This is a genomic window from Burkholderia sp. AU30198, from assembly GCF_020419825.1.
GTDB lineage: Bacteria > Pseudomonadota > Gammaproteobacteria > Burkholderiales > Burkholderiaceae > Burkholderia.
Map to the genome: position 1 here is coordinate 803089 of NZ_JAIZSA010000001.1, position 57671 is coordinate 860759.

The window sequence follows — 57671 nt, forward strand, 5'->3', positions numbered from 1 at the left end:
AGACGATCCACGCCTGAAGGTGGCGTAGTCGAATACCGGTATGACTCCGAGGCCCGCCTGATCAGTGTGATCAACGAGCGTGGCGAAATATATCAACTGAAGCGCAACGCGTTGGGACAGGTGGTCGAGGAGGTCGACTACTGGGGGCAGACGTGTCGCTATGAGTACGGCGCGAGTGGAGAGGTGCTGCGCACCATTGATGCACTGGGGCGTGCGATCGACTATCAAAGAGATGCGCTCGGGCGTGTCGTGCAAAAACGCGTGCAAGATCGGAGGCAGCCCGACGGGATTCGCACCGAAACCTTTCTATACGACCGCGCGGGCAACCTTGTCGCGGCGGAAAACCCTGATAGCCGGATCGAGTTCACGCATGACCTGGCGGGCCGCATCATTGCGGAAAGATATGGCGAAGGTTTCGAAATCCTGCATCAGTACGATGCCGATGGTGATCGCGTCAAACGGACGACCCGGCTCGAGGAGGCCGGCGCGATCATCGAAAGAACGACGCGTTACGAATTCGATGTGCTCAAGCGGGTTACGTTGATGTCGGCCAGCGGTGTGCCGCCGATCCGGTTCGAGCACGATGCGCTTGGGCGCATCCGGGTCGAGCGCTTTGGCGAATCGTTGCGTCGCGAGGCGTCCTACACGGCGGAAGGAAGCTTGGAGCGACAGACACTGCTGCGCGACTCAAGGCCGTTCTTTGCCAGTGAGTATGCCTACGACGTGAACGGCGAATTGATCGAGAAACACCGCAGTGGCGCAAACGCGGAATACTTCCAGTACGACGCGATTGGAACGCTGGCGGAGCATCTGAATTCGGCCGGTCGGTGCTTCCGGTTCACGGTCGATCAGGCGGGAGATCTGATGACGACGCGGGTTCGCGAGGGCGCCGCAAGGCGCGACGCGTTCGGCAACACGCTGCCGGGCGGCGCCTGGTTCCGTGAAGGGGAATATGGCGGCGCTTACCACCTATTCGATCGCGTCGGTAATCTCGTGCGCAAGCATGATTCCGAATGCGACATGGAACTGTGCTGGGATGGAGACGGGCAGCTCATCGAATCGCGCGTCTCGCGGCCGCAGTGGACCGAGCGCGGTCAATGCGGCGGCACATTGCTCGTTCTGACACAGTATTCATACGATGCATTGCATCGACGCACAAGGAAAGTCACGCGACTCACGCTTGGCGCCGGTGGAGCTGGCAAGCCATGTGAGGGTGAGGGTGCGCCTTCATGCATAACGCGGTTCTTCTGGGACGGTGACGTTCTGATCGCGACCCTCACGCAAAGTGACAGACAGTTTGAGTTGTTGATGTCGCGGGCGAATTCCGATTTCGCACTATCCGATCTCGTAACTGATGCAAACGACAGCCGACGTGCCGTGCCGGTCACGCCGGGCGAGTATCAAGAATGGGTGTGCTATCCCGATACGCCGCGGCCGCTCGCCTGGCTGCGCGAAACCGTGCCGCCGGCTGGCACGGAGTTGGCGCGCGCAGTGTCGGCCGACGTGAGCGACGTCCCTGCGCTTTTACCGCAACCTGCGCCTCGGATCGACTGGTTGTCCACAGATCTGAACGGGATGCCGATTCGCGGGGACAATATCGAGAGTGGGATCTCGTGGAGCGTGTCGTACTCGCCATGGGGTGCGATTGATCGCACCACGTCGACGCCCGACGTCGATCAGCCGTTGCGCTTTCTCGGGCAGTATGAGGACCGCGAAACAAGTCTCTACTACAACCGGTATCGGTACTACGATCCGAGCGCAGCTCAATACATATCGATCGATCCGATACGGCTCGACGGCGGTGACAATCTGTATCGATACGCGAGGAATCCGATCGCCTGGACCGATCCGCTGGGCCTTTCGCGTGCTCGAATCACACGGTTTCGATATTTCGGCCATCCCGACCCCGCGATCGAGGCACAGGTGCGAGCGAAGATCGCTCAATTGCTGCAGCAGCGCCCAGATCTTGTTGAGAGCGGCAAGGAGAATATTGGTATCGCGCTGCTGGACGACGGAACGATAACGGATCCGGTGGTCGGCAATCAGACGGAAGGCCATCCGGAAGCCAAGCTTCTGCGTGCGTATCCCGACCGCATCAAGTGCCTGTGGAGCGAACGCGAACCGTGCGACCAACGGCGATACTTTGGCCAAGCGAACACAACCATGCACATGAACGACACGCCGTGCCAAACACTCATTCACGGCAGCCAAGGAATCGAACAGGTCTATTACTACATCATGACGGGCAGCAGAGAGGCAGCCGACTGGTCCAAGGTGCTGCGAAAGCACGCGGCGGAAGGCGTTTTCCTGCCTCAGCCGAAACGATCCTGGTGAGCGATGAGCCGCAAACTGGACATGCCCCGAAGGTAGTGCACAAGCGAGCCATCTCTCGACGGCAAGACAAGATGCAACAGTGGATCAAGCTCGTTCAAGTCATTTACATGATTTTACATAACGTGAATTATCGACATTTTCGTTTGTAGTAGCTAAGTTCAAATGTCCGCTTCTGGCTAAGTTCAGATGTCCGCTTTTCGACCCATCGTAAGCTGACCGGCAGCCGCCGTCTGGCCCGAGGCCCCACGGCCACCCGCGCGAGCCCCTGTCCGACCGTCGATTTTCTCCGTCAGACACATTCACCACGGCCTTCGTCCGCTAAAATTCCCGCCGCTTGTGAAACGCAAGCCAATATCGGGCCGATGACGGCTGCGTCGCGCTATCCAGCGCGGCACTGCCACCGATCGGGGCAGGCATAAGGAAAGACCCCGCCAATCCACAGCGCGGGTCCGAGGTAGCGGTATGGCTAAGGTGCTGTTGCTCGACGACGAGGTCGAGTTGCGCGAGGAAATCGCCGCGTTTCTGGAAAAGCGCGGCTGGACGGTCGATCAGGCCGGCACGGTCGCGGCGTTCCAGGAACGGGCGTCGGATCTCGCATTTGCGATCATCGACGTGATGCTGCCGGATGGAAACGGTTTCGATGCGGCCGCGTGGCTCAGGGCTCGGCATCGCGATTGCGGCATCGTCATGCTGACCGCGCGCGGGGATACGCAGGACAAGATCGACGGCCTGATTGGCGGAGCCGATCACTATCTTGTCAAGCCGGTGAAACTGCTCGAACTCGACGCCATTCTTCAGGCACTCGGCCGCCGGGTGGCAAGCGACTGGCGGCTTGATTGTCAGGCGCGCGTGCTGTCCGCGCCGGTCGGCGGCCGGCTCGATCTGTCGGCAAGCGAGATCGCCCTGCTCGCCTTGCTGGCACGGCATCCGTCCAAGGCAGTGAGCCGGCGGCAGATCGCGGAGGATTTCGGCTTCGACTGGGTCGACTACGACGAGCGCAGGCTGGAAACGATGGTCAGCCGTCTGCGGCAGCGTTGGCGAAGCGAGACGGGTTCGGAACTACCGCTGAAGACCGTCCATCGCACCGGCTACACGTTCGCCGCGCCGCTCCTGCTCGCCTGAGCGGCGAAAGCCGCCCTGTCCGCGTTCGCGGGCAAAAAGACCGTAGCCCGGCAGCCGTGCCCCGCCACACTGACCAGGCTCAATGTACCGCCCTGCATTTCGACCATGCTGCGCGCCTGCGGAAGGCCAAGGCCGGTGCCCGGCTTGCGGCCGACGTTACGGCCGCGATAGAAACGATCGAACACGTGCGGCAGGTCCGCCGGCGGAATGCCGGGGCCGTCGTCCGCCACTTCCAGCTCCACGCCCTCCCGTGCACGCCGGCCGCGCAACACGATCCGCGTGCCGCCCGGCGTGTATTTGACGGCGTTGTCGGCGAGCGTGCGCAGCACGAGACGCGTGAGGCTGACGTCACACGCGAAGGCGTCCGGCAGGTCTTCCGCGTCGATTTCGAGGCGGTGGCCGTCGGACAGCGCCCCGGCAGCGGCAGCCGCATCGTCTAGCAGCGCCGCCAGCCGGGTGTTGCCGATACGGGTGCCGCGTCGCTGCAGCTCGAACCCGTCCTCGTGCAGCGAGTCATTGATCAGCACCGTCAGGCGCTGCGTCGCGCGCAGGATCTTCTGGTAGCGAGACGAGGTCAGCGGATCGGCACGAGAGTCGTCGAGGTCAAGATTTTGAGCGGTGGCGTCGATGACTGCCAACGGCGTCCGCAGTTCGTGCGAGACGGTCGCCAGAAGCTGGCGCTGCTCGTCCTGTGCGCGCTTTTCCATCGCCAGCGACGCTTCCACTTGCTCCATCGCCTCGCGAAGCGCCTGGGTGCGCAGCGCGACCTTTGCTTCCAGATCGCGCTCGGCCTGGCGCGCGACGCGCAACGCGTCAGCCTGCGCCGCCTCCATCGCATTGCGCATCGCGTTGTAGCGCCAGCTGATCGCCGAATTCATGATCAGCATGAACGCGAGCATACCCAGATATCCGGCGTTGTCGGCGAGCAGCCCCGGCGGGATCCACCCGACGTTGCGCGCGACACGCAAAGCGCTGCCGCCGAGCAACAGCAGCAGCACGAGCACGACCACGCGTGCATGCCGGTGTCCGCGGGCGGTGAGCCAGAGCGAAACGGCCATCGTGACGAGGATGGCCACGATCTGCCAGAACAGGTAAAACGGCCTCACCCACCAGACATTGACGACCAGCATCAGCGGCGCGGCAGCCAGCGCCACGGCGATCGTCAGTGCGGAAAAAGCGATCGTCGCGCGCCGCCAGCGTCCGTTGAACAGGCCGAGGTAGTGCGCGGTAAACAGCGTGCCGGCGGGCGTGCCGAGCAGCCAGCTGATCATGTAGACCGCATTGCTCGCAGCCGGAAAGTCCGGCAGCAGGTACTGATAGAGGTAGCCTTCGGCGCCGAGTGCGGTGAGCAGGTTCACGATGACGCTCAGCCCGAAGAGCCCGAAAGAGGCATCGCGCGTCACCCGGAAGAGCCACAGACTCGAGACGAGCAGCACGAGATGCGCGGCATCCAGCAGGCCGAACAGCAACGATTCCTTGCTCGTTGCGGAGATGAACGCGTCGGGCGACCATAGCGCCATAGAGAAACTCATGGTGCTGGTGCTGCGGATGCGCAGATAGAGCGTGACCGGTTGACCCGCCGGAAGGTCCAGGCGAAACACGGGGTTGCGGTAGGCGATGTCGCGTTGCTGCACCGGCATGCGATCGCCAGCGACGTGGCGCTGGTACCCGCCACCCGGCTGCGGCACGTACAGCGTGACGTCGTTCAGCAGCGACGACCGTAGTTCCAGGAGCCACATCGGCGGTGCGCTCGCCGGGCGCGTCAAGGTCACGCGCAGCCACACCGCGCCGTCGACATAGCCGAGCGCCGGCTCCGACGTCTGGCCGACGAACGCGCGCGCAGTCTCGGGCTGCGACATGTGCTCGACAGTGAGCGTGTCGCCCGGATCGCGCAACAGATCCCAGCCCTTCCGGATGTTGACTTGCCCGCCATCGGGCAGCGGAATCGGCGTTGACGCGAAGGCCCCCGAGGCCCAGGTAATCAGGATGAGGAAGATGAGCCGGAACATCACGCGATTCGTGCTGGTGTCTGCGATCGGGCGACACTATAACCGAACACGCGACGCCCTCAGGCGTCCCGATGCCGCCTGCGCTCCGAATGTCAGAATTTGTCAGCTTTCGCCGCGCACGCTCATTTAAGATGCACGCCAATCAAGGAGGCACGGGCGCGGTTCGCCGGCAGTGGAGGCCCGAAGCCCTTGACCAGCGGCGCCACCCTTGCCTACGCCCCGCACGACGACGGCGCATCGACGCCGACAACAACTAGACGGCCGGGCTGGCGGCGGTATTCCGACGAGCATTGACAAAAAATCAGGCACGAGGCGCTCGTTGGACAGCAATGCCGTCGCCGTCCACGCAGGTCGGCAGGGTTTGCGGGCTTGTGTGGCGTTGCGCGCGAAGATGGCGGGCAGTGATCCGTCGTTCTCCAGTCTCGTCTGGCCCAATGGGGCCGGGCGGGACCGGAAACGCCGCGCTGCCCGACGTCTCGATCGTGCGCATTCGGATGAAGCCCGCGCATCAAGCCAGATAGGAAGCCACTTCATCCGCCGTCAGGAAACGCACCAGCGTCACCGACGGGTTCTGCGCCGGATGGAACACGCCACCGAAGCCATCCCAGCTCCGCTGGATACCCTTTTCCGTCTCCAGTGCGATCAGCACGCATTTGCCGTGCTTGCGGTGGCTACGCAACGGCGCTTCGCCCCACGCGAGTGCCAGGTTGTGGACCAGCACGCCGTTCTCATACGCATGGGCCTGCAGCCAGTGAAACTCCGAGGTGTCCAGCTCTTCGTCGCCGTTCCTCGGCGCAATCGCCTTGCCGACGCGCAGCGTCTGCGCGTGTTCGCCGATCAGGCGTTGGAGCAGCGTGAACGCGTGGAACGTGTTGTTGACCGCATGCGCGCTGGCGATGAAGCCGGTGCCTGAAGCCGGCAGCACGACGACGCACTCCGGTTCGTAGCTCAACGCCGACGCGCAGCATAGAAAGTGCAACTGGTCGAACGGCAAACCGTCGTTGTCGGCCACTTTGTCCAGCAACGCTTGCAGCGCGGCGTCAGCAATCAGGTCGCGGTGATTGTCACGATCGCGCATCAGCATGGCCATCAGCGGCAAGACGAGCGTATCGACCGCGTCCCGTAACGCATCGACTTCCCAGCTCTGCCGGGCGTCAAGTGCATCGAGCTGCTGCCGGGCCGCCTGCCAGTCGCGCCGTTCGTCGTCGGTGGCTTCATCGTCGCCCTCCTCGACGGCCCTTGCGCAAAATGGCGCGAGTTCGGGCAGCCACGCCCCAAGCCTCGCGTGCGCGGCAGGAAACAGGATGCGCGGATCGGCCCCGCGCTCGACGATCGCGCCACCGAGCAGCGCCAGCAACGCCGCACGATTCGGATGCAGCGTCGGCAATTCGGCCGCACACGCGTGCAGGATGGCGTCGGCGCGGGCAGGATCCTGCGCCTGCTCGCGTAATTCGTCGACTTCGGTCAGCTCGAAGAAGTCGTCCATCGTGAAAAGATCGGCTTCGTCGAGTACGGGCCGGTGCAGGACGGCAAGGAATTCGCGGGTCAGCGGCGTCATGGTTGGTGTTGTAGCAAGAAAGGACGATCGACGTTGGAATGACCGAAGCGGACGGAGCAGCGCTCGCCCGCTTCGGTGGCAAGCGCGCGTTACTCCCGCATCCCTTCCAGATCGCGGATCAACTCGCTTGCCGAGATCTCGTCGAGCGTCGACAGCGCATCGGGCTCGCGAATGCTGCCCCAGTTCGACGGCGCACCTGCCTGCAACGCACCGAGTTCCTGATCCGGATGCATGTCGACGGCCCCGACGATGATCCCCGGGTCGAGCGACAGCTCGATCACCTTGCCCGCGCCGAGCGGTTTCGTGAAATACCAGATGCAGCCGGCATCCTCCACCTGGCCACGGCGCCAGCCCTTGTTGACGAGCCCGAGCACGCGGCCGGTCGGCACCTTGACGCCCTTCCAGCGTTCGAGCAATCGCCCGTTGCGCTCATCGTCGGTCAGCCGGTACACGTCGCGGCCGAGCTGGGCGAACGGCTGCAGCAGTTCGTAGTCGGCGAACACCTGCCCGAACGCGGCGGCATCGGCCGGCGCGATTTCCAGCGCATGCGGCACACCGATGCGGATCGTTGCACCTTCCGGCAACGTGAACGCGTCGTCGTCGGCCGTCGCCGCGGTGCCGTCTTCCGCCACGCGGAAGCAAGCCTTCAGCGTGCCGCCGAAGTTGCCGCCGTCGTCGACTTCGTACACTCCCCATACGAGGCGCTGCACGAGGTGGCGCACCAGCGGATGCTCGGCGAGAAACGCGCGAAACACCTCGGGCGTCCAGCGGCGCCGCCCGCACATCGCCACCTCGAGCCGCGCAAGCTGCTGGCTCGCGATGGTGCGCGCATCCTTCTTCAGCAGCTTGAAGCGCTCGACCGCGTCCTTGCCCTTCGCCGGATCGTCGGTCCTCTTCGGTTTCGGCAGGTCCGCCAGCCGCGCGCCGGGCACGCCGTCGGCCCCCGTCTCGCGGACATACGGTTTCAGCGTCTCGTCGAAGCCGACCCGGAACGCGCGCGGACCGAAGTCGAGCAGCATCGTGCCCTGCGCATCGAGCCCGAGATCCGGCGCAAGACGATCTTCCAGTTCCTCGGACGACAGCCCGCGCGCTTCCGCGATCGCATCGATCTTCTCGCGCGCACGGTCCTGCAGCGCGCGGAACTTGACCTTCTGCGCGATGCCGTTGAGCAGCATCAGCGCGACGTCGCTGCCGATCGAGGCCAGCACGTCGAGGCCGGTCGCCGCGCGTGCGTGCGCCGATTCGCCGGGCCACGTGCGGATCAGCGGCGTCAGCTTGCGTGCGGTGTCGTCGTTGCCGAACAGGCCCAGCGCGGTCAGCGCCCAGCCTTCCTTGCCCGGTGCGCCGGCATCGAGCCAGGCGTTGAAGCAGTCCCACGCGAAGTCGGCCAGCGACTCCGCCGTGCACGCGTCCTTCACGACGTCGATGCCGCCGTAGATCTCTTCATTGGTCGGGAACATCAGCATCTGGCCGAGATGGTCGAGCGCGTCGTCCGGCAGCGCCTTGCCGTTCTTCAGCACCGGACGGCGCCAGCCGCGCGGCTGCCAGAATTCGGGCAGCTTGCTGCGCTTGGTCGGGAAACGGTCGAGCGGGCTCTCGTCGAGCACCGCGCGCACCGCCTGCTGCACCGCGTCGTCGGGATAGCGCGCGGCGACGTCCATCAGCAGCGCCTCGTGGCCGTTCGCCTGCAGCAAACGCAGCGCGGCACCGGCGCAGTCGCGCGCTTCGCCCGGCTTGCCGAGCGACGGTGCGATCAGGCCGCTGGCCGCGTGCTCGGGAAACTTCAGCAGCCACGCCCGGCCGTCGTCGCGCAACGTCTTCAGCTTCGCAAACGCACGGGCCGCGATCAATGCGCATTCGACGGCGCCGTAGTTCAGCGCGCCACCGAAATTCTCCGTCGGCTTGCTGCGCACGGCTGCGATGAGGCCGGGCAACGCGGGCAAGCCGAAGGTTGCCATCACCATGTTGACGCTCGCCGTGCTGTAATCGCCCGCAATCGCATTCCAGATATCGACCGCCACCGAGGCCGGCAACAGCGTCAGGTACTCGGCGCGCAGCGTGTACCAGAAGTACCGCTCGCGCTTGCGCTCGTCGATCATCGCGCGCCACGCGGCGACGAACGCCGGTGCATCGCCTTGCCGGATCGCCTTCGCCGCGGCCTCGCCGAGCGGCCCGTAGTATTTCTTGCTCGCGTCGAAGCCGAGGCCGGCAACCAGTGTCAACGTGTTCTTCGCCGCGTCGGCGAGTCGCTTCGCCTCCCACTGGCCAGGCGTTTTCGCCTGGTTGCGCTTCGCTTCGTCCCAGCATTCGATCGCAGCCAGTTCGAGCGGCTCCAGCGTCAGCGCAGCGGCCTTCTTCTGCCGCGCGGCAAGCCACGGCGGCGCCGCCAGCACGCCCGGCAACTCGTCGGCCGACGCGACGTCGGCCGGGCCGGCCAGCAGCGCGAGCAGCTTGTCGATCACGGCCTGTGCCGGTGCGTCGAGCCACGGCCGCAGCCCGTCGACCTGCGCTGCCTGCGCGCGCAGCAGGCGCGTCAGGCTCGGCGTCAGCAGCCCGGCATCCTTGCCGCCCGCGGCCACGAGCCGCGACAGCGCGACCATGCCCGCCAGCGGCCACCGATCGAGCGCCAGCGACAGGCGCGCGAGCGCGCCCTTCGAACCGCTGGCGACCTTCGCCAGCGCACCGACCGCGTCGGGCGTGCCGATCGCGGCGAGCGCGTCGCCCGCCGCATCGTTGGCGGCACCGCGTTCCAGCGCATCGAACGCCGCCGCGCCGCGCTCACGCAGCACGGTTGCGACCATCCGCGACATCCCCCAGAACGAATAGCCATAGCTGTCCGGCCGGATTTTCGCGGCGACCGCGATCGCATCGGGATCCGTCGCGGTCAGCAGCACCCAGTGCAGCATCTCGGGCACGTCGCGCTCGGCGCCCAGCCGGCGTGCCAGCGCATTGGACAGGTGCGGCGCATCGGGTAGCAGCAGTGCGGGTATCGGCTGGCGGGTCGGGTGCAGTGCCGGCAACGCGGCCTCGATCCTGTCGACGCAGGCCTGCCAGTCCGCCTCGCTCGCGGCGGCGAGATGCTCGCGCAGTGCCGCCTCGCCGCCGGCGATCGGCCCGCGCCAGCTACCGCGCACCGGGCCGTCGACATTCGTCGAGAAACGATGGACGTGGCGCTGCGCCTGACGGTCGTAGTCGGAGTGCACCTGGATATTCAGCGCGTCGAGCAGCACGTCGATCGCACCCGTCAGGCCGTACTGCGCGACCAGGTAGCCAACCACCGGCCGGCCGATCGTGATTTCGCCGTGATGGTCGCCCAGGGTCAACGCGAGCGCGAACAGCGCGGCGTCGGCTTCGGCATCCGCCACCGGCCCGGCAATCGGCGTGCGCGCGGCCAGCCGGTCGAGCATTCGCTGGACGGCCGGGCGCAGCGCCGCATCGGTCGCGCTCATGTCGACCGAGTAACCGTCCTTGTCTTCGATCTTCAGCCACGCGGCGCGCACGTCGAGCGCGGTCACCTCGACGGGAAAACGGCGCGACGCATACGCTTCGCGCTGCATCTGCGGCGACAGGCGCACGGGGTCGCCGTGTGCAAGCCACGGCGGTGCGCCGGTGTCGGCAACCGCGGGCGCTGCGGGCACCGGTGCTGCGGCCTCGGTCGCCACCGCCTCGCCAAGCGCCACGGCAGTCGCCTGCGCGTGGTCGTGCACGGTGGCCGACGTTCCCCAGCCATACAGCAGGCGGCGCGACTTGAGCAGGTCGAACGCCATCGCGGCGCCCTGGTCGCTGACGTCGTAGCGGCGCTTGATCACGGCGACCGTCAGCGTCTCGCCGGGCTCCAGGTCACCGTTCGCGATCTGCGCGCGTACGGTCTCGCAGGCACGTTCGCACTGCGCGTCGAAGCCTTCGGCCACAACCGGCGGCACGGGCGCGGAGGCGGTGGTGGCAGCGGCCGTGGGAGTCGGCGTCGATGCGGCCGGCTGGACCGACGGCGCGGGCGGCGCACCGTTCGCGGCCGTCACCGCAGCGGGTTGCCCGCTCGCCGCGGCATCGGCATCCGTCGACGCCTGCGGCGCGGCGGCCGAAGTTGCCGACGCCGCGGTGGCCGGCGGCTTCGCGGCGGTCGCGCCGATGCTCGCGCCGGCCGCCACCGCGACTTCCGCATAGCCCTTGCCGGTCTTCTCCTTGACGAGCTTGTCGAGCGCGGCGCGTGCCTTCGCGTCGTCCGCGAACGACTTCGTCTGGCTCTGGCCCGCGGTGCCGATGCGGCCCCAGCGGATATTGAGCCCGGAGCCGTCCTGCTCCACTTCCCAGAACTTGCTGGAATTGCCTTCGATCAGTTCAAAACGACGCATCCGTTCCCTCTCACTCGGATCGACGACGCGGCACGATGCCGCGCCTGCATGTCGCGGCTGTCAGGCAGCCACGACGCCCTCTCGTTCATTCATCCCGCGATCCGTGCACCCTGCACGACGATTCGCGATGTCGGGCGCTACCTGCTCGCCCGGTCGACGGTCATGCCGTCATTGCTCGACGATGCCCAGCAGCAGCAACGTCAGCGAACCCAGTTCCGCCAATATCGACGCTGGTTGCGCGGCACGCAGGCCGTCGGCCAGCAAGCGCAGCAGCTGGCCCGCGTGAGCGAGGCCGGCCCGCTCCAGCCGCGTGGCCTGCGCCCGCGCCCGCTCGACCGCGCCGCCGCCCTGATGGCGCATCCCCTGGCGCAGCCACTCCGCCAGCAGCGCCAGCGTGTCCTCCGCGAGCGCGACCAGCGCGGGCAACGACGCGCGCCCGCCCGCCAGCGGCAGCGCTTGCGGCGCCGTTGCTTCGGTCTGCAGCACGACGGCGCGCTGCGCGGTCAGCACAGCGAGCGGCCGCATCACGGCCGTGCCCGCATGCAGGCGCACGGTGCCCGCCAGCGCGCGCAACGCACCCCATTCACCGGCCAGCGCGCGCGCCAGTGCATCGACGGCGCCAGGCGCCACGGCGCGATGCGGCAGCGCGAGGTGCAGCACGTCGTCGCCGTCCACGCCGGCCGTCCCGGCTTCGCCGTGCGCAAGCCGTGCGTGAAGCATCTGCGCGGCCGCATCCCAGTGAACCGACCGCACGACCATCGGCTCGAATGCGACGACGTGCAGCGACCCGGCCGCCGCGCCGTTCGCCGCCTGTCTCGGCCGCACGAAATCGGGCAGCGCGTCACGCAGGTGCGCGACGAGCGCCGCGATGCCCGGCTGGCGGATCGGTGCGGCAAGATCGTCCCAGGATTTCGGTGACAGCGGCAGCACGCCCGTCTGCCGTACGCCGGCCGCGATGTCGACCGCGCCGTTCGCGCGCCGCTTCGCGGTTTTCGTGACGACCTGCCCGGCCGCGATCTGCCGCAGCGGAAACCCCGCGACACGGCGGCCGGCGAGATCCGGCGCCCGGCCGCCGGCCGCGACGTCGGCGGCACTCGGCCAGTTTCGCGTCAGCACCATCACGGTCTGCGTGTCGGGATCGGCGAACAGCACGCTCGCCCCCTCTTCCGCTTCGTCGGCCCACAGCTCGACGCCGAGCGACACCAGTCGTAGATGATCGAGTTCGACCTCGCCCTTCACGCCGATGCCGAGCATCTGGCGGGCCGGTACCGCGGCACCGTCGGGCTGCGTCGCGGCGCACAGCGCCGCGCGCAGGCGCGCCCACAGTTCGGCCAGCACGCGCACGAGCCGCAGCGGCTCGAAACGGCTGCTGCGCGCATGCTGCGCGAGCACGAGCTGCCAGGCTTCGTCGAGCGCGTCGTCGACCCACTGCCAGCCGCGCTCGCGCAGGCGGCCGCGCAGCGATTCCACGCGTGCGGCCAGTGCGATCGGCGGCTGGCTCGAACCGTCCAGCCACAGTGCGTGCACCAGCCCGTCGAGGTCGGCGATCAACGCGCGCGCCGCGTCGTCGCGCAGCGGTGAACGGTCGTCGCCGCTCTCGTCTTCATTGCCGGCCGGCGGGCGCACCTCGACGATCGTCTCCGCTGCGCCGTCGGCCGGTGCAGCGGCCTGGCGAAACGCCCAGACGGCCACCACGACGTGCGCGCAGCCGCTACCCTGCCGGCAGTCGCAGCGCGCATGCGCGAGCGAGCGCCGCGAGAAGAACCGCACGGTGCACATCGGCAGTCGTGCAATCCGCGACGAATGCACGCCGGACCACGGCTGCACGGCCACGACGGGCCGCGCGACCGCCAGGCGCACGGCCTGTTCGAGCACCGACGGCGCGAAACTCGCCGCCAGCGCGGCATCGTCGAAATCGGCCGGACTCCATGCACGATCCGCGGCCGACGTGCCGTTCGTGCCGTGGTCCGCTGGGGCATCGCCCGGGCCGTCGTTCGTTTCGCCGTTCGTTGCGTCACTCGGATCGCGGATCGATTCGTCGCGCGTATCGGCCTGCCCCGCCTTGCCGTCTCCGCCTGCCCGCCCATCGCCCGACGCACCCGCATCGGGCGCGTCAGCCGCATCGGGCACGTTGTTCGCCGGCATGCCCGCCTGATAGGCCAGCACCAGCATCACGCGATGCCGGCACATGCCGCTCGCGGTGCAACTGCACGCCGCATCGCGCAAGGTCCGCCCCGGCGGCAGGCTGGTCCGCACGCCGTCGTCGAACGACGCGTGCACCGTACCGTCTCCGTCGACGGCCAGCGCGGGCACCGCGCCGGCCGCGACATCCTTCTGTGCACGCTTGACGAACCCCGCGTTGGCGAGCGCGGTCAGCGCCTCCGGCGTCAGTTCGAGCAGGTCGTCACGCATCGGCACGCTCATCCCTGCACCTTCTCGGCGAGCCAAGCGGCGAGTTGCCCGGGTGTCATCGCGCCGACTTGCGCGCCGGCGTTCACGAGCCGCGCCGCCATCTCGCGGTCGTACGCGGGCTCGGCCGCCGAATCGAGCGCGGCCAGCCCGAGCACGCGCGCGCCGCTCTCGGCCAGCGCCTTCACGCGGCGCACGAGTTCGTAGCCGCTGCCGCCTTCGTAGAAATCGCTGACGAGCACGACGACCGTGCGCGCGGGATTCGCGACGCAGGATTGCGCGTACGCGACGGCCTTCGCGATGTCCGTGCCACCGCCGAGCTGTACCTTCATCAGCAGCTCGACCGGGTCGGACACGTCGGCGGTCAGGTCGACTACCGACGTATCGAAGGCCACGAGCCGCGTGCGCATGCCCGGCAATTGCCACAGACACGCGGCCATCACCGCACTGTGGATCACCGAGTTGACCATCGAGCCGCTCTGGTCGACGAGCAGCACGATGTCCCACGGCTCGACCTGGCGACGCGTGCGGCTGTTGAAAACCGGCGTGTCGAGATACAGCTTGCGCCGCTCGGGATTCCAGTGGCGCAGGTTCGCGGCCAGCGTGCGCGTGTAGTCGAAATTGCGCGCGATCTTCATCCGCGAGCGCCGGCGCCGGTCGCGCGTGCCGCTGAAGGCCTGCCGCACCTCGGTCGCCAGCCGCTCCATGATGCGCCGGACCACTTCGGCAACCAGCCACCGCGCGGCCGCCAGTACCTCGGGATTCATCAGGTGCTTCGTGTGCAGCACGGCGCGCAGCAGCGATTCGGACGGCTCGATCCGCTCCAGCACGTCGAGGTTCGTGACGACTTCGTCGATGCCGAAGCGCTCGACCGCATCGCGTTCGAGCCGGTCGATCACCTCTTTCGGAAACAGCGTGTGGATCGTGTTGATCCAGTCCGGCGTGCTCAGCGCGGACGGCCCGAGGCCGGCACCGCGTTCGCCACGCTGCGCGCGGTCGCCGTCGCGACCGTACAGCCATTCGAGTGCCGCGTCGGCGGCCTGCGCGTCGGCACCCGGCGTGCCGCACGCGGCTTCGGCCGGTTCGCCGAGCAGCAGGCGCCAGCGTTCGAGCGGACCGGGAAGGTTCAGCGGCATGGCAAGACTCGTGGAAACCACGCCGCGCCGTGCCGTGACGGCGCGACATCGGCGAGAAGGACGGAGAAGCCGGGCACGTGGCGGCCCGTCGATCGGCGCATCACGACGCCTCCGAATCGGGCGTGAGCCCCCAGCGCCGCAAGCGGCCCAGCACCTGCGCCTCGAGGCGTGCCGCTTGCGCGGCCTCCTCGGGCGACGCGTCTTCCGCGTGCCGCTCGGTCAGCACGCGTCGCGACAGGTGCGTCGCCTGGTGCAGCGCGAGCACCTGATCAGCAAGCCGCCCGCGCTCCTGCGGCGGCAACCATGCGAACGCGCCGCGCAGCCCCGGCAGCGCAAGCACGAAATCGGCGTCGTCGAGTGCGCGCACGGTCGCATCCATGCCCGCGACGAACGCAGGCGCGCTCGCCAGTGTCTCGCGCGCCAGCGCAAGCAAGCCGCCGAGCGCATCGCCGAGCGCGGCGGCCGGCATCGCCTGCAGCAATGCCATCGCATCGTCGATGCCGGCGACGGGTTGACCGTCGTCCGCGCAAGCATGAGCGGCGAGACCGAGCAGCGCCCCGAGCGCCGCGCCGCGACTCGCGGGAGCCGCCGCCGTATCGGCCGCCTTGCGCCGCCAGACGGCCAGCGCGCGCAACGGTTCGATCGCGAGCGGCGTGTGGGCGACACCGTCGGCGCCGGCCAGCACGTCGGCCACGATCCGGCGCAGCGCGAGATGTCCCTGCACATGGGCATCGAGATCGCCCGGCGCCAGCCCGGCGGCCGGTTCCAGCAACCATAGCGCGCGATCGAAACCGGCCTCGACGACGATCCGCAACACCGGCGCATCGTGCATGCCGAGCAGATGGCCGTGACGCAGCAACGTATGCAGGTTGCCGAGCGCCGGTGCGAGCGACTCGAAGCGCTGTTCGTGCGCGACCGCATCGCGCAGCGTGTCCAGCAACCGGTCGCTCAGTGCCGACAGCCCGGCCCATGCGGCGCGGTTCAGCCCATCCGCGAGCGGCGCGATGCGGCCACCCGCCTCACGCAAGTCATCCTCGAGCCGCGCGCGCGCCGCGTCGGCCAGCGTCGCGCCCCACGCGCCGGCTTCGATCAGCGCGGCCTGTTGCTCGAGCGGCTCGCCGAGCTGCCAGACCTCGTCGCGTTCGCCCGACATGGCAAGCTGCGCGCCCCGGCGGCGCACGATGCCGGGCACCCGCAGCAGCGCCAGCCGGTGCAGCACGCGGCTGCGCGCGCGACCTTCATCGGTCAGCAGGTCGAGCGTCAGCGTGCCGCGCAGCACGATGCCGAGCGCGGCCAGCTCGTCGCGCACCGCGGCGACGAGCGGCGGCTGCGGCGTGCCGGGTGCGAGTTCGCCCGCGACGTCGCCGGCCAGCGCAGCCATCGCCTCGACCAGCACCGGATCGGTGCCGGCCCGCAGCGGCCCGCGATAGCTCCACGGCAGCGGCGCGTCGAGCGCGTCCTTCACCAGCGCGCCGGCCAGCGCGTCGAGCCAGTCGCAGCGCAGCGGCCGCGCGTGCCCGCGCAGGCGTGCCAGCCCTTCGGCCCGCACGTGCACGGCAATCAGGTCGGCCGTCGACACCGGCAGCTTGCGCGCGCGCAGCCGCTGCATCACGTTCTCGAGCACGCGCCGCGCGGCCTCTTCCGCGCCGTGCGCCCAGACCCACTGGTAATAGGCCGGCGAAGGCATGCCCGACGCGTAGCCCGCAAATGCGTCGAGGCGCTTGAACGTGTAAGGCACGAGATAGGAACCGTAGCGGACGCTGCGCGCGGCCCCGTCGGCGGTATTCGCGTCCGTGCCGGGCACGCAGGCGCCGTCCGCCTGCCCATCGAGCACGGTGCAGGCACCGCCATCGAGCGTGCCGGGTTCGGGCGTATCGGGCAACGCGGCCGGCAGCGTGCGCCAGAGTCGCGCCAGCGCCGGCGCGTGATAGCCGCCGCAGACCACCAGCACGTCGTCCGCTCGCCCGCCGGCTTCGGCGACGGCCCACGCGATCCAGCGCGCCATCATCCGTTCGCGTGCCTGGTTGCCGAGCGAGCCCGGATCGTCGTCGCGCAGATGCGAGAAGTAGGTCGACAGGCGCTGCGCGAGCTCGTCCAGCGCGTCCGGCGTCTCGCCGACGTTCTCGAACAGGTGGTCCCAGAGTGCATCGCGGCCCTGCACGGCAAGCGTGTCCGCCAGCGCGCGCTCGTAGGCGTCGGCGCGTGCCTCGTGTTCGGCGTCCGCGACATCGGCATAGCGGTTCTCCAGCTGCGAGAACGCCGCGTGCCACGCGGGCAGGTCGATGAAGCGAACCGTCGCGCCAACTTCGCGCCCCGCCTGCAAGGCCTGCCATTCCGGCGAATGCTCGGCGAACGGGGTCCACGAGCCGTAATGCACGGCCTCGCCGGACAGATAGCTGTAGATCGCGATCGGCAGGCGGTGCGGAAGGTACAGCTCGTCGAGCCGGTCATTGAAGTCGGCCGGCCCTTCGATCAGCACGTAGCGCGGCCGCCGCGCCCGGATGCGCTCGGCCACCAGCCGCGCGCAGGCGGGGCTGTGATGCCGGATGCCGACGATGCGCGGTTTGCTGGACGTCTCGGTCTGCATGCGGCGCCCGTCAGTCGACGTCAATGCATGCGGCACCGGTGATGGCGCCCGACCTGCCCTTGTCGCCATGCACGCGGACGCCGTGTGCATCGAACGCGTCGGGCGCAATCCGTCCCCGCCCCGGCATGCCGCCGCGATCGGTCGCATTCATGTCGCGCGTCACGGCAGACGGTGGCGTGCCGCGTAGTACGCGCGCCAGTGCGCCCCTTCGCGCCGCGCGGCCTTCTGTTCGAAGTAGCGGCGCAGCTTCGCGCGATCGTCGGCGTTGTCCTTGACGACGGTGCCCGCGATGCAGTCGACGAGATCCTGCGGCGATCCTTCGCGTTGCTCGAGGAACCAGGCGCGCACCCCGACCGCATGCGCGACGTTCACCGCTTCGGCTGTCGACATCACCGCCGTCAATCGATCCATCGCGCCGTCGCTGCCCGTTGCGTCGCCGGTCCCGCCGCGCAGATCGCGGAACGTGGTGACCAGCAGTTCCAGCACCGGCTGCGGCACGGCCGCCGGAATGCCGCTGCCGGCCAGCAGGCGCGCGCTGGCTTCGCGCACGAGCGCGAGTTCGCTGTCGAAGTCGAGAATCGGAAACACGGTTTCGAAATCGAAGCGCCGCTTGAGCGCCGCGCTCATCTCGTTCACGCCACGGTCGCGCGTGTTCGCGGTCGCGATGATGTTGAAGCCCTCGCGCGCATACAGCATCCCGTGTTCGCCATGCATTTCGGGCACCGCCATCACGCGATCCGACAGCATGCCGAGCAGGCAGTCCTGCACCTCCAGCGGCGCGCGCGTGATTTCCTCGAAACGCACGATCTTGCCGTCGTGCATGCCCTGGTACAGCGGTGCCGGCACGAGCGCGCGCGGGCTCGGCCCTTCGTTGATCAGCAACGCGTAGTTCCAGCCGTACTTGATCTGGTCTTCGGTGATCGATGCGCCGCCCTGGATCGTCAGCGTCGACGTGCCGCTGATCGCGGCCGCCAGCAGCTCGGACAGCATCGATTTCGCGGTGCCCGGTTCGCCGACCAGCATCAGCCCGCGGCCGGTGGCGAGCGTGACGAGCATGCGCTCGATGCTCGCAATCGGCGCGACGATCTTCGGCGCGATGCCGAGCGAGCGATCGCCGGCAATGAATGCACGGGCGGCCGTCAGGCTCAGTTGCCAGCCCGGCGGACGGGGTTGTGCGCCATCCTGCGCCTTCAGCTCGGCGAGCTGATCGGCATACAGGACTTCAGCGGGCGGACGCTGCAATGCATGCGGTTGAGACGGAGCCATGTCTGCTTCTTCTTGTCTTGTATTCGCGGTCGGGCTCGAATGCCCTCGGAGCGCGAATTATATCGCTGCGCGGCGACAAGATCCGTCAACATGCATTTTGGCGATCGCGCGATTCGACCGCGGGCACGGGTTCGCGATGGAGCGGGGGCGACGCACACCGCAAAGGGCTGCTCGTCGCGCGTTCGACACCGCTCGTTCGTCACCGAAGGCCAGCGGCATCTCGTGTCTCACATCGATATCAACCCGCGATACCTGCCAGCCGACTGCGGATGATTTCCGTCGCCTCGCTCACGATGCGCTCGACGAGTTCCTTCACGGTCGGAATATCGCGGATCAACCCGACGACCAGGCCGCACGACCAGGCCCCCGCGTCGAGCGCGCCCTCCTTCATGATGCGCGGATACACGCCGGCGACCTCTTCAACGATGTCGTCGAACCGGATGCTGGCGCCGAGCTTGCTTTCCTTTTCGAGGATGCGATCGACCGCGGCGTTGCGCAGCACGCGCTCGGTATTGCGCAACGGGCGCATGACCAGACGCGTGTCCAGTTCGGTGGCCGCAACCAGCGCCTGTTTCACGTTCTCGTGCACCGGCGCCTCGCGGGTGGCAATGAAACGCGTGCCCATGTTGATGCCGTCCGCGCCCAGCGAAAGTGCCGCAACCAGCGACCGGCCATCAGCCATGCCGCCGGAGGCCACGAACGGGATCTTGAGCTCGTCGGCCGCGCGCGGCAGCAGGATGAAATTCGGAATGTCGTCCTCGCCCGGGTGGCCGCCGCATTCGAATCCGTCGACGCTGACCGCATCGCAGCCAATCGACTCGGCCTTCAGCGCATGGCGAACCGACGTGCACTTGTGGATCACCTTGACATGCGCCTCCTTGAGCGCGGCCAGGTAGGGCTGCGGGTTGTTGCCGGCGGTTTCGACGATCTTGACCCCGCCTTCGACGATCGCCCGGATATAGCCGGGATAGTCGGGGGACGTGACGGTCGGCAGGAACGTGAGGTTCACGCCGAACGGCTTGTCGGTCATCTCGCGGCAACGCCGGATTTCGGCAGCGAGATCCGCCGGCGATCGCTGGGTCAGGCCGGTAATGATGCCGAGGCCGCCTGCGTTGGAGACGGCCGCCGCCAGCTCCGCATACCCGACGTGGTGCATGCCGCCCTGGATGATCGGATAGTCGATGCCGAAGAGTTCGGTGATCCTGGTTTTCATGATGTTTTCGGTTCAGGTTGAGACGAAAGCGCCTTCGCATGCCGGGAACGCGTTGCGACTACGTGATGCGTCACTGCGCGGTTGAATCGCCGATGCGAAGCCAAAGGAAATCCATGCTGCCGGACAACGGGGGCGCCGGAGAAACCCGTGAGCCGGCCACATTTGCCTTCGTGCGGCCCGAGCATCACGCGACGCCGGCTCCCCTGCGCTGCCGACCACGTTGACGATCCAGCCGCCGCCCAGCATTGGCGCAAGGTGGACATGGACAGTTTCCTCGCAGTTCGAATTCCCGTACATTGGCCAAATTGACACATTAAGTGCGATATCCGACACACCATGCCCCGCGCCGCCATCCTTGCGTATGACGATTGCTACGCCTCCAGCCTGGGCGGGTTCGCCGACATCCTCCAGATTGCGAACTCGCATTTGCGGCGACAAAGGGGCGACGGCAATGCGCAGTTCGAATGGCGGTTTGTCTCTCCGACCGGCGAACCCGTCATGGCGAGCAACGGGCTACAGCTGAACACGGAGCCGATCCGGCCGCGCGAGCAGTTCGACCTGGTTTTCATTCCCAGCGCGCACTATGCGAGCGGCAAAGCCTTCGACCAGTTGCTGGCACGACAGTCTGCCGCATGTGACTGGCTGGTTTCGCAATGGAACGCGGGGGCCTACCTCGCGGCAAACTGCACCGGCACTTTCGTCCTGGCCAACACCGGCCTCCTGGACGGACGGCCCGCGACGACCACGTGGTGGCTGGCAGACCAGTTTCGCAGCCGGTTTCCCCGGGTCGACCTTCAGCTGGAGCCCGTCGTCACCGAAGCGGATCGACTGATCTGTGCCGGCGCGTCAGCGTCCTACCTGCTCCAGACCATCCATGTCATCGAGCGTTTCGCCGGGGCCGTCATCGCTGCGCAGTGCGCCAAAACGATGCTGATCGACGTGAGCCAGACCAAGCAATCGCCGTACCTCCCGTTGCTGACGGACAAGACGCACGCCGATTCGCTGGTTCATCGCGCGCAGCATTGGCTGCAGAAGCACATGACGAAGGACGTGAAGATGTCGGAGATGGCGCATGACCTCGGCGTGAGCGAGCGCACGATCATCCGCCGATTCCAGGCCGCGCTGAATCAGTCGCCCTTGCGGTATTTACAGAGCCTGCGCATCGAAGCCGCGCGCGGTTTGCTGGAGACCGGCGATCTCAGCCTGGAGCGGATCACGGCCCAGGTGGGATACAGCGATACGAGTTCTTTCTGCCGGCTGTTCAAGGAGAAGGTCGGCCTCAGCCCGGGGGCGTATCGTGATCGCTTTCGGCCCACGGCGGAATCGCAATAATGACCGGTCGATTGCGGACGGCCGCCTGCCGGTCACGCATCCGCGTCCCGTCGTCACCCTTTCCGCCCTTCCCCCGGTCGCGGAATTCGTAAGTAGAATCAGCGTGTTACCCGTTCACGACACGGTAAAAGACACGCTCCTCGGCCGCCGCCCCTGCTTCCCTTCATCGACTCGGGCCGGGCATCGTACCCGCAGTTTCCGAGTCAGGCGAGGCGGTAAATTCTGTTCAAAACCGGGCCCGCGAGGCCCGACAGGATCGAGCGACACCCACCCCATCAACCGGAGGGCATCATGACGATTCACGAAGTCTTTCCCTATCTGCGCGCCAGGCGCGCGGACGACGCCATCTCGTTCTATGCGAAGGCGTTCGGCGCGCAGGAGAAATTCCGTCTCGTCGAGCCGTCGGGACGCATCGGCCACGCGGAATTGCAGCTCGGGCCGTGCACGCTGATGATCTCGGACGAGTTCCCCGAATACGATATCCTTGCCCTCGACCCGGATGGCAAGGCGCCGATGTCGCTTCACCTGCATGTCGACGACGCCGACGCGACGATCGCCGCCGCGGTCGCGGCCGGCGCGCAGCTGACACGCGCAATCCAGGACCAGTTCTACGGCGAGCGTTCCGGCAAGATTCGCGACCCGTTCGGTTACGAATGGCTGATCGGGCATACGATCGAAGCGGTCGAGCCCGATGAAATGCAGCGGCGTTATACGGCGCTGCTGTCCGGCGACCAGCAGAAAACCTGAACGGCGCACCGCGCGCGCCGGTCGATCACTCCGACATTCGCGATGCACTATCACCCCGACGACATCTACCGGCTCTACCGGAGCGTACCGACGCTGTGGCTGAATCGTCCTGCTCCGGCCGAACAATTCCTGGCCGCCGCCGTCGAGACCGGGGCCGAACTCGGGCATGTACTGCGCGACTACCCGCAGGTCCGCTACCAGCCGCTCGACTTCCACTACCTGTGCCAGCAAAGCCTGTCCGTGCTGGACGACGCACTGCTGGCCGACCTCACGCGCGCCGAGGAGCATGGATGGCGCGGCGCGCAGTGGGCCGCGCTGTTGATCGCGTTGTCGGGCGACGCACGCCATCTGTCGCACCTCGACGAAGTCAGGCGTCATCGCGGTGTCGAGTGGACGGCCGGGCTTGCGGATGCCGCCGTCCGTCCGGAAGCCTCGTCCGCCGATTTTCGCTGCGGCCGGCTGATCGTCGACCTCCGGAATCAGCTCGCCTCGCTGCCGCGTGTCGCCGTGCGCCTGCGAATGTCATCGCCGCCGGAAATCTTCGCGGCCATGGCAGCGGCAGTCCGAGCCGCGTATCGCCGTGGCGATGTCGCGACGGCGCTGGCGATCGCCCGCGACTAGACGCGCGGCGACCGGCCGGCCGTGTTCTTCACGGCTTACTCGACGTTGTCCGACACATCCGTCATGCGGATCATGTGCGGCTTCACGCCGTCGTCCATTGCCACCGCCTCCTTCGGATGGATCAGCGCCTCGAGCCGCGCCTTCGTCGCGATGAACTCGGGCGTATTGACCTGTGAATAGTCGCGTGGCCGTGGCACGGGCACCTCGATCAGTTCCTGCACCGCCCCGGGATTCGCCTTCAGCACGAGAATCCGGTCCGCCAGAAAGATCGCCTCGTCGAGATCGTGCGTGATGAACAGGATCGTCACGTCGATATTGCGCCAGATGTCGAGCAGATGCGTCTGCATCTTCGCCCGCGTCTGTGCGTCGAGCGCGCCGAACGGCTCGTCCATCAGCAGGATGCGCGGACGGCTCGCGAGCGCGCCGTATTGATCGTTCCCGACGTCATGTCACAGCGCCGGCACGCGCGTCGTCGCATCGAAATACCGGATCGTATCGGGCATGGCCTCGGGATCGCACCGTGCGCCCGAGTACATCGACAACCGTCCGCCGCGCCCGCCGCCTGCCCCTCCGGCAACCTCCGCCTCGCCGCGATTCCACACGATTTCGCAGAGGACCTTTCCTGTGCAACGCCTTAATCGACCGCCGCACGATCTCCAATAATGCCCGCTCGATCCGCCGGCCACGGGGCCGGGAAAACGATAAAAACTCCTATGCATTCCTACAAGATGAACAAGCACGCCAGCACTCGACTCGCGGGGACCGCCATTGCCACGTGCCTGACCGCTCTCGCGTCGGGCGGTGTACACGCACAGAGCAGCGTGACGCTGTACGGCCTGATCGATACGTCGATCACCTACGCGACGAACCAGCGCACGCACGGCGCCGGCTCGCCCGGCAGCGGCACCGTCGCGATGACGAGCGGTGCGCTGAACGCGTCGCGCTGGGGGCTGCGCGGCCGCGAGGATCTCGGCGGCGGGATGGCCGCGGTCTTCACGCTCGAGAACGGCTTCTCGGGCACCACCGGCGCGCTGTCGCAGAAAGGCGTCGACATGTTCGGCCGCCAGGCATGGATCGGCCTGAGTTCGAAGACGGCCGGCACGCTCACGTTCGGCCGCCAGTACGACCTGATCCTCGATTTCGTGACGCCGCTCGGCGCGTCCGGTCCCGGCTGGGGCGGCAACCTTGCGGTTCATCCGTACGACAACGACGATTCGAACCGCAACCTTCGGATCAATCAAGCGGTGAAGTACACGAGCCCGACGTACCGGGGGCTGACGTTCGGCGCAATGTACGGGTTCTCGAACACGGCCGGCCAGTTCTCCAACAACGCGGCGTGGAGCGCGGGCGTGTCGTATGCGAACGGGCCGCTGAAGCTCGGCGCCGGCTACCTGAAGATCAGCCGCGACCGCAATGCGCCGAACCCGAATGGTGCGCTCAGCACGGTCGACGGTTCCGCGACGATCACGGGCGGCAACCAGCAGATCTGGGCCGCAGCCGGTCGCTATGCATTCGGGCCGCATTCGGTCGGCGCCGCGTGGTCGCACTCGACCACCGACGGCGTGACGGGCGTCCTCCAGGGCGGCAGCATCGCACCGCTGAAGGGTGAGTCGCTGGTGTTCGACAACTTCACGGTCGACGGGCACTTCTTCGTCACGCGTGCGTTGAGCCTCTCGGCCGCGTACACGTACACGATGGGCCGCTTCGACACGCGCACCGGGCAGACGCGCCCGAAATGGAACCAGGTCGTCGCACAAGCCGACTATGCGCTGTCGAAGCGCACGGATGCGTATCTCGAAGGCGTCTACCAGAGCGTGAGCGGCGGCAATGGCCATCCCGCGTTCAATGCGACCGTCTGGACGCTGACGCCGTCGGCGAACAGCAACCAGGTCGTCGTCGCACTGGGGCTGCGGCACAAGTTCTGACGACGCGGCGCGAAGCGACACAACGCAACGCTGCTGCGCCGACCGCGTAAGGCATTCGGCTCCAGCACCGCCTGGTCGTCATGCCCCGAGCCGAAAAGGCCGCGCCCGTTGAGCTGACCCCCGAGAGTTGGACATGATTCCAACCCTTGGGGGTTTTTCATGACGAAGTATGACCAGTCGTTCAAGCAACAGATGGTCAAGGCGTATCTGAATGGCGAAGGCAGCCGTGAGTCGCTCGGTCGGCAGTACGGAATCGGGTATTCAACGCTGCGACGTTGGGTGAGCGCTTTCCGGGCGCATGGTGAAGCAGGGCTGCGCAAGAAGCACGAGACGTACAGCGCTGACTTCAAGATGTCGGTGCTGCAACACATGTGGCGCCACGAACTGTCCTACCAGCGCACATGCGCGGTATTCGATCTGCGCGAAGCCAACTGCGTCAGTCGCTGGGAGCGCCAGTATCATGAGGGTGGTTTCGAAGCTCTCATGCCGCGCCGCAAAGGCCAGCCGCCCAAGATGTCAAAGTCCAAACAACCTGCCCAGCCTACGAGCGTGCCCGCAGACGAGCGCTCACGCGAAGACCTTCTTAAAGAGAATGAGTATCTGCGCGCGGAGGTGGCGTACCTAAAAAAGCTGGACGAACTGCTCCGAGCCAAGGAGCAGGCAAAGCCAAAGAAACCGCGCAAATCGTGAATGCCTTGCGTGAGCGTCACTCGTTGGCGGTCTTGCTCAAGGTCTCGGGGCTGGCTCGTAGCACGTTCTATTACCAAGTGTCGGCGGCCAAGGCCGGAGATCGCCACGGCGAGCTCAAGGCGAAGATTGCGCGTCTCTTCGCCCAGCACAAGGGGCGTTACGGCTATCGTCGAATCACGCTGGCATTGCGTCGAGCGGGCACTTGGGTCAATCGCAAGACGGTACAGCGACTGATGTTGGTGCTGCGCCTCAAGTCGCTCGTGCGGCCCAAGAAATATCGGTCCTATCGGGGAGAGCGTGGGCGTGTCGCCCCGAATCTGCTCAAACGCCAATTCGAAGCCAGCGGCCCCAATGAGAAGTGGGTGACGGATGTGACCGAATTCAATGTCGGCGGCAAGAAGCTGTATTTATCGCCGGTTCTGGATTTGTACAACGGCGAGATCATTGCCTGGCAAATGAGCGAGCGTCCTGACTTTGCCATGATCAAAGCCATGCTGGACAAAGCCCTCAAGCGGTTAGCGCCTCATGAGGCGCCGATGCTGCACTCGGATCAAGGCTGGGCTTATCAAATGCGAGAGTACTGCGAACAGCTTGCTGAGCGAGGCATGCCGCAGAGCATGTCACGCAAGGGCAACTGCCTGGATAACGCCGCGATGGAGAGCTTCTTCGGCACACTCAAATCCGAATGCTTCCGGCTGACGCACTTCGCAGACGTGCAGCAATTGCGTCGTGCCATTGCCGACTACATCCGCTATTACAATCACGACCGCATCAAGCTCAAGCTAAAAGGGCTGAGTCCCGTGCAGTTCAGAACTCAGCCCTTCGCGGCCTAATTGACCCGTCCAACTTTACGGGGTCAGCTCACCGTGCGCGGCCTTTTCGCTGTGGCATCGCCCGGCGCGACAGCAAGAATGCCGCCCGGCCTGTCGCATCGGCGCAAAAAAATGCGGAGAAACTGGTCACGCTGTGACATTTTTCCTAATCTGTTTGCAGCGACGCCGTAATTTGGCGCTCCGGTCGCGACACTCTTTCATATGGCGCACCACCGGCTTACGAACATGATTCACGTCGTGGGGGCCGGACCTTTCGCGCTGTCGAGGCCGGATACGGACGTGCCGATCGCATGCCCCACGCGTTCAACGCAGTCAACCGCAGGAGACGAACGATGAGCAAAACGAACCGATTTGCGGTGCTGGCAACCGTCGTACTGCTGGCCGGTTGCCACCACGCGGCGAAGACGCCCGAGAATGCCGGCATGGCGCCGACGCCCTCGAGCGAAGCCGTCGCAACGGTGACGGCCGACGAGCTCAATAATCCGAACAGCCCGCTCGCGAAGCGCAGCATCTACTTCGATTTCGACCAATACTCCGTCAAGCCCGAATACCAGTCGCTGCTGCAGGCGCATGCCGACTATCTGCGCAGCCATCCGGCACGGCACGTGCTGATCCAGGGCAACACCGACGAACGCGGCACGTCCGAATACAACCTCGCGCTCGGCCAACGCCGGTCGCAGGCCGTGATGAGCGGGCTCGAAACGCTCGGCGTGCCGGCCACGCAACTCGAGGCCGTCAGCCTCGGCAAGGAAAAGCCGGTTGCGCTCGGCCACGACGAGGATTCGTGGGCACAGAACCGCCGCGCCGATCTCGTCTATCGTTGATCGCGGGCCACCGCGACGGCGGCATCCGCTTCAGGAACGGCATGGCAGCCCGCAGGCCGCGGAAGCGGCCGCGCGGTGCATGCACGCCACCGACGATGCCGCGCCGTTCCTCGTTCAACGCCGACGTTCGAGCCGGCGATGCAGCCAGTGCGACATCACGGCCGACGCCACGATCGCATTGACCGTGGCGGCCGCTGTCAAGGTGCCGAACTTGTCGGTCTTCGCCAGGCCATTCACGATTCCGACGAAGCCGAGCGCCGCGCCAGCACCGACGACCGTCCCCGTCAGCACGAACCAGCGCCGCCGGATTCGCGTGCCGATCGCGCCCATGATGCCGCCTGCCACGGCCGCCGGCAGGAAAAAGCCAATCAGGAACGACCCGAAGAAGATGATCGGCACCATGCCGGCGGCGACATTCAGTCGCTCCCACGACGGGCCGTCGAACAACGACCACATGATCAGCATTACGGCCGGCCAGGCGAGCGATGTGACCAGCGGGCAGCCGATCGCAAACGACACGCAGCCGAGCGCAACGGAATGGGACGGACGCGACGTCGGACATTCAACGGTGGCTCTCATGTTCATGTTTTTGTAGTCGGAATCGGAATGGCGGCGTACCGGAGTGTATCAAGGCGCGGTACGGTGGCTCCGATCCGGCCCCGTCGCATTCGACGATCCGCAATACACATGGAATAAACGGCCCGCCCGAAACGTTTCTTCTGCGCGCAGACGCGCGGTTCACGCGAACCGGCCGTTCCCGCGGCCTGCGCGTGGCAAGGAGGTGGAAATGAAATCGGCAACGTTGGCCGCGGCGCTGATCGCGGCGCTCATGCTCGTGCTGTCGGCCGGATGTACGTCGTCTGGTGGCGGCGCTCCGCAAGGACCGGGCATGAGCCGGTATGGCGGCGGTGGCGCGGGAGGCAGCGGAGGCGGAGGGGGTGGCGGCTACTGAAGAACCGCCCCAGAAAATCGGGCGACCCGTCGCGCGCGAGCACCGAAAACCGGCTGAATCGCGCGCGACGCGCCGCCCTTCGGCACGACTTAACGCATGGCCTTCACATCGGCCGGCGTGACGCTCGCGGGCTGGCCGCCCCACGTCGCACGCAGGTAGTTCGCGAGCTGCGCGAGTTCGTCGTCGCTCAGCGTGTGCGCGAAACCCGGCATCGGCTGCAGGTTCTCGAACCCGGCAAACTTCTGCTCGCCGATGCCGTCGAGCATCGCGACCAGCAGGTTGCGCGAATCGCCCTGGCGCACCGTCGAATTGCCGTTCATCGGCACCGCCACGTGCGGCTTGCCTTCGCCGTTGAAGCCGTGACAGCCCGCGCAGACCGCGAGATACACCGAGCGGCCGGCGGCGAGTTGCGCGGCGTCGGCCGACACCGGCTTCACCGGTTGCGGCGCGGGCGGCGTATCGCCCAGCAGGTACACGGACAGCGCGCGCAGGTCGTCCTTCGTCATGTATTGCGTGCTCAGGTGCACGACCGGGTACATTTCGCCGAACGCCGAGCCTTGCGGTGCGATGCCGACGCCGAAGAACGTCTGCAGGTCGGCACCCGTCCAGCCACGCGCGGCCAGGCCGGCCGGCGTGATGTCGGGCGCGGCCACGCGGCCGAGCGCCGCGCCCGCGAACGGCTTCGCGCTGTCGAGCTGGCCCGTGAACGCGCGCGGCGTATGGCATTCCGCGCAGTGGCCGAGCGCCCCCGCCAGATAGCGGCCGCGCTGCCAGTCGGCGGACTGGCCGGCCGATGCATCGGGCAGGCTGTCCTTCAGGAACACCATGTCCCAGAACACCATCCCGAAACGCAGGTTGTACGGGAACTTCAGCTCGTGTTCGCGGTTTTCCTGCGCGACCGGCTTGACGGTCTTCAGGTACGCGTACATCGCGTCCGAATCGGCGCGCGTGAGCTGCCGGTACGACGTGTACGGCATCGACGGATACAGGCGCTTGCCCGGCGCCTTGCCGTCATGCAGCGCGGCGTAGAAATCGTCCGCGCTCCAGCTGCCGATCCCGTGATCCTTGTCGGGCGTGATGTTCGAGCCGTAGAACGTGCCGAACGGCGATTCGAGCGGTGCGCCGCCGGCGAACGGCGCGCCGTCCTTCGCGGTGTGGCACGCCGCGCAGTCGGCGGCCTTGACGAGATAGCGGCCGCGCGCGACCTGGTCGGCGCCGGGCGCGCCGGAAGCGGCGTTCGAGGCCGGCGCGTCGTGGCCGCCGCACGCGGCGAGCAGCAGCGCGCAGGCCGCGGCGAGTGCGGGAAGGCCCGCAGCCCGCGCGACACGGTGAGCGTATGTGCGTTTCATGCGGCGTCCTTCACGAGTCCCGGCGTCGTCAGCACCACGTCCTTGACGGCTTCGTAGTAGCGCACGTAGCCCGTGCAGCGGCAGATGTGCGCGTCGAGCGATTCGGTGATCGTGCGTTCGACGTCGGCCTTCGCGATCGGCTCGCGCTTCAGGCGTTCGATCAGCACGGTCGCCGCGTTGACGAAGCCCGGCGTGCAGTAGCCGCACTGGAAGCTGAAGTGCTCGAGGAACTTCTGCTGGATCGGCGACAGCTCGACCACTTCGCCCGCTTCATTGCGCTTCGCGTGGCCTTCGATCGTGCGGATCGAGCGGCCGTGGAAGAAGTGCGCGCCGGTAATGCAGGTGCGCATTTCCTCGCTCGTGCCGTCCGGCTTGTCGACGATCACGACGCACGCGTGGCAGATACCCTGCCCGCAGCCGAGCCGCGAACCGGTGAGGCCCGCGTACTCGTGCAGGAACTCGATCATCATCAGCCCTTCCGGCACCTGCATCGGGCCGACGGACTTGCCGTTGATATTGATCGACAGCGGTTTCGACTGGAACCGGACGAGCGGGCGCTCGACGGCGGCAGGCGCCGATGCCGGCACAGCCGGGGCCGAGGCCGGTGCGGCCGAAGCCGCGCTCGGTGCGGAAGCGCCGGTCGCAGCGGCGCTGGCGCTCGCGGCCGAAGCCGCGGTTTGGGCGGTCGTCATGCGAGCACCTCCTGAATCTTTTGCGGGGTCACCGGCAGGTCGGTGAAACGATGGCCGATCGCGTGCGCGATGCCGTTCACGATCGCGCCGACGACGGGGATCATCACCACTTCGGCAACCCCCTTCGGCGGATCGGTCTCGGACAGCGGCGGCAACACGTCGCCCGTCTGCGTCCACACGGCGACGTCCGACGCGCGCGGCAGCTGGTAACGGTTGAAGTTCCACGTGCCGTTGCCGGGGCCGTCTTCATACAGCGGCAGATATTCGTGCAGCGCGTGGCCGATACCCATCGCGAGACCGCCCTGCAACTGGCCCGACACGAGCTGCGGCGAAATCTGGTTGCCGCATTCCATGATCGAGTGATGCGTGAGCAGCTCGACCTTGCCGGTCGCTTCGTGCACGGCCAGCTCGACGAGCGTGCCGACCGCCGTGTAGTACGTGACGGCCGCGTTGTTGCGGCTCGTCGGCGGGATGAACACGCGCTTGCGGTCCAGCACGCGATAGCCGTTCGCGGTCGGCGCCAGCGTGCCGCGCATCGCGGTCGCGCCGGCCGGTGCGGCGGTGCCGGGCACCGGGCCGTTGTCGCCCGTCTTCGGCGCGCCGACGCGCAGCGACAGCCCGTCGATCGGCAAGCGCTCGACCGCGCCGCCCACTTCGAACTCGGCGTCGGTCCACTGCCAGCGGTTGAATACGTGCACGACGGCGCCGGTCGGCAGGCCGAGCGCATACGCCTGCTTCGCGAGCTGTTCGAAGCTCAACGGCTCGAGGCCGTCGGCCGTCAGCTTGCCGTCGACCCAGCGCGCGTCCTCGATGCGGATCGAGTACGGCGCGGCCTGGCCGCCGCCGAGGCCGCGCGTCCAGATCGACATCGCCGCCGGCCACAGGCCGTAGCGGAACACCGCGCGCGCGGCTTCGCGCGTGCTGTGCGTGAAGTAGTACGCGGAGTTCGTCGCGCTCGACGGCGACGCATAGCTCGGCGACCAGCGCGGATTCGCGCTCAGGCGATCCTGGTCGGCCTGCGACATGATGTACGGATCACCGCTGGTCTCGACCGGCAGGTCCGGCCATTCGGTCACGGCCACGCGCACCTCCGTCGCCGGACGGCCGAGCCATTTCGCGACCGCAACGGCCTGCGACGTCGACATCCCGGTACCGATCTCGGCCGCCGTGTGCTGCAGCGACACCTTGCCGTTCTCGTCGAATTCGACCTTCGCGAACGACGCTTCCGCGCCCGTGCCGAAGTCCTTCTGCACGCACGCGAAGCCGACGCCGTAGCGCTTGCCCGGGTTCGCCGCTTCGAATTCGGTCTTGCGCGCGACGCGGCGCGTCCACAGCGGATGCTGCTTCGAGCGCTCGAGCACTTCGTCGACGCGCAGCGCGCCGGCGGGAATCGCCCCTTGCGTGTTCTTCATCCCCGAACGCAGCGCGTTACGCAGGCGGAAATCGATCGGGTCGATGTTCAGCTGCGCGGCGATCTCGTCGACCGCCATTTCGGTCGCGGCCATGCTCTGCAGCGTGCCGTAGCCGCGCGCGGAACCGGCATCGATCGCGCGCGACGCGATCGCCACCGCGGCCAGGTCGCTCTTCGGGAAGTAATAGATCGATTGCGCGGCCGTTGCGCCGACCATCGCGACCGACGGCGAGAAGTTCGAGCGCCCGCCACCGTTCGCCTCGAAGTCGCCCTTGAACGACTGCAGCAGGCCCGTGTTGCGGTCCACCGCGATCCGGTAGTGCATCTTGAACGCGTGACGCTTCAGCGACGTCTGGAACTGTTCGTAGCGGTCGTTCGCGAAACGCACCGGGCGGCCGTCCGCGTACAGCGCGCAGACGAGGCCGTAGAACGGCACGTTGAAGTGATCCTTGGAGCCGTAGCCGACCGTGTAGCACGGATGCACGAACAGCTTCTTCACCGGCATGCGGCACTTCGCGACCATCTCGGCCGCGTGCTCCGCCACTTCCAGCGGCGACTGGGTCGGCACGACGAGGTGCAGCGACTGCGTCGCGGTGTCGTACCAGCAGTTCGCGTTGTCCGGTTCGAGCGCGGACGTGTCGACCGACTGCGTGTTGTACTCGCGGTCGAACACGAGCCAGTCGGCCGACGGATGATCGAGCTCGCTGGCGATCTGCCCGGCCAGGAACATGCCCTGCTCGTCGAGCTTGCCGTGCTCCTTGCCATCCGGCCACACCGGCAGGTGCTTGCGCATCATGCTCGGAAAGATCGGCGCGTCCTTCAGGCTCGAATAGACGTCGTCGTCATAAGCCGTCTTGCCACCCACCCGCACGTAGCGGAAGGTGCCCCACGGATCGCGCTCGAGCGGGCCCGTGACCGCGCCGTAGCGGATCACGTCGTCGCGGAACTTGAGCGCGTTCTTCGCGAAGCGGAAGCGCGCGAAGTCGTGGTAGATGAGGATCGCGACCGCATGGCCGAGATACGCGGGCGTCTTGCCAGCCGGCAGCAGCATGTCGTCGCCGTAGAACGCCGGGAACGCGACGCCGTCGCGCGCGAGATCGTCGGCCGTGACCACGCGGTCCGGCTTCAGGTCGTCGCCGAGCAGCGAAAGGTCGAAGCCTTCGTAGGTGCGGTCGGCCTGCGTGACGCGCAGGATCAGCGCATGCGACTGCTGCTGCGGCCAGTGCGGCATGTCGGCTGCGCGCACGTCACGGGCGAACACTTTCGAGCCCGTGACCTTCGCGATGCCGTCGATGCGGAATTGGGGGATGCCGGTGACGCTATCCCATTTGACGGGGGTGAGGAGTTTTTCTTCGAAGAGCGCCGCGAATGCGCGGCTGCCCAGGGGCGCGACATACACTGCGACGCCCGCCAGCACGCTGGCTTTCAGAAAACCCCGCCGTGACAGGCCGTGGTTTTTCATTGGGGGGAACCTCCTGATGCGGCTCGGACGGCGATCGGGTGTCGCGACGTTCGGAGCGGCGCGCATTCTGGCATTGTTTTAGATATATCGCCTATAGTATTTCTCGCATGAAATACTTATCGAATTTCTTATAACGGTATTCAGCCGGGCTGCGGCAGCCGGTCGCGGGTGGCGATTCGACCGCGTCGCGTGATCGTTTGCAGCAGTTTCGATCGGTTCGACCGCATCCGGCGGACCCGCGCCGCGTGCAGGATGACCGGTCTCCTGCCGGTCGCCGAGCCGCATTCCGTTCGCAACGATGCTGCCGTGGCGCTAGTGAATGTGCAAGACTTTCGCGGGCGTGGTTTACGACTAGTGGCCGGCGCGGCATCCGATGCCGCCGGCCTGCCCGGGCAGGCGCCCGGACGACCCGCGCCGCCCATGTTTCATGGTAATGTCATGCGCATCCGGGCTGGCCGGGCTTCCGCCATGTGCCGTGCGGGCGCCGCCAGCCATCGCGACATCACGCGACATCGTGTCGAGGTCAAAAACCATGGCAGTCAGGGCATCTCTCCTGCACTCCGTTCTCGCCACTCCCCCCTCCGGCAACCACCGTGTGACGGCCGCGCTGCGCCCGTCGATGCTCGTTACGCTGTTCGAAGACGTCCGCCCGATGGTGCTCTCCGGGCTCGCGAGCGGCTTCGTCGCGGCCGTCGCGCTGATCCGGCTGCAGCAGTTCTGGTGCCTTGCGTGGCTGATCGTCGACGTCGGCCTGCTCGTTGCGCGGCTCTCGATCGCGCATGCGTACGCGGTTCGGCGCGACGCCGGCGACGACTCCGCCGAATACTGGGCACTGCGTTATGCGCCCGTGTCGCTCATCGCATGCTTCGTGCTCGGCCTCGGCGTGATGGGCTGCGTGCAGGCTGTCGACGTCGAGCTCGGCACGCTGTCGGTCATGGTCGCGGGCGGCGTGTTCGGCGGGATCGCGTCGCGCAATTCAGCGCTGCCGCGGCTCGCGATGATGCAGGTCACGCTCGGCGTGCTGCCGATCGGCGTCGGTGCGCTGCTGGCCCACCGGTCGGGCGCATGGCTGCTGCTGCCGCCGCTCGCGATCTATCTCGCCGCGATGCGCACGGTCGTCCAGCGTCACTATCGCGTGCTCGTCGCACTGATCGCCGCGCGCCAGCGCAACGCCGAACTCGTCGCGCGCTTCGATGCCGCGCTTACCTACATGCCGCACGGCCTGTGCATGATCGACGGTGAGCGCCGCGTGATCGTCGCGAACCGGCGCACCGCGCAACTGTTCGGCTCGCCGCGCGAGATCATGCTCGATACGCCGCTGCCGGCCGTCGTCGCGGCGCTCGGCGCGAACGACGCGACCGATCCCGGTGGCACCGGTCTCGCCGCGCAGTGCGCGCTCTGGCTGACCTGCGACGAACCCGCGCCGCTCGACGTCGTGCTCGCCGACGGCCGCCAGCTCGAACTGACGCGCCACCGCGTACCGGACGGCAACGCGGTGATCATCGTCGAGGATGTCACCGCGCGCCGCCAGACCGAGCAGCACATCCGCCATCTCGCGCGGCACGATGCGCTGACGGGTTTGCCGAACCGCCACGAACTGCATGCCGAGCTCAAGCGGATGCTCGCGCGCCGGCCGCGCACGCCGGGCCCCGCGCTCGCCGTCATGTATCTCGACCTCGACGGCTTCAAGGCGATCAACGACCGGTTCGGCCACCAGGCCGGCGACGACGTGCTGACGCAAGTCGCCGAGCGGCTCGGCAAGACGCTGCCGCCCGGCGAGCTGGCAGCACGCATCGGCGGCGACGAGTTTGTCGTCGCGCTCGACGACACGACGATGCACGCGTGCTCGCGCCTCGCCGCGCGCATCATCCGGCAGATCTCCGCGCCGTACACGCTGTCGATCGGTGCGACCGTGAGCCTGGGGATCAGCATCGGCATCGCGCTCGACGACGGGCACGGTTCCCCCGATGAACTGATCCGGCAGGCCGACAGCGCGCTGTACGACGCGAAGTCGGCCGGCAAGGGAATCTACCGCTTCTATTCGAGCGGCAGCAGCCACGTCGCACCGGCAACCGCGAGCTGATCCGACTGCGCGCACCGGCTGCGCCGCCCTCTTTCCCCCGCGTTCGCCGCCTCCCGACGATTCAATTCCGAAACGCTTTGCGCGACCGCACGTGGCGCCGCGCGCTCGCGTGTCACGTGACGTGTTCCGTAACATCGCCGCCCGCCACGCATCACGTTGGCTGCAGAAGCCGGCACGATCGAATCAGTGCAAGGCTTTTCGAGCCTGGCACTTTTATTGCTCCCTGTCAGGGAAACAGGTTGTCAGGGAGACTCAACATGAATACCGTCGAAGTCCTCAGCCGCAGCGACACCATCGACGAACTGGATGTGATCGACGGCGCAGCGCTGATCCGCCGGCTCGTTTCCGAGCGCCGCATGCCGGCCGCACGCGAAGCCCGATGCGTCGACAATCCGCCGCTGACGCTCTACGGCGCGTTTCGCCAGGGCGTCGCCGATCACGGCGCGCACCGTGCGAATCCGTATCGCGCCGGCAGCCGCTTCTGGGCTCTGTGGGAAGAAGGACGTATCGAAGCTGAAACATCGGGCCGGTAGGCCGATTGTGCACGCCGGCCCCGTCGCGGCGAGGGGCCGGCGCGAAACTTCACGCTCGAATGCGGCCGGCCGATGCGCCGGCACGCGCTCATCGCTGCAACATCGCACGGGGTTCCGCGTATCGGCAGTGCAACGCGCCCGCACGCATCCCTGCGCTTGCCGGTCGATGGCATTCGGCGTTGCACGCGCCCGGCACACCGCGCGGCGGTCGTTTCCCGATAAGATGGCAGATTCCGTTCATCGAACGATGCCGCCATGACCGTCTCTTCCACGCACCGCAATCCCATCCACTGCGAAATCGATCTCGACGCACCCGGCAAGCACGCGGGCTACCTGCGGCTGCCGCATTCCGTGCACCGCTCGGCGTACGGCTGGCTGCCGATCCCGATCGCGTCGATCCGCAACGGCGACGGGCCGGTCGCGCTCGTGATGGCCGGCAACCACGGCGACGAGTACGAAGGCCAGATCATCGTGTCGCAACTGATGCGCGAGATCGACCCCGAGATGGTCAGCGGGCAGCTGATCCTGCTGCCGATGGCGAATTTCCCGGCGGCCGATGCGGGCCTGCGCGTGTCGCCGCTCGACGAAGGCAACCTGAACCGCAGCTTCCCCGGTAACCCGACCGGCACGCCGACGCAGATGATCGCCCATTACATCGAGCATGCGCTGCTGTCGCGCGCGCAGTATCTGGTCGACCTGCACTCGGGCGGCAGCTCGCTGCTCTACCACGGCGGCAACATGCTCGCGATCGATCCGCTCGACGCCGACGAAGCCGCGAAACTCAACGGACTGCTGGCCGCGTTCGGGTTGCAGAATGCGCTGCTGCACGCGCCGAACCCCGTGCATTCGGCATCGGCCGCGCGTCGCCAGGGCGCGATCTCGATCGTGACCGAGCTCGGCGGCGCCGGCATGGCCGATCCGTCGCTGATCCGGCTCGGCCGCCACGGGCTGCTGCACTACCTCGGCTATATCGGCCTGCTGCGCGGCGCGCTCGTGCCCGATGCACCGCCAACCATCACGCGCTTCATGCGCGTCGACGGCGAGCGCCACTTCGTCTATGCGTACGAGCGCGGGCTGGTCGAGCCGCTCGTCGAACTCGGCGACCAGGTGAAGGCCGGGCAGCCGGCCGCATGGGTGCATTTCCCCGATACGCCGCTGCGCGAGCCGATGCTGCACCGCTTCAAGGGCGACGGCGAAGTGGTGTGCAAGCGCGTGCCCGCGCAAGTGCGGCGCGGGGATTGCCTGTTTCAGTTGGCGGAGTTGTCGACGCCGGCGCGTGTCATCGAGTGATCGCGACTGGCGCAACCCGCCGCCCGCGAAGGATATCGGCAACGGCGCCAGTGCATATTGCAGACACGCTGACCGTCAGCCGGACGCCCCTGGCGACTCATTTTCCTGCGCGGCACCGCATTGATGGCAATGCGGGAAGAAGAAGAAATTCCGGCCGCCGCATTCGCATACATTGAAAAGCCTCAATCCGCAATGTACGCAGAACGTGGAATCGTCGCCGCCGAGATTCCATTGTTTGTCGCATGACGGGCAGCGCTTCTTTTCGAGTGATCGAACGGCTTTTTCGTATCCGATCGTGCGCGCGCGTGCGCCCTGATCCTGCTGCAATTCGAGCCGTTTGCGTTCGGCATAGCGCTGAAATGCTTTCATCATGTAGAGGCCGGCGAATACCGTGAGCGCAATGCCGACCAGAACCCGGACGTAGCCGCCGAAATTCGGCAAGTACGGCACCAGTTCAATGAAAAACGCACTCAGTGCAAACAGGCCAAAACCATACACGAAAGGCCAGTAGCGCACCTTGCGGTAGCGGATGAACAGCCAGATCGCAACCAGCAGTATCGGTAACGTCAGCGCCAGCCGCAGCCCGAACACCTGGATCTCGTAGTGCCGTGTTGCCGCGTCGAAGCGCCGTTCGGCTGCTGCGTCCGCTTCGGCGATTTGCGTGTCCACTTGAGTCTGCTGCGAGGTCAGTGCCCGTTGCTGGTCGCCGATCGCATCGATCTGATGCTGCCAGTTGACCACCACGGCCTGGAGCGTATCGAGTTTGTGCGTTCTGGCCAGAATGTCCGGGTCCCTCGCACTGTCTCCTGTCACCGAGCGGGTTGCCAGCCAGTTGCGGAAACTTTCCTTCTCGGCCGCGTACTCCTTCGCGGCCCGGCCGCGCGCCACTTCCATTGTGTCGGCCTTCTCGACAAGCGCGTCGTGCTGGGCCTGCAGACGGCGCCGCGCCGCGTCCAGCCGCGCCTTTGCCTGAGTATCGGCGAATTGCTCGATGGCGGGCGGACCGCCGCTCGGCGCGAACGCCATGTCGCGGATCACGAGGCTGCCGAGCATGTTCAGAAAGACCGCGAAGATGATCGCAATCCCCCATGACGCGAGTCGCAGGAGCCGCGCTGGACTGGTCAGGCCGTCGCCGGAAGTCATCATTATGTTTTGCCCTCTGTTGGAATGGTTTTCATTGTCGTCAATCTCGATACAACCGTCGATTGTCTCTTTCTCATCGATTTCAGCCCGGCCCGGCGCCGATGCCGCATGCCGCCCCGGAAGGGACACTCGCACTTTTCGAGATCGGCCATGCGTTCGACCAGAAAGTGAAGCGGGTGTGGAATCGCGGGATAGTGGCGGCAGGCGGTACCCAGAGGCACCAATCCTGCATCCAGCAATCGCCACTCAGACGTCCGCCGTGTCGCTGCGACCCACACCCGTTACATGCGCGTTAAAGCCCAAGCGCCTGTTCCAGTCGCCGCATCTCTTCCCGCCACTGTTCCTGCAGTTGCGGTTTTTGATGTTTCGGTTTGCGTGCGAGTTCTGCCGCCAGCCATGCCTCCAACTGACACCAGCGTTGCCACTGTGCGTCAGCGTCACTGCTGGCGGATTGAACACCGGCGTGGTTCCGTGTCGCCGGAATCTGCTCGGGTGCAGCGGAATCACGAGATGCGAACAAATTTCGATACGCGCTTTCAGCATCCGGCAATTCTTGCAAGCGCCCGTTATGGATTGCCCAGAAGCGATTGCAACTCTGCTCGATCAGTTCGCGGTCATGCGAAACCAGGATGAAACCCCCATCGAACGCCGCCAGCGCGGCCGCAAGTTCGCCCTTACCTTCCATATCCAGGTGATTGGTCGGTTCGTCGAGCCACAATAGGTGGTAGCTCGCCATGGACAGCGCGAGAAACAGCAGACGAGCCCGCTCGCCGCCACTCAGCGTGGCCACGGTTTGAGCATGGCGTACATACGCAAACCCGGCAGAAATCAACGCCTGCCGTCGCTCCTTGTCGCCGACTGGCGCAAATTTATAGAGCGCGTCCGACAACGTGGCGTCGTCGGCCAGTTGACGCAATGACTGATCGTAGTAGGCGATGCGCGCCGCTGGATGGTAACGCCAACCCATGCGCGCTTCCCCCTGCTGCAGATCGCTCCAGCACTGACGTAGCAACGAGGATTTGCCCGTGCCATTGCTGCCCAGGAGTGCGATCTTGTCACCTGGCCGCAACCACAAATCGTGAACCTCAAACAGGATCGGTTCTTCTGCGTGGGCGCGGACATGCAGGCCTTCGAACGCCATCAGACGGTCCGCCGCGAATGGTCTTCCCTGTAGCTTCAAGCGCCACGGGCTGCCACGACTAACAAAGGTCTGGTCTTCCTTTAGTTTTTCGACACGCCTTTGCATGGACCGGGCTTGGCGCGACAGTTTCTCGTTGTCGTGCTCGCGCCCCCAGATAGCCAGACGTTTGCTGCTGGCGGCTAGCCGGTCAATCTCGTTCTGCTCGCCTGCATGACGCGCTTGTGCCGTTGCGTCAGCCTGGGCCAACGCCACCAGGGCGCGGCTGCACGGCATATCGAAACTGTACAAGCGCTGATCGCGCAGAATCCAGCTTTTGTCGCTGAGGGTGTCTAGAAGACGCGGATCGTGCGACACCAGGATGAAGCCCCCCTGCCAGCGGCGCAGGAAATCTTCCAGCCACAATAGCGAGGGTAGATCCAGATGATTGCTTGGCTCATCCAGCAACAGCAGATTCGGCTGCGTCAGGACTGCACGCCCCAGCAGCAAACGCGTGTGTTGACCGCCACTCAGGTCGGAAACCGGTGTGTCCGCCGCAGTGGCCAGCTCCAAATCGTCCAGCAGACTGTCTACCCGCCAATGCTCGGCCCGTTGCTCGCCGACGCTCTCCAGCAACGCCTCTCGTGTCGTCAGGTCGGCCAGTCTCGGCGGTAGATGCTGCTCGACGTGTTGCAGGCGGCACATTGCCGCATATTGCACGCGGCCGGCACCGGGTTCGCGGCTGCCCGCCAATACATCGAGCAGACTGCTCTTGCCGCAGCCGTTGTGGCCAATCAGGCCGATACGGTCGCCAAGTTTTACAGTAAAGGAAAGATCCTGGAATAGCGGGCCATGGCCGGTTTCCAGATTCAAGGAAAGTGCGGAAATCAGGGTCGTCATGCTCTTGCTCTCGTTTTTTCGGGACGTGTTTGTCCCTGTCAACAGGAGCGCTGGCGACAACCTTGGAGTCGAGAAAGGACTCGGGAGGAGAAGGCTTTGCTCTGACCGGGTTATCGCAGCGCGATGGAACTCAGGCAAGAGCGGACGAATGTGCTGAATAAATGTGCCAACATCAGCGGGCGCACTAGCAAAACCATATTTACCTCCTTTTTTAAAAAGAGTTGGATGTAGCGCCGGAGTTTATCTCGGCTCACGTCGGCTATACAAGCCGCTGGCGTTACGCTCCCGATTTTTTCCAGGAGAGATCGCAGAATGCTCCGCGACAACCCGCCATTGGGCGGCCAATGTCTACTTTAAAGAAAGTGTTCCGGGTAACTGCTTCTGACCGGGAACCGTCACCGTCATATTGAATGACGCGCTTTTCCCGTACCCTAATGTGGTTCAAGAACCTTCAGCTTCATCGTCTTCCGGCACTTTCGGGCGCGGCGCCCCACCACGCCCGTTCGCCCCACCCCACTCCCCCTGCAAGCCTTCTTACACCACCCGCGAAATCCTTATCGAAATTGCTTCGTTCGCCTTTGCCGGCCGCGCCGCTAACGTGTTCAAAACGGCGGCGGCCCGCCATCTGCATCGCAGCAGGATGCACACCGGCCGTCGCCATCACGACAACTGCGTCGCGATAACGGAACAGACCGGACGGGCCGCGTGCCCGCACCCCGCCAGGAACGTCCGCATCGCGCGCCCTTCGCGATGCCCATGGCCACGACCGACCGCATCATCGACACGACGCCGATCGACGTCCGCGCACAACCGCTGATCGACGCGCTGATCGACGAGTATTCGACCCGTTACAACGCGTATCGCCCCGACAGCCGCGCGTCCGCGCGCGACGAACTCGCACGCTACCCGGCCGAACTGTTCGCGCCGCCCGAAGGCGCGTTCGTGCTGCTGTTGCGCGACGGCGAGACGATCGGCGGCGGCGCATTCAAGCGCTACGACGCGCAGACCGCCGAGCTCAAACGCATCTGGACCCGCACGGACCTGCGCCGCCAGGGCCTTGCGCGCCTGGTCGTCGAAGCGCTCGAACTGCGCGCCGCGCAGCAAGGCTACCGCCGCATCTACCTGACTACCGGTTTTCGCCAGCCCGAAGCATGGGCGCTGTACGACCGCACCGGCTATACGCGGCTGTTCGATTCGTCGATCGCCCCCGAGGTGCATTACCACCTGCGGTTCGGCAAGGATCTCGCCGATCCGTCACGCACGTCGACGTTGGCCGACCTGTGGGCGCCTGCGCCCGAACCGGTGCTGTCACGCTGACCGCGCCGCGCCACCTGCATCCCACCGATCTCCGCTTGCCACTACAGGACGCTTTCATGCAACGAGCCGTACCGCTTTCTTCCCGTGCCGTGCGCACGCTGGCTGCCGCACTGATCGGCCTGACCGCGCTCTCCGCAGCCGCGGCCGCGGCCGCCGCAACGTTCGACCTGAGCCCCGAACAGCGTGGCCGGCCGCGCGGCGTAGCCGATGCGGCGGTCGAGCGCGCGGTGCCCGCGTCGTTCAAGTTCGCCGAGCCCGGCACGCTGACGATCGGCATCGCGCCGAGCCTGCCGCCGATCAGCTCGTATGCGACCGACGCGCGCACCGTGATCGGCTTCGACGCCGACATCGGCCAGCTCGTGTCCGACAGCCTCGGCCGCAAGCTGAAGATCGTCGCGCTCGCGTGGGCCGACTGGCCGCTCGCGCTCGAATCGGGGAAAGTCGACGCGGTGATCTCGAACGTCACCGTCACCGAGGAACGCAAGCAGAAGCTCGATTTCTCGACCTACCGCAAGGACCAGGTCGGTTTCTACGTGCGCAACGACAGCAAGATCCAGGCGATCCGCGAGCCGAAGGACGTCGCGGGGCTGCGCATCGTGACCGACGCCGGCACCAACCAGGAAAAGATCCTGCTCGCGTGGGATCGCGAGAACGTCGCGCATGGGCTGAAACCCGTGCAGATCCAGTACTACGACGACCAGGCGATGCGCATCGTCGCCGTGCAGTCGGGCCGCGCCGATGCCGTGTTCAGCGTGAACTCGGTGCTCGCGTACCAGAGCGCGCAGCAAGGCAAGACGCGGCTCGTCGGCGCGATCAGCGGCGGCTGGCCGCGCACGGCCGACATCGCGATCGCGACGCGCCGCGGCAGCGGGCTCGCCGATCCGCTGACCGTCGCGCTGAACGGGTTGATCAGGAACGGCCGCTACCAGCAGGTGCTCGACCGCTGGAACCTCGCATCGGAAGCGATCGACCAGTCGCGCACGAATCCGCCGGGGCTGCCGAAGAGCTGAGCGCCGCGCGCCCCCACCGTCCATTCACGCTCACGCCACGCTCACGCAGGAACGCCGCTCATCATGTCTTACTCGCTTTCGTTGCTGGACAAGAGTCCGATCGCCGACGGCGCGAACGCCGCCGACGCGCTGCGCTTCACCACGACGCTCGCGCAGCGCGCCGAACAGCTCGGCTACGAGCGCTTCTGGGTCGCCGAGCATCACGGCACGCCGGCCTTCGCGAGCTCGGCGCCGGAGATCGTCGTCGCACACCTGCTCGCGCACACGTCGCGTATCCGCGTCGGCTCGGGCGGTGTGATGCTGCAGCACTACAGCCCGTTCAAGGTCGCCGAGACCTTCAAGGTACTGGCCGCGCTCGCGCCGGGCCGCGTCGATCTCGGCATCGGCAAGGCCCCCGGCGGGTTGCCGCTGACCACGCGCGCACTGCAGTGGTTTCACGACAAGGCGCGCAAGCCTGACTTCGCGGGCCAGCTCGCGGAGCTCGATGCGTTTCTCGGCTGGGGCGTTGCCGAAGATCACCCGCTCGCCGGTGCCGTCGCACTGCCGGTACCGCCGCAGGCGCCCGAACGCATCCTGCTCGGCGGCTCGCCGGACAGCGGCGCGCTTGCCGCGCGCAACGGCTGGCGCTTCTGCTATGCGGGGCATTTCAACGGCGACGACGCGAACCTCGAACGCTCGCTGGACGCTTACCGCAGCGCCGGCGGCACCCGGCCGCTGGTCGCGCTGTATGCGGTAGCCGCGCCGACGCGCGACGAGGCCGAGCAACTGATCGGGCCGCTGAAGATCTTCAAGCTGCAAATCGCGGGCGGCCAGAGCTTCAATCTCGCCAGCGCGCAGGCGGCCGCCGAATTCGCGCGGCAGAGCGGCGCGTCCGACTACCGGATCGACGAGCTGCGCCCGACGGTGCTGGCCGATACGCCCGAGCGCGTGCACCGCGCGCTCGACGCGCTGAGCCGGCGGCTCGACGTCGATGCGTTCGTGATCGATTCGCCGGTGACCGACTACGCGGCGCGGCTCGCGTCGGCCGAATGGCTCGGCGGCGCGCTGTCGGCCACGCCGTTGCAGGCGGCCCTCACGGCCGACCGTTCCCTTTCCCCTGACCAGAACGCGTGACGCTCCCATGACGACCCGACGATCGATCCCCTTCGGCCTGATGCTGCAAGGCGCAGGCAGCCACATGAACGCATGGCGGCACCCGAGCAACCCGCCGGATGCGAGCATCAACCTCGACTTCGCGATCGGCATCGCGCGCAAGGCGGAAGCCGCCGGCATCGCGTTCGCATTCGTCGCGGACGGCCTCTACATCAACGAGAAGTCGATCCCGCACTTCCTGAACCGCTTCGAGCCGCTGACCGTGCTGTCGGCGCTCGCGGTCGCGACGAAGAAGATCGGGCTCGCGGGCACGATCTCGACGTCGTACAGCGAGCCGTTCACGGTCGCGCGCCAGCTCGCGTCGCTCGACGCGATCAGCGGCGGGCGCGCGGGCTGGAACGTCGTGACCACGCCGCTCGAAGGCACCGCGAAGAATTTCGGCAAGGCGCATCCCGATCACGCACTGCGCTACGAAATCGCCGACGAATACCTCGACGTCGTGCAGGGCCTGTGGGACAGCTGGGACGACGACGCCTTCGTGCGCGACCGCGCGACCGGCCGCTTCTTCGATCGCGACAAGCTTCATACGCTCGACCACCATGGCCGCTTCTTCCAGGTCGCGGGCCCGCTCAACATCCAGCGCTCGCCGCAGGGGCAGCCGGTGATCTTCCAGGCCGGCTCGTCCGACACCGGCATCGGTCTCGCGGGCAAGTATGCGGATGCCGTGTTTACGCATTCGCCGTCGCTCGACGATACGGCCGCGTTCACGCGGCGCGTGAAGCAGAGCGCGATCGAGCACGGCCGGCAAGGCAGCGACGTGAAGATCTTCCCCGGCATCGGGCCGATCGTCGGCCGCACGGCGGCCGAGGCCGAGGACAAATACCAGGCGATCCGCAACCTGTTGACGATCGACGAGGCGCTCGCGTATCTCGGCCGCTATTTCGATCACCACGATTTCACGCAGTACGCGCTGGATGCGCCGTTCCCGGAACTCGGCGAGCTCGGCCGCAACAGCTTCCGCTCGACCACCGACCGGATCAAGGCCGACGCAAAACAGAAAGGGCTGTCGCTGCGCGAGACGGCGCTCGCGGTCGCCACGCCGCGCCCGAACTTCATCGGCACGGCCGAGCATGTCGCCGACGAACTGATCCGCTGGCACGACGCCGGTGCCGGCGACGGTTTCATCCTCGGCTTTGCGGTGCAGGCGCAGGGCGTCGACGATTTCATCGAACTCGTGATCCCGGTGCTCGAGGCGCGCGGCCGTTACAGCCGCGACCTGCCCGGCGCGACGCTGCGCGACCACCTCGGCCTGCCACGCAAGGCGAGCCGCCACGCGGCGCCCGGCACGCCGCACGAAACGGCGGCCGAAGCGCACGCCTGACACCCTCCGCCGCGCCGCCCGCGCGCGGCGCGCCCGCCCGACCGATTCGAGGATTTCCACCGACATGAGCGACACGACCCACCTCGGCGGCGCGCTGCCGCCGCTCTCTTCCCCCGGCGCGCGCGACGCCGGCACGCGTTTCCGGATCGTGCCCGCGCGCCACCGGTCGCGCACGGCCGGCACCGTGCTCGCCGTCGCGCTGATCGCGATCGTCCTGCATTCGATTCTCGGCAACCCGCAATGGGGCTGGCCGGTGTTCGCCGAATGGTTCCTGTCGCCGCCGGTGCTGTCGGGGCTCGCGCGCACGCTGGTGCTGACGCTGCTCAGCGCTGTGTTCGGCCTCGTGCTCGGTGCGTTCGTCGCGCTGGCCCGGCTGTCGCGTTCGCGGCTGCTGTCGGCAAGCGCATGGGCTTTCGTGTGGCTGTTCCGCTCGATTCCGCTGATCGTGCTGCTGCTGATCCTGAACAACCTCGGCTACCTGTACGAGCATGTGCGGCTCGGCGTGCCGTTCACCGACATCGTGTGGTTCGACACGCCGACGACCGACCTGATCAGCCCGTTCCTTGCGGCCGTGCTCGGCCTCACGTTGCATCACGCGGCGTTTTCCGCGGAGGTGATCCGCGGCGGCATTCTCGCGGTCGATCAGGGCCAGCTCGAAGCGGCCGCCGCGCTCGGGCTGCCGCGCGGCCGTCAGACCACGCGGATCGTGTTGCCGCAGGCGATGCGCGCGATCCTGCCGACCGCGTTCAACGACCTGATCATGCTGGCGAAAGGCACGTCGATGGTCTACGTGATCGCGATGCCGGAGCTGTTCTACACGGTGCAGGTGATCTATCGCCGCAATCTCGAAGTGATTCCGCTGCTGATGGTCGCCACCGTCTGGTACCTGATCATCCTGACCGTGCTGTCGGCCATCCAGGTGCAGGTCGAGCGGCACTATGCGCGCGGTGCGCTGCGCAACCCGCCGCCGTCCGTCCTCACGTTCGCGCTCGCGCGCCTCGGCGCGCTGTGGCGGCGGGTCGCGTCCCGCCACGCGGCATCGGTCGCGCAGGCTCAGGACGATCGCGACGCCGCGACCGTCGCCCCACCGCGCGACGGCGGCGAAGTGGCCGTGCATGGCGTATCGAAGCAGTTCGGCATGCAGCGCGTGCTCGACAACGTGTCGTTCGTCGCACCGCGCGGCAGCGTGACCGTGATCGTCGGGCCATCGGGCTCGGGCAAGTCGACGCTGCTGCGCACGATCAACCATCTGGAGCGCGTCGACGACGGCTTCATCGACATCGACGGCGAACTGATCGGCTATCGCCGCGACGGCGACGTGCTCTACGAGCTGAAGGAACGCGACGTGCTGGCGCGGCGCACGGCTGTCGGAATGGTGTTCCAGAACTTCAACCTGTTCCCGCACCTGACGGTGCTCGAGAACCTGATCGAAGCGCCGGTCGTCGTCGGCGGCGTCACGCGCGACGCGGCCGAACGCATCGCCCGCACGCTGCTCGCGCGCGTCGGTCTCGCGGATAAAGCCGACGCGTATCCGCGCCAGCTGTCCGGCGGCCAGCAGCAGCGCGTCGCGATCGCGCGGGCGCTTGCGTTGCGCCCGAAGGTGCTGCTGTTCGACGAGCCGACGTCGGCGCTCGATCCCGAGCTCGTCAACGAGGTACTCGACGTGATCAAGGAACTCGCGCGCTCGGGCACGACGCTCGTGATCGTCACGCACGAGATCGGCTTCGCACGCGAAGTCGCGGATAACGTGCTGTTCATGGAGCGCGGGCGCATCGTCGAGGCCGGACCGCCGGCCGTCGTGCTCGATGCGCCGGCGCACCCGCGCACGCGTGAGTTCCTGTCGCGGGTGCTGTGATGCGCGCCGCTCCCGACTTGCGAGGCGCCGCACGATGACCGACCGACGCCAGTTCATCACTGCCGCGCTGGTCGCGGCAACGGGCAACCTTCCATGGTGCGCGGTACAGGCCGCCGCCGCGACCGCGGATCTCGATCCGCGCCAGGCTGGCCGCATTCGCGCCACACGCGATGACGCAGCCGTTCGTGAGGCAGCGGGCTATCGCTGGGTACGCGACGGCGCGTTCACGGTTGCGATCTCGCCGCACGCGCCGCCGGTGTCGACCTACGCGACCGACGCGCGCACCGTGGTCGGCGCCGATCCCGACTATGCGCAGCTCGTCGCCGACGCACTCGGCCGCACGCTCGTGCTGCTGCCGATCGCGTGGGCCGACTGGCCGCTCGGGCTCACGTCCGGCAAGTACGACGCGGTGATCTCGAACGTCGGCGTGACCGAGAAGCGCAAGGAGAAGTACGATTTCACGACCTACCGGCTCGGGCTGCACGGCTTCTACGTGCGCACCGGCAGCCCGATCGCGACGATCGCCGGGCCGAAGGACATCGCCGGCCTGCGCATCATCACGGGTGCGGGGACGAGCCAGGAGCGCATCCTGCTCGAGTGGAACAAGCGCAACGTGGCGCAGGGGCTGAAGCCGGCCGAGCTGCTCTATTTCGACGACGACGCGGCATCGCGCGTCGCGCTGCTGTCCGGCCGTGCCGATGCGGAGCTGAACCCGAACGCGTCGCTCGCGTACGAGGCCGCGCGCACCGGCAAGATCCGCCGGGTCGGCGTCGTCAATGCGGGCTGGCCGGCCAACGCCGATGTGGCGATCGCGACGCGGCGCGGCAGCGGGCTCGCGCCCGCGCTGACGCTCGCGACGAACGCGCTGATCGGCAGCGGTCGCTATGGGCAGGCGCTCGCGCGCTGGGGTTTGCAGAGCGAGGCGATCGCGCGCGCGGAGACCAATCCTCCGGGGTTACCGTCGTTTTGAAGCGCGGCCGCGCGGCGCACCGTTCCGGCCACGTTTCGGCGAGGCCCGTCACGGACAGCGCGGCGCGCGAGCCAGCTCCACGTCGGTCGTCGACACCTGCTTGCCGTTCACGTGCAGTTGCCGCAGCTTGGTCTCGAGCCCCCATTTCGCTTCGTAGGGGAACACTTCATAGTCGAGGCCCGGTTGCGGCACGAATGAACGCGCGACATGCTCGACGCGCTGGCTAATGGTGGTCGTGCCCGCCGCGCCCATGTCGATTACCCGCTGTCCGCCGGTCTGAAACGTCATCGTGATCGGCTGGTTCGCGTTGACCACGTACTCGTCGTAGTACTTGTATGCGTCATCCGGCAGCGGCATGCCGATCGTCGTGTTGCCCGCAAGTGCACGCGTAAAACCCGGCACGGCGACATCCATGCCGGGCGGCCCCTTGAGAAACCAGGAGTCGTTCGGTTCGCAGGTGGTGTTGAAATAGAAATGGGAATAGGCGCCCAGATACACGCGAATCCGCGCTTCCGTTGCCGGATCGTACGCGCCACCCCGATTCGCTCCGGTACTCACACAACCGGCCAGCACCCCGCATGCCAGTAAAACCCCTGCCATCTTTCGCATGACTTGCTTCGCTTCGTTATTCGATTTCTGATTTCGAATCGGATGACGGCGCTACCCGTGCGGCGCCTCGCGATCCCGCTCTCGTCGGCCATGGCCCATGGTCCGATGCGCGGATTGTAACCGGTGGCGGTTCGGCCCCGGCTCAGGGAAGCGCCATGCTCTCCATCGGTCGGCAGTCGGCGTCGCACCTATGCCGGCAGTGCCGCCCCAGCCCTGTCGAGATTCGCGACCTGCGCATGAATCGCCGGAATCAGGTCACGTCCATAATCAAGCGCATCGTCGAGCGGGTCGAACCCGCGAATCAGGAACGTCGACACACCGAGCCGGTAGTACGCGCCGAGCGCCCGCGCGACCTGCTCCGGCGTGCCGACCAGCGCGGTCGAATTCCAGCGCGCGCCGGTCAGGTTCGCGACGCCCATCCACAGCCGCTCGTCAAGCACGTCGCCTTGCGCGGCGGCCGCCATCAGCCGTTGCGAGCCCGCGTTCTGCGGCGCATGGCCGGCGATCGGCTGGCCGTTCGCGAGCCGCGCCGCGCGCACGCGTTCGCGAATCGCTTCGGCCTTCTCCCATGCGGCAGCCTCGGTGTCGGCCACGATCGGCCGGAACGACACGCTGATGCGCGGCGTCCGACCGAACGGCGCGGCGGCAGCCCGCACGCGCGCGACCTGCTCGCGCACCGACGCGAGCGGCTCGCCCCACGTCATGTAGACATCGGCATGCTCACCCGCGACCGCCAGCGCGGCCGGCGAAGAGCCGCCGAAATAGATCGGCACGTGCGGCCGCTGCGCGCCCTTCACGAGCGGCGACGCACCGCGCAGCCGGTAGAACGCGCCATCGTGATCGACCGGCGCGTCGGCCTGCCAGATCCGTTTCAGCACGTCGAGATATTCGCCGGTGCGGCGGTAGCGCGCATCGTGCGGCACGAAATCGCCGTCGCGCTGCAGGTCGGTATCGTCGCCGCCCGACACGACGTTCAGTGCGAGCCGGCCGCCGCTGAACACGTCGAGCGTCGCGATCTGCCGCGCGGCGGCCGACGGCACGATCACGCCCGGCCGGTGCGCGAGCAGGATGCGGATGCGCTCAGTCGCGGCGGCCGCGAACGACGCGACGATGAAGCCGTCCGCCGCGTTGCTGAAATGGCCGACCAGGATCTGGTCGAAGCCGGCGGCCTCGTGCGCCTGCGCAAAGCGGCGCACATAGTCGGGCTGGACGGCCGCGCCGCCCGGTACGTCGACCTCCGCGCCGGGTGTCGCGGTGATCATGCCGATGATGTCGACTGGCATGTCGGGATGTCCTTGTGGTTCTCGATCTGAAATCGTGGCCGGGGGGGCCGCTTACTGCGCGGCGGCCGTCTTTTTCGCGGGCGCCGCGAACGCGCCCGCATACGAGCGGTCGAGCAATTTCGACGTGTCGTACGCAGCCGGAATCACGCCGGCTTTGTGCAGGAAATCAGCCGTGTTCTGCGCGTCCTTCGCGGCCGTGTCGTCGACCGGGCCGACGCGCTGCTTCGCGTTGTTGAGCCAGCGGTAGGCGACGTCGGGTTCGAGCTTCGCGCGCCTCGCCCACAGGTCCGCGTACTCGCGCGGATGGCTGTCCACCCACTGGCGCGCCGCAACGACGCGCCGCAGGAAATCGGTGATCTCGGCGCGCTTGCCAGAGGCGGCCTGCTCGTTCGCGGCGACGAAGCTCAGTGCCGGCATCAGCCCCTGTGCGGTTGTCACCGGCCGCGCCCCCTGCCGCAACGCGAGCGTGCTGACGAACGGCTCCCACAACGACACGGCATCGACCGATCCGTTCGCGAACGCGTTGGTCGCATCGATCGGCATCAGGTACGCGTACTTGACCGAATCCGCACGCAGGCCGGCGTGTTCGAGCGCGCGCAACACGAGCTGCTGGCTCCACGCACCGCGCCATACCGCGATGGTCTTGCCCTGCAGGTCGGCCACGGTGCGTACAGGCGAATCCTTCGGCACGAGGATCGCGACGCCGTCGAGGCTCTGCCGCGAAACGGCGACCACCTTCACCGGCGCGCCGCGTGCGGCCAGCGTGAGCAACGCGGAATCGCCGAGGAAACCGACATCGATCGCGTTGCCGTTCAGCGATTCGGCAACCGGTGCGGCGGCCTGGAAATGCTTCCACTCGATCGTGTAAGGCAGGTCCTTCAGCACGCCGGACGCCTCCATCGACGCCTGGATGTTGAAGTAGTTCTGTTCACCGACGCGCAGCGTGACGGTGTCTTTGGCAATGCCCGGCTGCGCGGCAAGCGCCAGCAAGAGTGCCGTGACGATTCTGCTCGACAACGTGATCTCCCGGAGGTTGGCGGGCGGCCGCGCGATGGCGGCGCCTCGTGTTCCGCCGTGCGAGGCGGCCGGCGGAACGGATGGAACCGGTGAAGATACGTCGATCCGTTTCATGAAACAAACGCAATATTCTTCTATGCAAAGATGCAAATATTTTATGAATCGACCGACATCGCCGGGTTGCTCGCCGCTCCGGGCAACCCGGCTCGAATGAATCCTCGATAGATATTTCGCACACGAAATAAATCCGGGCTATATTTCGCATACGAAATAACTACCTGGAACGAGGACGGCCATGACCTCCCAACCCATCGAGTTTTCCGCCGCCGACGGCTACGCGCTGCACGGCACGCTGTGGTCGCCGGACGCCGCGCCGCGCGCGCTGGTGCTGATCCATCCGGCGACGGCCGTGCCGGAGCGGCTGTATGCGGGCTTCGCGCGCTTCCTGACCGAACGCGGCTTCGCGGCGCTCACCTACAACTATCGCGGCATCGGCGCGTCACGGCCCGCGCGCCTGGGCGCGCTGCAGGCCCGCATGCGCGACTGGATGGAACTCGACGTGGGCGCCGCGACGGCATGGGCACGGCAGGCGTTCGAAGGATTGCCGCTGCTGGCGGTCGGGCATAGTGTCGGCGGGCATGCGATCGGGCTGTCCGCCGCGACGCCGCACCTGCGCGCGGCCGTGCTCGTCGCCGCGCATGCGGGCAGCACGCGACTCATCACGCAGGCGGCCGAACGCCTGAAGGTGCGGCTGATCCTGCGGGTGCTCGGCCCGTTGATGTCGGCGCTGCTCGGCTACGTGCCCGGCAAGCGGCTCGGGCTCGGCGAGGACATGCCGGCCGGCGTGTTTCGCGAATGGAGCCGCTGGACGACGCTGCCGCACTATTTCTTCGACGATCCGACGCTCGGCGCGGCCGAACGTTACGCTAAGCAGCAGTTGCCGATCCTCGCGCTCGGCTTTGACGACGACCCGTGGGCCAACCCGACGGCCATCGGGCTGCTGGTAAGCTATCTGACCCGCGCGGCGGTCGAACGCCGCCAGATCGATCCGCACGCGGCGGGCAGCGGCCCGGTCGGGCACATGGGCTTCTTCCGCAGCCGCCCCGGCACCGTGCTGTGGCCCGACGTGGCCGACTGGCTCGCGCAGGCACTCGACACGCCGCGAACCGCGGGCCGTCCCTCCCTTTCCATTGCAGCCGGGAACCCAGCTTGAGCGAAGACCGACGACTGTTTTTCATGTTGAACATCGGCCAGCGGCGCGTGCAGCGCTGGATCGACCGCAAGGCGGAAACCGAGACGCGCGCGAGCGCCGCGCAGGCCGGCGCGCTGTTCTGTCTCGCGAAGCAGGATGGTGCGCTGATCGGTGAAGTCGGCGCCGCGCTGCAGCTCGCGCCGTCCGCGATGACGGGGCTCGCCGACCGGATGGCGAAAGCCGGCCTCATTACGCGTCATGCCGATTCGGACGACGGCCGCGCGACGCGCTTGTACCTGACCGACGAAGGCCACGGGGCGCTCAAGCGGGCACGCGTGCTGCTGCGCGAACTCAACGGCAAGCTGTGCGACGGGTTTTCCGACGACGAACTCGATGTCGTCGCGCGCTGGTTGCACACGCTGCAGGAGCGGTTTCCGGCGGAGCGCTGAGCGGCACCGTCGATCCATCGACGGCACGCGCCGCGCCCCGCGCACATCGCATCAATGCATCAATGCATCAATGCATCAATGCATCAATGCATCAATGCATGTCGGTCAGCACGATGCGCCCGTCGACCTTGCCGTCGCGCAGCTTCGCGAGCACGTCGTTGATGTTGTCGAGCCGGTCGCGGTGGATATGCGCGCGCACCAGGCCGTCGGCGGCGAAATCGAGCGATTCCTGCAGGTCGCGCCGCGTCCCGACGATCGACCCGCGCACGGTGATGCCGTTCAGCACGGTCGAGAAGATCGGCAACGGGAAATCGCCGGGCGGCAAGCCGTTGAGCGCCACCGTGCCGCCACGCCGCACCATCCCGAGCGCCTGCGCGAACGCGCTGCGCGACACGGCCGTGACGAGCACGCCATGCGCACCGCCGATCTCCTTCTGGATCACCCTGGCCGGATCGTCGACCGACGCGTCGATCGTCAGTTCCGCGCCGAGCTGCCGCGCCAGCGCGAGCTTGTCGGGTGAGATGTCGATGGCCGCCACGTGCAGGCCCATCGCCCGCGCATACTGCACGGCCACGTGCCCGAGGCCGCCGATGCCGGAGATCGCGAGCCACTGGCCCGGGCGCGTATCGGTGACGCGAATGCCCTTGTAGACGGTGACGCCCGCGCACAGGATCGGCGCGATCTCGTCGAACGCAACCTGAGCGGGTAAATGACCGACGTAATCGGGATCGGCCAGCACGTATTCCGCATAGCTGCCGTTCACCGAATAACCGGTGTTCTGCTGGCCGTGGCACAGCGTCTCCCAGCCGGTGTGGCAGTACTCGCAATGGCCGCAGGCCGTGTACAGCCATGGCACGCCGACGCGATCGCCTTCGCGCACGTGCGTGACGCCCGCGCCGACCGCCGCGACGATACCCACGCCTTCATGGCCCGGAATGAACGGCAACGACGGCTTGACCGGCCAGTCGCCGTCGGCCGCATGCAGGTCGGTATGACAGACGCCGGATGCCTTGATGTTGACAAGGATCTGGCCGGGCCCCGGCGTCGGCACGGGCACCTCCTCGATGCGCAGCGGTTCGCCGAACGCGTGCACGACGGCTGCTTTCATGGTTTGAGACATGTGTCGCTCCTGCCTGGTCGGTGAGCGATCCAGTATCCGGTTTCGGATTCGAACGACGTTGATGCGCGTCAATGCGCGGGACGATGCGCGGCGATGGCGGCTGCTTCAACGCGTCGCACCGGGGCGTTCCGCAGGAGTCACTGGATCCCGATCCGATGGCGGAGGTCCACGCCCGCCTCATCGATCGGCGAACGGCCGTTTCCCGGCGGGCAGCGCCGACGGACCCGAATGCGGGCGACACGAACCGGGCCGGCGCACGAGCAACGCGTCGACACGCGCACGGCATCGCCCCGTTCAAGCGATCGTTCCGGGCACCGCGCAGACGCTTTCCGCTCCCGCCGCGATTTCATCCATCCGACAGAAACCCGACAGCTACCTGCCATTCGGCTTGGAATTTGAAATGATATAACATATCATTTCGCGTGCTCGTCCGCCTGACGGCGTTCCACTGTGGGTGGCCGAGCCTCGCCGAGCCATGTTCCAACGGGTCACTACGCGTCGCAGACGCAACAATATATCGTATCCAGCCGTGACCCGCATCGCTCGTTATCCGATCCGATTCCAACCGATTCACCGACCATGCGCGACCTCCCTCGTCTACCGCTTCGCCCGCTCTCGTCCCTTTCGCTGATGCTGTTCGCCGCCGTCGCACACGCGCAGACCGCAGCGCCCGCCGTATCCGGCACGCCGCCGACCACCCCGCTCGCCCCGATCTTCGTGACCGCGAACCCGCTCGGCGACACCGACCTGATCGCGCCGACCGTCCAGCTTTCCGGCGATGCGCTGACGCGCCGCCAGGCCGATTCGCTCGGCGAGACGCTCAACGGGCTGCCCGGCGTATCGACCACCACCTACGGGCCGATGGTCGGCCGCCCGATCATCCGCGGGATGGACGGCGACCGGATCCGGTTGCTGCAGAACGGCGTCGCGGCTTACGACGCGTCGTCGCTGTCATACGACCATGCGGTGCCGCAGGATCCGCTGTCGATCGAGCGCGTCGAGATCGTGCGCGGCCCGGCCGCGCTGCTGTACGGCGGCAATGCGGTGGGCGGCGTCGTCAACACGATCGACAACCGGATTCCGCGCGAAGCGATCGAAGGCGTGACGGGTGCGCTCGATGCACGCTATGGCGGCGCGAACTCGGTGCGCGCGGGTGCCGCGCAGGTCGAGGGCGGCAACGGCCGCTTCGCGTTCCACGTCGACGCATTCGACCGCGAAACGAGCAAGCTGCGAATTCCCGGCTACGCCCGCAGCAGCGCGCAGCGCGCGATCGACGGCCCCGACACGCCGCAACCGGAAGGCAACGTGCCGAACAGCGACGGCCGCGTGCACGGCGGTGCGGTCGGCGCGTCGTACACGTGGGCGGACGGCTTCGCAGGCCTGTCCTACAGCGGCTACGAATCGAACTACGGCTCCGTCGCGGAAAGCGACGTGCGGCTGCGGATGCGCCAGGAACGCCTCGCGCTCGCGTCCGAGGTGCGCAACCTGAGCGGGCCGTTCACGAAACTGAAATTCGACTTCGCGTACACCGACTATCGCCACAAGGAAGTCGACAACGGCGAGACCGCGACCACCTTCCGCAATCGTGGCTACGAGGCGCGCATCGAGGCAACGCATCGCAAGATCGGCCCGTTCGAAGGCGCGATCGGCGTGCAGTTCGGCCACAACACGTTCTCCGCGCTGGGCGACGAGATGCTCGTGCCGTCCACACGCACGAACAGCGTCGCATTGTTCGGCCTCGAGGAATGGCAGGTCGCCCCGGCGCTCAAGCTGAGCCTCGGCGGACGTTTCGAGCACGTGAAGGTCGATCCCGATCCGGCCGGCGTCGAGAAATTCGCGGGGGCGCAAGCGCGCGAATTCAACGCAGGCAGCCTGTCGGCCGGCGCGCTGTTCTCGCTGACGCCCGTGTGGTCGGTGGCGGCCAACGTCGCGTACACCGAGCGCGCGCCGACCTTCTACGAACTGTATTCGAACGGCCCGCACGATGCGACCGGCCAGTTCCTGATCGGCAACCCGAACGCGTCGAAGGAAAAAGCGGTGTCGACCGACCTGTCGCTGCGCTACGCAAGCGGCCCGAACCGCGGCAGCGTCGGCGTGTTCTACAACCGCTTCTCGAACTACCTGGCCGAGTACAACACGGGCCGTGTCGTCGACGACGACGGCGAACCCGTCGCGCCCGGTACCGACGGCTCGCTCAACGAAGCGATCTATCGCGGCGTGCGCGCCGAGTTCTACGGCGTCGAGCTGGACGGCAAGTGGCGCGCGTTCGCGCGGCGCGGCCATACGGTCGACCTGGAACTGACGGCCGACTACACGCACGCGCGCAACGTCGACACGGGCCAGCCGCTGCCGCGCATCGCGCCGCTGCGCGCGACGCTCGCGGCCGACTACGGCTATGGGCCGTTCGGTGCGCGCGCGCAGGTCACGCATGCGTGGTCGCAGCACCGCGTGCCCGACAACGACTTCTCGACCGACGGCTACACGTCGCTCGGCGTGATGCTGACCTACAAGTTCCGCTTCGGTGCGACGCACTGGCTCGCGTACCTGCGTGGCGACAACCTGACGAACCAGGAAATCCGCTACGCCACCTCGGTCGTGCGCGGCTTCGCGCCGGAAGGCGGCCGCAGCGTGATGGCTGGATTGCGCACCACGTTCTGATCCACTCATGGTCCGCGGCGCCCGCCGCGGGCCGCTCTCCGGCGCCGCCCTTTCCGACGCCAATTTCCGTTTATCGGCCATCGCCGGCTATCGCACAGCGCATGCCGCGGACGTCTGCCTGCTCCCTCCCCAATTAGTCCGCAAGGAAATTCATTGATTCACCCATAAAACCAAATAAATTCATCAGACAATTATTCGCATAAACACCGTTTCCGTTTCATTCAATAAAACCGGTTTCAAATTCCACGCATGAACCTTTTAATCATGGGTGCCCCCGGTGTTATTTGATTGAAATCAAGAACCCCCATCCAGCAAGGTTTTCAGCGCTAAAAAAACTAATATCAGGGTTTTCTACGGGTAAAGAATCATCAGGCACACCCGTTAATGCCGGCACGAGCCCGTATCTGGTCGAACAATAATTTCAATTTACCAACCACTCGCGCAGGGGCACTCCGTGAAAATCGCCAGAATGAGCATCAAACTAAAACTCCTTGGCGGCTTCGGCCTGCTCGCCGCGGTCGTCGTGATCGTGTCGGGCATGGCACTCAAGGCGCTATCCGATACCAACGCCGAGTTTTCCCGCTACATGAACGGCATCAGCGCGCGGGCGAACCTGTCCGCGCAGATCCGCACGGCCGTCGACCGGCGCGCGATCGCCGCGCGCAACCTCGTGCTCGTCACCAAGCCGTCCGACCTCGAACTCGAACTGGCCGAGGTGAACCAAGCGCACAAGGACGTGCAGGAGCATCTCGCGAAGCTCAAGGCGATGATGGCGGACGCGACCGACACCTCCGATCGCGCGCGCGAACTGGTGGCCGATATCGTGCGCATCGAAACCAGCTACGGGCCCGTCGCGCTGCGCATCGTCGGGCTCGCGCAGGCCGGCAAGAAAGACGAGGCGACCGCCGACATCGACGACAACTGCCGGCCACTGCTCGCGCAGCTGGTGCGTGCGACCGACGCGTACGCGACCTATACGCATGAACGCGAACTCGCGATCGCGCAGCAATTCGCGGACCGCTATGCGACCGAGCGCAACCTGCTGGCCGGCATCTGCCTGGGCGCCGTCGCGATCGCGGTCTGCGGCGGCCTGTGGCTGACGCGCAAGATCACGGTGCCGATCGGCTCGGCCGTGGACGTCGCACGCACGGTCGCGAACGGCGATCTCGGCAGCCGCATCGACGTGAGCGGCAACGACGAGACGCGCGACCTGCTCGACGCGCTGCGGACCATGAACGACCGGTTGATCGGCATCGTCGGCCGCGTGCGCGATTCGTCGAACAGCATCGCGCACGCGGTAAGCGAGATCGCGTCGGGCAACCTCGACCTGAGCCAGCGCACCGAGGAACAGGCCGCTTCGTTGCAGGAAACCGCTGCGACGATGGAGGAATTCACGTCGACGGTGCGGCTGAACGCGGAGAACGCGCAACAGGCGAGCGCGCTCGCCGCGAACGCGTCGGACGTCGCGCATCGCGGCAGCTCGGTGGTCGGCCGGGTGGTCGACACGATGACGGAGATCGGCCACCGCTCGTCGAAGATCGCCGACATCACCGGCATCATCGAAGGCATCGCATTCCAGACCAACATCCTCGCGCTGAACGCGGCCGTCGAAGCGGCCCGGGCGGGCGAACAGGGCCGCGGTTTCGCGGTCGTCGCGAGCGAGGTGCGCAGTCTCGCGCAGCGCTCGTCGACGGCGGCGAAGGAGATCAAGGAACTGATCTCCGCGTCGGTGCAGACGATCCGCGACGGCTCGGCGCTCGCGGGCGAAGCCGGCAAGACGATGTCGGACGTCACGCAGGCCGTCGCGCGCGTGACGGACATCATGGGC

General features: G+C 66.9%; 40 protein-coding genes and 1 pseudogene (2 of these 41 only partly in view). 22 read left to right on the forward strand and 19 right to left on the reverse strand.

Going from position 1 to position 57671, the window contains the following annotated elements; genetic code table 11:
• Both LGN19_RS03470 and LGN19_RS03475 read left to right on the forward strand, forming a co-directional pair.
• Positions 1-2334 carry the final stretch of an RHS repeat-associated core domain-containing protein gene (locus LGN19_RS03470; RefSeq protein ID WP_226213240.1) on the forward strand. The gene continues 2439 nt to the left of window position 1, outside the view, so 2334 of the gene's 4773 nt are visible here — the last part of the coding sequence; its start codon lies off the left edge, out of view; it ends in the stop codon at positions 2332-2334.
• Positions 2335-2796: 462 nt separating this feature from the next.
• Positions 2797-3456 (forward strand): response regulator transcription factor, encoded by a 660-nt coding sequence (locus tag LGN19_RS03475; RefSeq protein ID WP_226213241.1) that lies wholly within the window; start codon positions 2797-2799, stop codon positions 3454-3456.
• Here LGN19_RS03475 and LGN19_RS03480 read toward each other — a convergent pair.
• From LGN19_RS03480 to LGN19_RS03515, 8 genes are all read right to left on the reverse strand, one after another.
• Complete coding sequence (locus LGN19_RS03480; RefSeq protein ID WP_226213242.1) at positions 3423-5465, reverse strand: sensor histidine kinase; 2043 nt, start codon at positions 5463-5465, stop codon at positions 3423-3425. The two genes, LGN19_RS03475 and LGN19_RS03480, sit on opposite strands and share 34 nt — an antisense overlap.
• Positions 5466-5973: 508 nt before the next feature.
• Positions 5974-7023 carry a hypothetical protein gene (locus LGN19_RS03485; RefSeq protein ID WP_226213243.1) on the reverse strand — a complete coding sequence of 350 codons (1050 nt, stop codon included), beginning with the start codon at positions 7021-7023 and terminating at the stop codon, positions 5974-5976.
• Between the two features lie 89 nt (positions 7024-7112).
• Positions 7113-11375 (reverse strand): WGR and DUF4132 domain-containing protein, encoded by a 4263-nt coding sequence (locus LGN19_RS03490; protein ID WP_226213244.1) that lies wholly within the window; start codon positions 11373-11375, stop codon positions 7113-7115.
• Between the two features lie 168 nt (positions 11376-11543).
• Entirely contained in the window at positions 11544-13799 is a 2256-nt protein-coding gene (locus LGN19_RS03495) for an SWIM zinc finger family protein (protein WP_226213245.1), read from the reverse strand.
• Positions 13796-14920 (reverse strand): vWA domain-containing protein, encoded by a 1125-nt coding sequence (locus tag LGN19_RS03500; protein ID WP_226213246.1) that lies wholly within the window; start codon positions 14918-14920, stop codon positions 13796-13798. Before LGN19_RS03500 ends, LGN19_RS03495 begins: the two co-directional genes overlap by 4 nt.
• 100 nt (positions 14921-15020) lie before the next feature.
• Positions 15021-17507 (reverse strand): DUF5682 family protein, encoded by a 2487-nt coding sequence (locus LGN19_RS03505; RefSeq protein WP_226213247.1) that lies wholly within the window; start codon positions 17505-17507, stop codon positions 15021-15023.
• Positions 17508-17666: 159 nt separating this feature from the next.
• Positions 17667-18773 carry an ATP-binding protein gene (locus LGN19_RS03510; protein ID WP_226213248.1) on the reverse strand — a complete coding sequence of 369 codons (1107 nt, stop codon included), beginning with the start codon at positions 18771-18773 and terminating at the stop codon, positions 17667-17669.
• Between the two features lie 238 nt (positions 18774-19011).
• A complete protein-coding gene (locus LGN19_RS03515; RefSeq protein ID WP_226213249.1) occupies positions 19012-19986 on the reverse strand; it encodes an NAD(P)H-dependent flavin oxidoreductase in 975 nt (324 codons plus the stop codon).
• A 336-nt stretch (positions 19987-20322) separates the two neighbouring features.
• On the opposite strand from LGN19_RS03515, the gene LGN19_RS03520 reads away from it, so the two are divergent.
• The 3 genes from LGN19_RS03520 to LGN19_RS03530 all read left to right on the forward strand — a co-directional run bounded on the left by LGN19_RS03520 (position 20323) and on the right by LGN19_RS03530 (position 22686).
• Entirely contained in the window at positions 20323-21318 is a 996-nt protein-coding gene (locus tag LGN19_RS03520; RefSeq protein WP_226213250.1) for a GlxA family transcriptional regulator, read from the forward strand.
• 291 nt (positions 21319-21609) lie between these two features.
• On the forward strand, positions 21610-22065 hold the full coding sequence (locus tag LGN19_RS03525) for a VOC family protein (protein ID WP_226213251.1): 456 nt from the start codon (positions 21610-21612) through the stop codon (positions 22063-22065).
• A 42-nt stretch (positions 22066-22107) separates the two neighbouring features.
• A complete protein-coding gene (locus tag LGN19_RS03530) occupies positions 22108-22686 on the forward strand; it encodes a hypothetical protein (protein WP_226213252.1) in 579 nt (192 codons plus the stop codon).
• A gap of 35 nt (positions 22687-22721) precedes the next feature.
• On the opposite strand, the pseudogene LGN19_RS03535 reads toward LGN19_RS03530, so the two are convergent.
• Positions 22722-23108, reverse strand: a pseudogene (locus LGN19_RS03535) (ABC transporter ATP-binding protein); the annotation flags it as partial.
• 291 nt (positions 23109-23399) lie between these two features.
• Between LGN19_RS03535 and LGN19_RS03540 the strand changes: the two are divergent.
• The 3 genes from LGN19_RS03540 (at position 23400) to pal (ending at position 26958) form a co-directional block, all read left to right on the forward strand.
• A complete protein-coding gene (locus tag LGN19_RS03540) occupies positions 23400-24611 on the forward strand; it encodes a porin (protein ID WP_374102114.1) in 1212 nt (403 codons plus the stop codon).
• A gap of 159 nt (positions 24612-24770) precedes the next feature.
• Positions 24771-26134 (forward strand): IS3 family transposase gene (locus LGN19_RS03545; protein WP_226213253.1). Its coding sequence is split into 2 segments (ribosomal slippage): positions 24771-25248 and positions 25248-26134, totalling 1365 coding nucleotides; the frame shifts between segments, so codons are not numbered across the junction.
• Positions 26135-26466: 332 nt separating this feature from the next.
• The gene (pal, locus tag LGN19_RS03550) at positions 26467-26958 is read left to right on the forward strand and encodes a peptidoglycan-associated lipoprotein Pal (RefSeq protein ID WP_085037565.1); all 492 of its coding nucleotides are present in this window, start codon (positions 26467-26469) and stop codon (positions 26956-26958) included.
• A gap of 114 nt (positions 26959-27072) precedes the next feature.
• On the opposite strand, the gene LGN19_RS03555 is transcribed toward pal, so the two are convergent.
• A complete protein-coding gene (locus LGN19_RS03555) occupies positions 27073-27405 on the reverse strand; it encodes a hypothetical protein (protein WP_226213254.1) in 333 nt (110 codons plus the stop codon).
• Positions 27406-27745: 340 nt separating this feature from the next.
• On the opposite strand from LGN19_RS03555, the gene LGN19_RS03560 reads away from it, so the two are divergent.
• Positions 27746-27910, forward strand: a complete 165-nt coding sequence (locus LGN19_RS03560; protein ID WP_226213255.1) for a hypothetical protein — start codon at positions 27746-27748, stop codon at positions 27908-27910.
• 89 nt (positions 27911-27999) lie between these two features.
• Here LGN19_RS03560 and LGN19_RS03565 read toward each other — a convergent pair whose 3' ends face one another.
• From LGN19_RS03565 to LGN19_RS03575, 3 genes are read right to left on the reverse strand one after another with little or no spacing between them, the layout of a single operon-like run.
• On the reverse strand, positions 28000-29259 hold the full coding sequence (locus LGN19_RS03565) for a cytochrome c (protein ID WP_175219503.1): 1260 nt from the start codon (positions 29257-29259) through the stop codon (positions 28000-28002).
• On the reverse strand, positions 29256-29951 hold the full coding sequence (locus tag LGN19_RS03570; protein ID WP_122947070.1) for a (2Fe-2S)-binding protein: 696 nt from the start codon (positions 29949-29951) through the stop codon (positions 29256-29258). Before LGN19_RS03570 ends, LGN19_RS03565 begins: the two co-directional genes overlap by 4 nt.
• Complete coding sequence (locus LGN19_RS03575; RefSeq protein WP_226213256.1) at positions 29948-32824, reverse strand: xanthine dehydrogenase family protein molybdopterin-binding subunit; 2877 nt, start codon at positions 32822-32824, stop codon at positions 29948-29950. The genes LGN19_RS03570 and LGN19_RS03575 overlap by 4 nt, the downstream gene beginning before the upstream one ends.
• Before the next feature lie 532 nt (positions 32825-33356).
• Between LGN19_RS03575 and LGN19_RS03580 the strand changes: the two genes are divergently transcribed.
• The 3 genes from LGN19_RS03580 (at position 33357) to LGN19_RS03590 (ending at position 36730) form a co-directional block, all read left to right on the forward strand.
• Positions 33357-34907, forward strand: coding sequence for a sensor domain-containing diguanylate cyclase (locus tag LGN19_RS03580; protein WP_226213257.1), 1551 nt, complete (start codon positions 33357-33359; stop codon positions 34905-34907).
• A gap of 257 nt (positions 34908-35164) precedes the next feature.
• On the forward strand, positions 35165-35440 hold the full coding sequence (locus LGN19_RS03585) for a hypothetical protein (RefSeq protein ID WP_043186765.1): 276 nt from the start codon (positions 35165-35167) through the stop codon (positions 35438-35440).
• Positions 35441-35695: 255 nt separating this feature from the next.
• Positions 35696-36730, forward strand: coding sequence for a succinylglutamate desuccinylase/aspartoacylase family protein (locus tag LGN19_RS03590; RefSeq protein ID WP_226213258.1), 1035 nt, complete (start codon positions 35696-35698; stop codon positions 36728-36730).
• A gap of 75 nt (positions 36731-36805) precedes the next feature.
• On the opposite strand, the gene LGN19_RS03595 is transcribed toward LGN19_RS03590, so the two are convergent.
• Both LGN19_RS03595 and LGN19_RS03600 read right to left on the reverse strand, forming a co-directional pair.
• Positions 36806-37873 (reverse strand): hypothetical protein, encoded by a 1068-nt coding sequence (locus tag LGN19_RS03595; RefSeq protein WP_413227182.1) that lies wholly within the window; start codon positions 37871-37873, stop codon positions 36806-36808.
• A gap of 292 nt (positions 37874-38165) precedes the next feature.
• On the reverse strand, positions 38166-39890 hold the full coding sequence (locus LGN19_RS03600) for an ABC-F family ATP-binding cassette domain-containing protein (RefSeq protein WP_226213259.1): 1725 nt from the start codon (positions 39888-39890) through the stop codon (positions 38166-38168).
• A 756-nt stretch (positions 39891-40646) separates the two neighbouring features.
• Here LGN19_RS03600 and LGN19_RS03605 point away from each other — a divergent pair.
• The 6 genes from LGN19_RS03605 to LGN19_RS03635 all read left to right on the forward strand — a co-directional run bounded on the left by LGN19_RS03605 (position 40647) and on the right by LGN19_RS03635 (position 47515).
• Positions 40647-41207: a GNAT family N-acetyltransferase gene (locus LGN19_RS03605; protein WP_226213260.1), complete on the forward strand. Its 561-nt coding sequence runs from the start codon at positions 40647-40649 to the stop codon at positions 41205-41207.
• 56 nt (positions 41208-41263) lie between these two features.
• Positions 41264-42217, forward strand: coding sequence for an ABC transporter substrate-binding protein (locus LGN19_RS03610; protein ID WP_174958334.1), 954 nt, complete (start codon positions 41264-41266; stop codon positions 42215-42217).
• A gap of 63 nt (positions 42218-42280) precedes the next feature.
• On the forward strand, positions 42281-43330 hold the full coding sequence (locus LGN19_RS03615; protein ID WP_122947079.1) for an LLM class flavin-dependent oxidoreductase: 1050 nt from the start codon (positions 42281-42283) through the stop codon (positions 43328-43330).
• A 7-nt stretch (positions 43331-43337) separates the two neighbouring features.
• A complete protein-coding gene (locus tag LGN19_RS03620; protein WP_122947080.1) occupies positions 43338-44690 on the forward strand; it encodes an LLM class flavin-dependent oxidoreductase in 1353 nt (450 codons plus the stop codon).
• A 64-nt stretch (positions 44691-44754) separates the two neighbouring features.
• On the forward strand, positions 44755-46545 hold the full coding sequence (locus tag LGN19_RS39735; protein ID WP_319000615.1) for an amino acid ABC transporter permease/ATP-binding protein: 1791 nt from the start codon (positions 44755-44757) through the stop codon (positions 46543-46545).
• A gap of 34 nt (positions 46546-46579) precedes the next feature.
• Positions 46580-47515, forward strand: coding sequence for an ABC transporter substrate-binding protein (locus LGN19_RS03635; RefSeq protein ID WP_226213261.1), 936 nt, complete (start codon positions 46580-46582; stop codon positions 47513-47515).
• A gap of 48 nt (positions 47516-47563) precedes the next feature.
• Here the strand turns inward: LGN19_RS03635 and LGN19_RS03640 are convergent, their stop codons facing one another.
• The 3 genes from LGN19_RS03640 to LGN19_RS03650 form a co-directional block, all read right to left on the reverse strand.
• On the reverse strand, positions 47564-48124 hold the full coding sequence (locus LGN19_RS03640; RefSeq protein WP_226213262.1) for a hypothetical protein: 561 nt from the start codon (positions 48122-48124) through the stop codon (positions 47564-47566).
• A gap of 188 nt (positions 48125-48312) precedes the next feature.
• On the reverse strand, positions 48313-49407 hold the full coding sequence (locus LGN19_RS03645; RefSeq protein WP_226213263.1) for an LLM class flavin-dependent oxidoreductase: 1095 nt from the start codon (positions 49405-49407) through the stop codon (positions 48313-48315).
• Between the two features lie 51 nt (positions 49408-49458).
• Positions 49459-50424 carry an ABC transporter substrate-binding protein gene (locus tag LGN19_RS03650; RefSeq protein WP_226213264.1) on the reverse strand — a complete coding sequence of 322 codons (966 nt, stop codon included), beginning with the start codon at positions 50422-50424 and terminating at the stop codon, positions 49459-49461.
• Positions 50425-50719: 295 nt separating this feature from the next.
• Here LGN19_RS03650 and LGN19_RS03655 point away from each other — a divergent pair, with 295 nt between their 5' ends.
• Positions 50720-51637, forward strand: coding sequence for a serine aminopeptidase domain-containing protein (locus LGN19_RS03655; protein WP_174958328.1), 918 nt, complete (start codon positions 50720-50722; stop codon positions 51635-51637).
• Positions 51634-52065: a MarR family winged helix-turn-helix transcriptional regulator gene (locus tag LGN19_RS03660; RefSeq protein WP_226213265.1), complete on the forward strand. Its 432-nt coding sequence runs from the start codon at positions 51634-51636 to the stop codon at positions 52063-52065. Before LGN19_RS03655 ends, LGN19_RS03660 begins: the two co-directional genes overlap by 4 nt.
• Positions 52066-52156: 91 nt before the next feature.
• Here LGN19_RS03660 and adhP read toward each other — a convergent pair whose 3' ends face one another.
• Positions 52157-53185 carry an alcohol dehydrogenase AdhP gene (gene adhP, locus LGN19_RS03665; protein WP_122947086.1) on the reverse strand — a complete coding sequence of 343 codons (1029 nt, stop codon included), beginning with the start codon at positions 53183-53185 and terminating at the stop codon, positions 52157-52159.
• A 579-nt stretch (positions 53186-53764) separates the two neighbouring features.
• On the opposite strand from adhP, the gene LGN19_RS03670 reads away from it, so the two are divergent.
• Positions 53765-55843 (forward strand): TonB-dependent receptor, encoded by a 2079-nt coding sequence (locus LGN19_RS03670; protein WP_226213266.1) that lies wholly within the window; start codon positions 53765-53767, stop codon positions 55841-55843.
• A 469-nt stretch (positions 55844-56312) separates the two neighbouring features.
• Positions 56313-57671, forward strand: the 5' portion of a protein-coding gene (locus tag LGN19_RS03675) for a methyl-accepting chemotaxis protein (RefSeq protein WP_226213267.1). The gene runs 261 nt beyond the window's last position; the window shows 1359 of its 1620 coding nt (coding positions 1-1359); it begins with the start codon at positions 56313-56315; the stop codon falls past the right edge of the window.

Coding starts and splice junctions, on each gene's coding strand:
- adhP (WP_122947086.1), bottom strand. CDS start 53,185: ATGTCTCAAACCATGAAAGCAGCCGTCGTGCACGCGTTCGGCGAACCG.
- LGN19_RS03530 (WP_226213252.1), top strand. CDS start 22,108: ATGCACTATCACCCCGACGACATCTACCGGCTCTACCGGAGCGTACCG.
- LGN19_RS03475 (WP_226213241.1), top strand. CDS start 2,797: ATGGCTAAGGTGCTGTTGCTCGACGACGAGGTCGAGTTGCGCGAGGAA.
- LGN19_RS03500 (WP_226213246.1), bottom strand. CDS start 14,920: ATGCCGCTGAACCTTCCCGGTCCGCTCGAACGCTGGCGCCTGCTGCTC.
- LGN19_RS03485 (WP_226213243.1), bottom strand. CDS start 7,023: ATGACGCCGCTGACCCGCGAATTCCTTGCCGTCCTGCACCGGCCCGTA.
- LGN19_RS03580 (WP_226213257.1), top strand. CDS start 33,357: ATGGCAGTCAGGGCATCTCTCCTGCACTCCGTTCTCGCCACTCCCCCC.
- LGN19_RS03565 (WP_175219503.1), bottom strand. CDS start 29,259: ATGAAACGCACATACGCTCACCGTGTCGCGCGGGCTGCGGGCCTTCCC.
- LGN19_RS03505 (WP_226213247.1), bottom strand. CDS start 17,507: ATGCAGACCGAGACGTCCAGCAAACCGCGCATCGTCGGCATCCGGCAT.
- LGN19_RS03525 (WP_226213251.1), top strand. CDS start 21,610: ATGACGATTCACGAAGTCTTTCCCTATCTGCGCGCCAGGCGCGCGGAC.
- LGN19_RS03670 (WP_226213266.1), top strand. CDS start 53,765: ATGCGCGACCTCCCTCGTCTACCGCTTCGCCCGCTCTCGTCCCTTTCG.
- LGN19_RS03560 (WP_226213255.1), top strand. CDS start 27,746: ATGAAATCGGCAACGTTGGCCGCGGCGCTGATCGCGGCGCTCATGCTC.
- LGN19_RS03575 (WP_226213256.1), bottom strand. CDS start 32,824: ATGAAAAACCACGGCCTGTCACGGCGGGGTTTTCTGAAAGCCAGCGTG.
- pal (WP_085037565.1), top strand. CDS start 26,467: ATGAGCAAAACGAACCGATTTGCGGTGCTGGCAACCGTCGTACTGCTG.
- LGN19_RS03590 (WP_226213258.1), top strand. CDS start 35,696: ATGACCGTCTCTTCCACGCACCGCAATCCCATCCACTGCGAAATCGAT.
- LGN19_RS03515 (WP_226213249.1), bottom strand. CDS start 19,986: ATGAAAACCAGGATCACCGAACTCTTCGGCATCGACTATCCGATCATC.
- LGN19_RS03585 (WP_043186765.1), top strand. CDS start 35,165: ATGAATACCGTCGAAGTCCTCAGCCGCAGCGACACCATCGACGAACTG.
- LGN19_RS03480 (WP_226213242.1), bottom strand. CDS start 5,465: ATGTTCCGGCTCATCTTCCTCATCCTGATTACCTGGGCCTCGGGGGCC.
- LGN19_RS03645 (WP_226213263.1), bottom strand. CDS start 49,407: ATGCCAGTCGACATCATCGGCATGATCACCGCGACACCCGGCGCGGAG.
- LGN19_RS03600 (WP_226213259.1), bottom strand. CDS start 39,890: ATGACGACCCTGATTTCCGCACTTTCCTTGAATCTGGAAACCGGCCAT.
- LGN19_RS03490 (WP_226213244.1), bottom strand. CDS start 11,375: ATGCGTCGTTTTGAACTGATCGAAGGCAATTCCAGCAAGTTCTGGGAA.
- LGN19_RS03605 (WP_226213260.1), top strand. CDS start 40,647: ATGGCCACGACCGACCGCATCATCGACACGACGCCGATCGACGTCCGC.
- LGN19_RS03640 (WP_226213262.1), bottom strand. CDS start 48,124: ATGCGAAAGATGGCAGGGGTTTTACTGGCATGCGGGGTGCTGGCCGGT.
- LGN19_RS03615 (WP_122947079.1), top strand. CDS start 42,281: ATGTCTTACTCGCTTTCGTTGCTGGACAAGAGTCCGATCGCCGACGGC.
- LGN19_RS03540 (WP_374102114.1), top strand. CDS start 23,400: ATGCATTCCTACAAGATGAACAAGCACGCCAGCACTCGACTCGCGGGG.
- LGN19_RS03620 (WP_122947080.1), top strand. CDS start 43,338: ATGACGACCCGACGATCGATCCCCTTCGGCCTGATGCTGCAAGGCGCA.
- LGN19_RS03510 (WP_226213248.1), bottom strand. CDS start 18,773: ATGGCTCCGTCTCAACCGCATGCATTGCAGCGTCCGCCCGCTGAAGTC.
- LGN19_RS03595 (WP_413227182.1), bottom strand. CDS start 37,873: ATGACTTCCGGCGACGGCCTGACCAGTCCAGCGCGGCTCCTGCGACTC.
- LGN19_RS03610 (WP_174958334.1), top strand. CDS start 41,264: ATGCAACGAGCCGTACCGCTTTCTTCCCGTGCCGTGCGCACGCTGGCT.
- LGN19_RS03635 (WP_226213261.1), top strand. CDS start 46,580: ATGACCGACCGACGCCAGTTCATCACTGCCGCGCTGGTCGCGGCAACG.
- LGN19_RS03570 (WP_122947070.1), bottom strand. CDS start 29,951: ATGACGACCGCCCAAACCGCGGCTTCGGCCGCGAGCGCCAGCGCCGCT.
- LGN19_RS03495 (WP_226213245.1), bottom strand. CDS start 13,799: ATGAGCGTGCCGATGCGTGACGACCTGCTCGAACTGACGCCGGAGGCG.
- LGN19_RS03520 (WP_226213250.1), top strand. CDS start 20,323: ATGCCCCGCGCCGCCATCCTTGCGTATGACGATTGCTACGCCTCCAGC.
- LGN19_RS03655 (WP_174958328.1), top strand. CDS start 50,720: ATGACCTCCCAACCCATCGAGTTTTCCGCCGCCGACGGCTACGCGCTG.
- LGN19_RS39735 (WP_319000615.1), top strand. CDS start 44,755: ATGAGCGACACGACCCACCTCGGCGGCGCGCTGCCGCCGCTCTCTTCC.